Annotated in this window: 45 protein-coding genes (1 of these 45 running past the window's edge); 25 read left to right on the forward strand and 20 right to left on the reverse strand. The window is 60.6% G+C overall.

Going from position 1 to position 48,259, the window contains the following annotated elements; all coding sequences use genetic code 11:
* Together MOV63_RS08210 and htpX are read right to left on the reverse strand one after the other, a co-directional pair.
* Nucleotides 1-728, reverse strand: the 5' portion of a protein-coding gene (locus tag MOV63_RS08210) for an RsmB/NOP family class I SAM-dependent RNA methyltransferase (RefSeq protein WP_247033277.1). 691 nt of this gene lie to the left of the window's left edge; only the first 728 of its 1,419 coding nucleotides appear in the window; it begins with the start codon at nt 726-728; its stop codon lies off the left edge, out of view.
* A complete protein-coding gene (gene htpX, locus MOV63_RS08215; protein WP_247033236.1) occupies nt 719-1,681 on the reverse strand; it encodes a zinc metalloprotease HtpX in 963 nt (320 codons plus the stop codon). Before htpX ends, MOV63_RS08210 begins: the two co-directional genes overlap by 10 nt.
* Before the next feature lie 123 nt (nt 1,682-1,804).
* On the opposite strand from htpX, the gene MOV63_RS08220 reads away from it, so the two are divergent.
* Both MOV63_RS08220 and MOV63_RS08225 read left to right on the forward strand, forming a co-directional pair.
* Nucleotides 1,805-2,023 (forward strand): DUF1674 domain-containing protein, encoded by a 219-nt coding sequence (locus MOV63_RS08220; RefSeq protein ID WP_151045313.1) that lies wholly within the window; start codon nt 1,805-1,807, stop codon nt 2,021-2,023.
* A 49-nt stretch (nt 2,024-2,072) separates the two neighbouring features.
* Nucleotides 2,073-2,519 carry a thermonuclease family protein gene (locus tag MOV63_RS08225; protein WP_247033238.1) on the forward strand — a complete coding sequence of 149 codons (447 nt, stop codon included), beginning with the start codon at nt 2,073-2,075 and terminating at the stop codon, nt 2,517-2,519.
* A 14-nt stretch (nt 2,520-2,533) separates the two neighbouring features.
* Here the strand turns inward: MOV63_RS08225 and MOV63_RS32925 are convergent, their stop codons facing one another.
* Both MOV63_RS32925 and acs read right to left on the reverse strand, forming a co-directional pair.
* Nucleotides 2,534-2,791, reverse strand: coding sequence for a hypothetical protein (locus MOV63_RS32925; protein ID WP_366518548.1), 258 nt, complete (start codon nt 2,789-2,791; stop codon nt 2,534-2,536).
* Between the two features lie 56 nt (nt 2,792-2,847).
* Nucleotides 2,848-4,800: an acetate--CoA ligase gene (gene acs, locus MOV63_RS08235; protein WP_247033240.1), complete on the reverse strand. Its 1,953-nt coding sequence runs from the start codon at nt 4,798-4,800 to the stop codon at nt 2,848-2,850.
* Nucleotides 4,801-5,039: 239 nt separating this feature from the next.
* Here acs and MOV63_RS08240 point away from each other — a divergent pair, with 239 nt between their 5' ends.
* Nucleotides 5,040-5,756, forward strand: coding sequence for a DUF1013 domain-containing protein (locus MOV63_RS08240; RefSeq protein WP_038547321.1), 717 nt, complete (start codon nt 5,040-5,042; stop codon nt 5,754-5,756).
* A gap of 57 nt (nt 5,757-5,813) precedes the next feature.
* Here the strand turns inward: MOV63_RS08240 and MOV63_RS08245 are convergent, their stop codons facing one another.
* Nucleotides 5,814-7,745, reverse strand: a complete 1,932-nt coding sequence (locus MOV63_RS08245) for a propionyl-CoA synthetase (protein ID WP_247033242.1) — start codon at nt 7,743-7,745, stop codon at nt 5,814-5,816.
* A 106-nt stretch (nt 7,746-7,851) separates the two neighbouring features.
* Nucleotides 7,852-8,511 carry a YggS family pyridoxal phosphate-dependent enzyme gene (locus MOV63_RS08250; RefSeq protein ID WP_247033243.1) on the reverse strand — a complete coding sequence of 220 codons (660 nt, stop codon included), beginning with the start codon at nt 8,509-8,511 and terminating at the stop codon, nt 7,852-7,854.
* Between the two features lie 177 nt (nt 8,512-8,688).
* Between MOV63_RS08250 and leuS the strand changes: the two genes are divergently transcribed.
* From leuS to holA, 3 genes are read left to right on the forward strand one after another with little or no spacing between them, the layout of a single operon-like run.
* Nucleotides 8,689-11,319 (forward strand): leucine--tRNA ligase, encoded by a 2,631-nt coding sequence (gene leuS, locus MOV63_RS08255; protein ID WP_247033244.1) that lies wholly within the window; start codon nt 8,689-8,691, stop codon nt 11,317-11,319.
* Nucleotides 11,309-11,869, forward strand: coding sequence for a hypothetical protein (locus MOV63_RS08260; RefSeq protein WP_247033245.1), 561 nt, complete (start codon nt 11,309-11,311; stop codon nt 11,867-11,869). Before leuS ends, MOV63_RS08260 begins: the two co-directional genes overlap by 11 nt.
* Nucleotides 11,857-12,888 (forward strand): DNA polymerase III subunit delta, encoded by a 1,032-nt coding sequence (gene holA, locus MOV63_RS08265; RefSeq protein ID WP_247033246.1) that lies wholly within the window; start codon nt 11,857-11,859, stop codon nt 12,886-12,888. Before MOV63_RS08260 ends, holA begins: the two co-directional genes overlap by 13 nt.
* 10 nt (nt 12,889-12,898) lie before the next feature.
* On the opposite strand, the gene MOV63_RS08270 is transcribed toward holA, so the two are convergent.
* The 8 genes from MOV63_RS08270 to hemE form a co-directional block, all read right to left on the reverse strand.
* Entirely contained in the window at nt 12,899-13,780 is an 882-nt protein-coding gene (locus tag MOV63_RS08270) for a ParB/RepB/Spo0J family partition protein (RefSeq protein WP_038591563.1), read from the reverse strand.
* A 23-nt stretch (nt 13,781-13,803) separates the two neighbouring features.
* Nucleotides 13,804-14,595, reverse strand: a complete 792-nt coding sequence (locus MOV63_RS08275; RefSeq protein WP_038547340.1) for a ParA family protein — start codon at nt 14,593-14,595, stop codon at nt 13,804-13,806.
* Nucleotides 14,596-14,610: 15 nt separating this feature from the next.
* Complete coding sequence (rsmG, locus tag MOV63_RS08280) at nt 14,611-15,228, reverse strand: 16S rRNA (guanine(527)-N(7))-methyltransferase RsmG (RefSeq protein ID WP_247033247.1); 618 nt, start codon at nt 15,226-15,228, stop codon at nt 14,611-14,613.
* Nucleotides 15,228-17,108, reverse strand: coding sequence for a tRNA uridine-5-carboxymethylaminomethyl(34) synthesis enzyme MnmG (mnmG, locus tag MOV63_RS08285; protein WP_247033248.1), 1,881 nt, complete (start codon nt 17,106-17,108; stop codon nt 15,228-15,230). The genes rsmG and mnmG overlap by 1 nt, the downstream gene beginning before the upstream one ends.
* Before the next feature lie 45 nt (nt 17,109-17,153).
* Nucleotides 17,154-18,458: a tRNA uridine-5-carboxymethylaminomethyl(34) synthesis GTPase MnmE gene (gene mnmE / locus MOV63_RS08290; RefSeq protein ID WP_247033249.1), complete on the reverse strand. Its 1,305-nt coding sequence runs from the start codon at nt 18,456-18,458 to the stop codon at nt 17,154-17,156.
* An 86-nt stretch (nt 18,459-18,544) separates the two neighbouring features.
* The gene (gene rho, locus MOV63_RS08295) at nt 18,545-19,810 is read right to left on the reverse strand and encodes a transcription termination factor Rho (RefSeq protein WP_105404823.1); all 1,266 of its coding nucleotides are present in this window, start codon (nt 19,808-19,810) and stop codon (nt 18,545-18,547) included.
* Nucleotides 19,811-20,001: 191 nt separating this feature from the next.
* Nucleotides 20,002-20,547 carry a protoporphyrinogen oxidase HemJ gene (hemJ, locus tag MOV63_RS08300; protein WP_405029307.1) on the reverse strand — a complete coding sequence of 182 codons (546 nt, stop codon included), beginning with the start codon at nt 20,545-20,547 and terminating at the stop codon, nt 20,002-20,004.
* On the reverse strand, nt 20,544-21,506 hold the full coding sequence (hemE, locus tag MOV63_RS08305) for a uroporphyrinogen decarboxylase (protein WP_405029308.1): 963 nt from the start codon (nt 21,504-21,506) through the stop codon (nt 20,544-20,546). Before hemE ends, hemJ begins: the two co-directional genes overlap by 4 nt.
* 476 nt (nt 21,507-21,982) lie before the next feature.
* Here hemE and MOV63_RS08310 point away from each other — a divergent pair, with 476 nt between their 5' ends.
* The 5 genes from MOV63_RS08310 to dnaQ are packed head-to-tail and all read left to right on the forward strand — an operon-like array spanning nt 21,983 to nt 25,588.
* A complete protein-coding gene (locus tag MOV63_RS08310) occupies nt 21,983-22,804 on the forward strand; it encodes a pyruvate, water dikinase regulatory protein (RefSeq protein ID WP_247033251.1) in 822 nt (273 codons plus the stop codon).
* Nucleotides 22,805-22,836: 32 nt separating this feature from the next.
* The gene (locus MOV63_RS08315) at nt 22,837-23,430 is read left to right on the forward strand and encodes a Maf-like protein (protein ID WP_247033252.1); all 594 of its coding nucleotides are present in this window, start codon (nt 22,837-22,839) and stop codon (nt 23,428-23,430) included.
* Nucleotides 23,423-24,283, forward strand: a complete 861-nt coding sequence (locus MOV63_RS08320) for a shikimate dehydrogenase (protein ID WP_247033253.1) — start codon at nt 23,423-23,425, stop codon at nt 24,281-24,283. The genes MOV63_RS08315 and MOV63_RS08320 overlap by 8 nt, the downstream gene beginning before the upstream one ends.
* Nucleotides 24,280-24,891, forward strand: a complete 612-nt coding sequence (gene coaE / locus MOV63_RS08325; protein WP_247033254.1) for a dephospho-CoA kinase — start codon at nt 24,280-24,282, stop codon at nt 24,889-24,891. The genes MOV63_RS08320 and coaE overlap by 4 nt, the downstream gene beginning before the upstream one ends.
* Nucleotides 24,884-25,588, forward strand: a complete 705-nt coding sequence (gene dnaQ, locus MOV63_RS08330; protein ID WP_247033255.1) for a DNA polymerase III subunit epsilon — start codon at nt 24,884-24,886, stop codon at nt 25,586-25,588. Before coaE ends, dnaQ begins: the two co-directional genes overlap by 8 nt.
* Before the next feature lie 51 nt (nt 25,589-25,639).
* On the opposite strand, the gene secB is transcribed toward dnaQ, so the two are convergent.
* Together secB and MOV63_RS08340 are read right to left on the reverse strand one after the other, a co-directional pair.
* Complete coding sequence (gene secB / locus MOV63_RS08335; protein ID WP_038591599.1) at nt 25,640-26,116, reverse strand: protein-export chaperone SecB; 477 nt, start codon at nt 26,114-26,116, stop codon at nt 25,640-25,642.
* 85 nt (nt 26,117-26,201) lie between these two features.
* On the reverse strand, nt 26,202-26,717 hold the full coding sequence (locus MOV63_RS08340; protein WP_247033257.1) for an FxsA family protein: 516 nt from the start codon (nt 26,715-26,717) through the stop codon (nt 26,202-26,204).
* Between the two features lie 126 nt (nt 26,718-26,843).
* Here MOV63_RS08340 and MOV63_RS08345 point away from each other — a divergent pair, with 126 nt between their 5' ends.
* From MOV63_RS08345 to gyrB, 5 genes are all read left to right on the forward strand, one after another.
* Nucleotides 26,844-27,542, forward strand: coding sequence for a Tim44/TimA family putative adaptor protein (locus tag MOV63_RS08345; RefSeq protein ID WP_038594330.1), 699 nt, complete (start codon nt 26,844-26,846; stop codon nt 27,540-27,542).
* Nucleotides 27,539-28,657 (forward strand): murein transglycosylase A, encoded by a 1,119-nt coding sequence (locus MOV63_RS08350; RefSeq protein ID WP_247033259.1) that lies wholly within the window; start codon nt 27,539-27,541, stop codon nt 28,655-28,657. The genes MOV63_RS08345 and MOV63_RS08350 overlap by 4 nt, the downstream gene beginning before the upstream one ends.
* On the forward strand, nt 28,654-29,235 hold the full coding sequence (locus MOV63_RS08355) for a Smr/MutS family protein (protein WP_247033262.1): 582 nt from the start codon (nt 28,654-28,656) through the stop codon (nt 29,233-29,235). Before MOV63_RS08350 ends, MOV63_RS08355 begins: the two co-directional genes overlap by 4 nt.
* Nucleotides 29,232-29,597, forward strand: a complete 366-nt coding sequence (locus tag MOV63_RS08360; RefSeq protein WP_038547381.1) for a helix-turn-helix domain-containing protein — start codon at nt 29,232-29,234, stop codon at nt 29,595-29,597. The genes MOV63_RS08355 and MOV63_RS08360 overlap by 4 nt, the downstream gene beginning before the upstream one ends.
* A gap of 139 nt (nt 29,598-29,736) precedes the next feature.
* On the forward strand, nt 29,737-32,172 hold the full coding sequence (gene gyrB, locus MOV63_RS08365) for a DNA topoisomerase (ATP-hydrolyzing) subunit B (RefSeq protein ID WP_247033264.1): 2,436 nt from the start codon (nt 29,737-29,739) through the stop codon (nt 32,170-32,172).
* A gap of 139 nt (nt 32,173-32,311) precedes the next feature.
* Here gyrB and MOV63_RS08370 read toward each other — a convergent pair whose 3' ends face one another.
* A complete protein-coding gene (locus tag MOV63_RS08370; protein ID WP_247033265.1) occupies nt 32,312-32,911 on the reverse strand; it encodes a nitroreductase family protein in 600 nt (199 codons plus the stop codon).
* A 154-nt stretch (nt 32,912-33,065) separates the two neighbouring features.
* Between MOV63_RS08370 and MOV63_RS08375 the strand changes: the two genes are divergently transcribed.
* The 9 genes from MOV63_RS08375 to MOV63_RS08415 all read left to right on the forward strand — a co-directional run bounded on the left by MOV63_RS08375 (nt 33,066) and on the right by MOV63_RS08415 (nt 42,630).
* Entirely contained in the window at nt 33,066-33,908 is an 843-nt protein-coding gene (locus MOV63_RS08375; protein WP_247033266.1) for a fumarylacetoacetate hydrolase family protein, read from the forward strand.
* 260 nt (nt 33,909-34,168) lie between these two features.
* On the forward strand, nt 34,169-35,452 hold the full coding sequence (locus tag MOV63_RS08380; RefSeq protein WP_247033280.1) for a polyhydroxyalkanoate depolymerase: 1,284 nt from the start codon (nt 34,169-34,171) through the stop codon (nt 35,450-35,452).
* A 148-nt stretch (nt 35,453-35,600) separates the two neighbouring features.
* Nucleotides 35,601-36,023, forward strand: coding sequence for a DUF2852 domain-containing protein (locus MOV63_RS08385; protein WP_038547389.1), 423 nt, complete (start codon nt 35,601-35,603; stop codon nt 36,021-36,023).
* Nucleotides 36,024-36,114: 91 nt separating this feature from the next.
* The gene (locus tag MOV63_RS08390; RefSeq protein ID WP_247033267.1) at nt 36,115-36,876 is read left to right on the forward strand and encodes a M48 family metallopeptidase; all 762 of its coding nucleotides are present in this window, start codon (nt 36,115-36,117) and stop codon (nt 36,874-36,876) included.
* Between the two features lie 702 nt (nt 36,877-37,578).
* Entirely contained in the window at nt 37,579-38,235 is a 657-nt protein-coding gene (locus MOV63_RS08395; protein ID WP_247033268.1) for a phosphoribosylanthranilate isomerase, read from the forward strand.
* Nucleotides 38,236-38,246: 11 nt separating this feature from the next.
* Nucleotides 38,247-39,467, forward strand: coding sequence for a tryptophan synthase subunit beta (gene trpB / locus MOV63_RS08400; protein ID WP_038547397.1), 1,221 nt, complete (start codon nt 38,247-38,249; stop codon nt 39,465-39,467).
* 1 nt (nt 39,468) lies between these two features.
* Entirely contained in the window at nt 39,469-40,308 is an 840-nt protein-coding gene (gene trpA / locus MOV63_RS08405) for a tryptophan synthase subunit alpha (RefSeq protein WP_038547400.1), read from the forward strand.
* A gap of 39 nt (nt 40,309-40,347) precedes the next feature.
* The gene (gene accD / locus MOV63_RS08410) at nt 40,348-41,244 is read left to right on the forward strand and encodes an acetyl-CoA carboxylase, carboxyltransferase subunit beta (RefSeq protein WP_038547403.1); all 897 of its coding nucleotides are present in this window, start codon (nt 40,348-40,350) and stop codon (nt 41,242-41,244) included.
* 33 nt (nt 41,245-41,277) lie between these two features.
* The gene (locus tag MOV63_RS08415; RefSeq protein WP_247033269.1) at nt 41,278-42,630 is read left to right on the forward strand and encodes a folylpolyglutamate synthase/dihydrofolate synthase family protein; all 1,353 of its coding nucleotides are present in this window, start codon (nt 41,278-41,280) and stop codon (nt 42,628-42,630) included.
* A gap of 81 nt (nt 42,631-42,711) precedes the next feature.
* Here the strand turns inward: MOV63_RS08415 and trxA are convergent, their stop codons facing one another.
* The 3 genes from trxA to addB all read right to left on the reverse strand — a co-directional run.
* Nucleotides 42,712-43,032, reverse strand: a complete 321-nt coding sequence (gene trxA / locus MOV63_RS08420) for a thioredoxin (RefSeq protein ID WP_038547409.1) — start codon at nt 43,030-43,032, stop codon at nt 42,712-42,714.
* A 72-nt stretch (nt 43,033-43,104) separates the two neighbouring features.
* Nucleotides 43,105-46,650, reverse strand: coding sequence for a double-strand break repair helicase AddA (gene addA / locus MOV63_RS08425; RefSeq protein ID WP_247033270.1), 3,546 nt, complete (start codon nt 46,648-46,650; stop codon nt 43,105-43,107).
* Nucleotides 46,643-48,259 (reverse strand): double-strand break repair protein AddB (addB, locus tag MOV63_RS08430; protein WP_247033271.1); only part of this gene is annotated, 1,617 nt, incomplete at its 5' end. The genes addB and addA, both read right to left, overlap by 8 nt.

The following is a 48,259-nucleotide window of genomic DNA, read 5'->3' on the forward strand; positions in this document are numbered from 1 at the left end:
AAGGCCGCAAGGCGAATGCTGCCGGTCGGCAGAACCGTGCCGCCGAGCTTTTCAGCCCAGGCAGCTGGATCGGATTTGACCGTCAGGTCGATGGCGGCCGGAACGAGTTGGGCTTCGGCGATACGATCCGCTTCCACCTCGCCATAAAGGGCGACCAGGCGCTTGCGGAACCAGGCGGGCACCGGCGAGATGCTGGCGGTCGTGGCAAGGATCTCGTCCTTCTCCCGGTCCAGCCGGCGCAGGACAGCATTCACCAGCTTGGCGAAACGGCGGTTGCGCGGATCACGGTTGGCCTGTTCGACCGCAAGGTCGACGGCAGCATGCGGCGGCACGTCGAGATGCAGGATCTGCGCAGCAGCAATCACCAGCACGTGGTGAAGCGCCCGAGCGCCTTCCGGCAGCGGCGTGTCGATCAGCGATGCGATCGCCGCCTCGATGCGCGGCAGATGACGAAGTGCGGTATTGAGAATGGCGCGTGTCAGCGCCCGGTCGGCATCGCCCAACGCCCGATAGGCCGGATTGCCATGAACGAGATCGAGCATGCCGTCGAGCGAGATTTTTCGGTCGATGACGGCCGCCAGAAGCTTGGCGGCTGTGACACGAACTTCGAGACCTGCCTTGAAGGGACCGCTCTCCTTCTCCGAGTGAGCCGGTTTCCTGCGCTGTTCGGCTGGTTTGCCCGCTGGCTTGTATGGCTTCTTGTTTTTTTTGTCTTCGTTCAAGACCAGGGACCTTTGCGCGGTTCATCCGAGCCGCGGCCCCAACCGGTATTCGGAACGGAGCGCGCGGTGCGCTGCGGTCTATCAGTCCGGAACTGCGCCGTCGAGGCACCACCGGAGAACTCACCGGCCATCTGCTGGAGCGCGGCGATACGGTTTCCGGTGTCCGGGTGAGTCGAGAACAGATTGTCCATCCGCTCGCCCGACAGCGGGTTGATGATGAACATATGCGCCGTCGCCGGATTGCGCTCGGCCTCGTAGTTCGGGATCTGATGCGCCGCACCGGCGATCTTGCCGAGTGCGGAGGCAAGCCACAGCGGATTGCCGCAGATCTCGGCGCCGCGACGGTCGGCCGAATATTCGCGCGTCCGGCTGATCGCCATCTGCACCAGCATCGCCGCGAACGGAGCGACGATCATTGCCACCAGCACGCCGACGAAACCGAGCGGATTGTTGTTTTCGCGATTGCCGCCGAAGAAGAAGGCGAAATTGCCGAGCATCGAGATCGCGCCGGCAAGCGTCGCGGTGATCGTCATCGTCAGCGTATCGCGGTTCTGGATATGCGCGAGCTCATGCGCCATCACGCCCGCCACTTCCTCGTGCGTCAGCCGCTGCATCAGCCCGGTGGAAGCCGCAACGGCGGCGTTCTGCGGGTTGCGGCCGGTCGCAAAGGCGTTCGGCTGCGGATTGTCGTAGACATAGACTTTTGGCATCGGCAGGCCGGCATTGGCCGAAAGATCGCGGATCATGTTGTAGAATTCCGGCGCGCTGCGCGCATCCACTTCCTGCGCATGATAGGCCGACAGCACCATCTTGTCGGAATTCCAGTAAGAAAACAGGTTCATGCCGGCAGCGATCACCAGCGCGATCATCATGCCGCCCGTGCCGCCGATCAGGAAGCCGATCCCCATGAACAGGGCCGTCATGAAGGCCAGAAGCATGGCGGTGCGCATCACATTCATCGTCATCTCTCCCGTTGCCGATATCGCCCAAAGGCCTTTAAAGGGTTTTCCCCTAGGCGCGAACGCCTTATGATGTGGTCAATTCACCCAGAGTTTTCAATAATCCACCCGGCGAAGCCCAAAATGCAGAACGCAGATAACGACAATTCGGAAACCGCCCCGGAAGAGGAAGCTCCCAGGAAACCGCTTTCCCCGGCTGCCGAGCGCGCCCTGAAGGAAGCCGAAGAGCGCCGTCAGGCGGCGGCCAAGGCCGAAATGCCCGAAGAATTCGGCGGCCGCGGCGGCGCCGACCCCGCCCGCTTCGGCGACTGGGAGATCAACGGCCGGGCGATCGATTTCTAAGTAAATATTCCTATTGACTTCCTCCATGGATCGGAATTTATTCCTTTCCATGTTCAAGTCGCTCCTGATTCTCACTGGCATCGCCGCGGTGTTCACCACCGGAGTTGAAGCGCGCGACGAGATCCCGGGACCGGTGACGGCGGAAATCCTGCGGGTTATCGACGGCGATACGTTGCTGGTCGAAGCGCAGCCCTGGCCGCAGCAGAAGATGGAAGTTTATGTCCGTATTCGGGGCATCGATGCGCCGGAGCTGAAATCGAAATGCGAGCGGCTGCGCGAAGCGGGCCTCGACGCCCAGCGCGCGCTTGAAGCGCTCACCGCCCAATCACGTAAAATTCAGCTCATCCATATTTCCGGCGATAAATATTTCGGTCGCATCGTCGCTGACGTCGTGCTCTCCGATGGCCGCAGCGCCGGCGGCGACCTGCTGCTCGCGGGCCTCGTGCAGCCCTATGACGGCGGACGCAAGCCGCGCGAGGTCTGCGAAGCAGGCTAGCGCAATCTTGAGATTTAAGTGGTTGCTTGCTTTAGAGACGTCGCAAACCTACCGTTACGGCGGGGGTAAGTATGAAGCGACTCACTATTTCTGTCCTGTTTATAGCTGGTTTCGCTGCCTCGGTTGCCGAAGCAAAGACCTGCAAGGAAGTCGACAGCTGCGAAGAAGCCGTGAAAATCTGGTGTGACGGCTATCGTCGGGCGGATGCCGATAAGGATGGCATTCCTTGCGAAAACGTCTGCCGCGCGCGCGACCAAGTCGAAGAAATCCAATCCCGTCTCGGATGCTGAAAAGGCCGCCCGGTTTCCCGAGCAGCCTTTAAGTTCAATCAGCCCGCCTTGTTCTGGCGGTTGGCGATCAGATCGTCCACCACGCCCGGATCAGCGAGCGTCGAGATATCCCCCAGCGAGCCAAAGTCGTCCTCGGCGATCTTGCGCAGGATGCGGCGCATGATCTTGCCGGAGCGGGTTTTTGGCAGGCCGGGCGCGAACTGGATCTTGTCGGGTTGCGCGATCGGGCCGATTTCCTGGCGGACATGCTTCACCAGTTCCTGGCGCAGCGCGTCGCTGCCTTCGTGGCCGGACATCAGGGTCACGTAGCAATAGATGCCCTGGCCCTTGATATTGTGCGGATAACCGACGACCGCCGCTTCCGACACGAGATTGTGTGAGACGAGCGCCGATTCCACTTCCGCCGTGCCGAGCCGGTGACCGGAGACGTTCAGCACGTCGTCGACGCGGCCGGTAATCCAGTAATAACCGTCCTCGTCTCGCCGGCAGCCGTCACCGGTGAAATATTTCCCCTTGTAGGTGGAGAAATAGGCTTGGATGAAGCGGTCGTGGTCGCCGTAGAGCGTGCGCATCATGCCCGGCCACGCGTCGGTGATGCAGAGATTGCCGTCGGCCGCGCCTTCCAGCACCTTGCCCTCGTTATCCACCAGTTCGGGCTTCACGCCGAAGAACGGTTTGGTGGCCGAACCCGGCTTGAGGTCGGTGGCACCCGGCAGCGGGGTGATCATGTGGCCGCCGGTTTCCGTCTGCCACCAGGTATCGACGACCGGGCAGCGCTTGTCGCCGACCACGTTGTAATACCATTCCCAGGCTTCCGGGTTGATCGGTTCGCCGACCGTGCCAAGCAGGCGCAGGCTTGTCCGCGAGGAGCGTTTCACGAACTCGTCGCCGGCACCCATCAGCGAACGGATCGCCGTCGGCGCGGTGTAGAAGATGTTGACCTTGTGCTTATCGATGATTTCCCAGAAACGGCCTTGATCGGGGAAGTTCGGCACGCCTTCGAACATCAGCGAGGTGGCGCAGTTCGCCAGCGGCCCGTAGACGATGTAGGAATGGCCGGTCACCCAGCCCACATCCGCCGTGCACCAGTAGATGTCGCCGTCATGGTAGTCGAACGTATATTCGTGGGTCATCGCCGCGAAGACGAGGTAACCGCCGGTCGTGTGCAGCACGCCCTTCGGCTTTCCGGTCGAGCCCGAAGTGTAGAGGATGAACAGCGGATCTTCCGCCTTCATCTTCGCCGGCTCGCAGTGCTCCTTCACGGTGGCGATTTCCTGGTGGTACCAGAGGTCGCGGCCAGGCGCCCAGCCGGTCTTGCCGCCAGTGCGGCGCACCACCACGACCTTGTTGACGATCACGTGCTGGCGAGCCGCGATATGGATCGCCGTATCGGTATTGTCCTTGAGCGGCACCGGCTTGCCACCGCGGACGCCCTCGTCGCAGGTGATCACGAAGGTAGACTGGCAGTCGATGATGCGGCCGGCCAGCGCTTCCGGCGAGAACCCGCCGAACACGACCGAATGCACCGCGCCGATACGGGCGCAGGCGAGCATCGCATAGGCCGCTTCGGGGATCATCGGCATGTAGATGGTGACGCGGTCGCCCTTCTTGACGCCGTGTTTCTTCAAGACGTTGGCCAGCCGGCAGACCTGATCGTAAAGCTGGTTATAGGTGATCTTCTTGTCGATATAGGGGTTGTCGCCCTCCCAGATCAGCGCTGTGCGCTCTCCATGGGTCTTCAGGTGGCGGTCGATGCAGTTGTAGGAAACGTTGGTCAGACCGTCCTCGAACCATTTGATCGAGACCTTGCCCTTGAAGGAGGTGTTCTTGACTTTGGTATAGGGCTTGAACCAGTCAATGCGCCTGCCGTGTTTGCCCCAGAACTTGTCCGGATCCTCGACGCTCTCCTCGTACCACTTCTCGTATCTATCCTTGTCGATGAGCGCTTTCGCTTTGGCGGACTTGAGAACCGGGTAGACTTTTTCCGACATGAACACCTCCCTGAATTGGCACGCATAACGACGCATCGAGCCGTCAGCGATATGTGCCGCATTCATAACAGGTGAGGCAAGAGCGGCAATTAGACAAACGGTTCATCTCGGTGCGACGATCTCGCTTCAAAGATTTGCAATTCTGTCCCAATTCGATTATAGGGCGGTAAATTCCCGGAAATTGTGGTTGATACCCACGGCCCGCGACACCGGCGCGGACGGACAGAGGACCTATACCCATGGCTCAACAATTGCTCATGCCGAAGGCGACCGCTGTATGGCTGGTCGACAATACCGCGCTTTCCTTCGAACAGATCGCCAATTTCTGCAAGCTCCACCCGCTCGAGGTGAAAGCCATTGCGGATGGCGAAGCGGCGCAGGGCATCAAGGGCCTCGACCCGATCGCAACAGGCCAGCTTTCGCGCGATGAAATCGAGCGCGGCGAAAAGGACATCAACCACAAGCTGAAGCTGTCCGAGCCGAAGGTTCGCGTGCCGGAATCGAAACGCCGCGGCCCGCGCTATACGCCGGTCTCCAAGCGCCAGGATCGCCCGAACGCCATTCTCTGGCTGGTTCGCAACCATCCTGAACTCAAGGACGCGCAAATCTCCCGCCTCGTCGGCACCACCAAGTCGACGATCGAGCAGATCCGCGAGCGCACCCACTGGAACTCGACCAACCTGACGCCGATGGATCCGGTGACGCTTGGCCTCTGCAGCCAGATCGACCTCGACCTCGAAGTCGAGCGCGCTTCCAAGGGTCGTCCGCTGCCGACCGCCGCCGAACTCGGCGCTTCCCTGCAGCCGGCGAGCGAAACCGAAAACCTCGGTTTCAATTATCGCAACGAGCGCGAGGAAGAGAAGGAAAAGGAGATCGACGCGGACGCCGTTTTCGCCAAGCTCTCGTCGCTCAAGTCCACCCGTCGCGACGACGACGAGGAAGACGACCGCTTCTGATCGAACCATTTCGATTGCATTCAAGAAGCCCCGGAGACGATCCGGGGCTTCTTTCGTTCAGGCACTCTGTTTGAGGCCGCTCCCTTCGCGGGCGTAGCCGTTCGCCTTCAGGATCGCGGTGATCTCGTCCAGCACCGTCGCATCCTCGATCGTTGCCGGCATTTTCCACGGCATGTCGTCGGCAATCTTCTGCATCGTGCCGCGCAGGATCTTGCCCGATCGGGTCTTCGGCAGCTTATGAACCACCATCACCGTCTTGAACGCCGCCACCGGGCCGATCTCGTTGCGCACCAGCTCGGCCACTTCTCTCGCAATATCAGTGATTTCCCGTGAAACATGGTTCTTCAGCACCATGAAGCCGCAGGGGATTTGCCCCTTGGTGGCATCATGGACGCCGATTACCGCGCATTCTGCGACATCGGGATGTTTGGCGCAGACTTCCTCCATTGCCCCGGTCGAAAGCCGATGGCCGGCGCAGTTGATGATGTCATCGGTGCGCGCCATCACGAAGATATAACCGTCCTCGTCCATCACCCCGGCATCGGCCGTCTTGTAATACCCCGGGAACTCGTCAAGGCAAGCCTCGCGGAACCGCTGGTCGGCATTCCAGAAGCTGACGAGGCAGCCGGGCGGCAGCGGCAGCTTGATGACAATATTGCCGAGCGTCCCGCGCGGCACCGGATGGCCGGCATCGTCCAGCACGTCGAGCGCATAACCGGGCATCGGCCGCGTCGGCGAACCGTGCTTGACCGGCATCAGACCGAGCCCGACCGTGTTGGCGGCTACAGGCCAGCCCGTCTCCGTCTGCCACCAGTGATCGATCACCGGAATCTTAAGCTTCTGCTCGGCCCATTTCAGTGTTTCCGAATCGGCCCGCTCACCGGCGAGGAACAGGGCGCGCATCCCGGTCAGATCGTATTTTTCGACCAGTTCGCCCTCCGGATCGTCACGACGGATCGCCCGAAAAGCCGTCGGCGCCGTGAACAGCACTTTCACGTCGTGATCGCTGACGACCCGCCAGAACGTGCCGGCATCCGGCGTGCCCACCGGCTTGCCCTCGAAGATCACGCTCGTATTGCCGGCGAGCAGCGGCCCGTAGACGATATAGGAATGGCCGACCACCCAGCCGATATCGGATGCAGTCCAGAACACCTCCCCCGGCTTGACGCCAAAGATGTTCTCCATGCTCCAATGCAGCGCCACCATGTGCCCGCCATTGTCGCGCACGACGCCCTTGGGCTGGCCGGTCGTTCCGGACGTGTAGAGGATGTAGAGCGGATCGGTCGCCTTGACCGCCACGCATGGTACGTCCCTGCCCCGCGCCTTCTCCACCGCCTCCGAGAAATCCAGCTCTCCCCGCTCCGACCGCAGCTCCACCTGGAGCTGTTCGCGCTGCAGGATGAGGCAATGTTCGGGTTTTACCCGGGCAAGCTCGATCGCCTGGTCGAGCAGCGGCTTATAGGCGACCGTGCGGCCAGGCTCGAGGCCGCAGCTCGCGCTGATCACCAGTTTCGCTTCCGAATCGTTCAGCCGCGCCGCCAGCTCCTGCGCCGCAAAGCCGCCGAACACCACCGAATGCACCGCCCCGAGCCGGGCACAGGCAAGCATCGAGAAGACCGCTTCCGGCACCATCGGCATGTAGATCACGACCCGATCGCCTTTCTCGATGCCGAGATCCCGCATCACGGCGGCGATCGCCGTCACCTCCTCGAGCACCTCGGCATAGGTGAAGCTGTTCTGCCTTCCCGTCATGGCGCTGTCGTGGATGAAGGCGCGCTGTTCGCCACGCCCTGCGGCCACATGCCGGTCGAGGCAGTTGTGGCAGGTGTTGGTCTCCCCGCCGGTGAACCAGCGGCCATAGACCCCTTCGTCCCTGTCGAAGATTTTCTCCGGTTCCTTGAACCAGTCGATGGCAGCGGACGCGCTTCTCCAGAACCCTTCCGGATCCTTTTGCCAGCCTTCATAAACGTCGAAATAGCGGCTTTGCATCTGCACCTCCCGTCACATGAGCACAGCCCGGAATGGTCAATCTAGGGTGTGGGAGAGGTGCGGGAAAGCCCGACGAAAGCGCTAGGTCCTTGGCGAAAGCCTGTTTTCAGCGCGAGCCGAAGATGGCCGAGCCGACGCGAACGCTGGTCGCTCCGAATTCAACCGCCGTCTCGAAATCGCCGGACATCCCCATGGAGAGCTTTTCGACTCCGCATTGCACGGCAAGCTCGGCGAGCAGCGCAAAATGCGGCCCCGGATTTTCCTCAGCCGGCGGAATGCACATCAGCCCCTCGATCGAAAGCCCGAGCTCCTTGCGGCAGAACTCTACGAAGGCAACGGCCTGCTTCGGCTCGATCCCCGCCTTCTGCGGCTCAAGCCCGGTATTGACCTGCACATAGAGTTTTGGCGCTTTGCCCTGCTTGTTGATTTCGTTGGCAAGCGCGCGGGCGATCTTTTCCCGATCCACCGTCTCGATGGCATCGAACAGCGCCACGGCGTCGGCCGCCTTGTTGGATTGCAGCGGCCCGATCAGATGCAGCTCGATTTCAGGCGTCTCGGACTTCAGTTCCGGCCACTTGTCCTGGCTTTCCTGCACGCGGTTCTCGCCGAATATCCGCTGTCCCGCGGCGATTGCTGGCCGAATGTCCTGCGCTTCGAACGTTTTCGAAACCGCCACAAGCGTCACCGACCCCACCGGCCGCTTCGACAGGCGCTCCGCCTTGCCGATCCGTGCCTTCACATCCTGCAGCCGTTCTTCGACGCTCATGGCCTCTACCTTCCGCTTTTCTTGCAAGCTCAGCGCTTAGTCCTCATATAAGGCTCTGCCAAGGGTGTTTCGCCCTGAACTTGGCCTTTCCCGCCCCCGTAAAACTTGACGCTTGCCGGGTTTCATGGTGAAGGTCTCGCCCGACTCTTGATCTTATTTTCCCGGAATATCATTGAAATGGCGACTGAACGTTATAATCCGCGCGATGCCGAGCCCCGTTGGCAGCAGACCTGGAACGATGCCAAGGTTTTCGAGACCGACAACAGCGATCCGCGCGAAAAATACTACGTTCTGGAGATGTTTCCCTATCCGTCGGGCCGCATCCATATGGGCCACGTGCGCAACTATGCCATGGGCGACGTGGTGGCCCGCTACAAGCGCGCCCGCGGTTTCAACGTCCTGCATCCGATGGGCTGGGACGCTTTCGGCATGCCGGCTGAAAATGCCGCTCGCGACAACAAGGTGCATCCGAAGACCTGGACCTACCAGAACATCGAATCCATGAAGGCGCAGCTGAAGGCCATGGGCCTGTCGCTCGACTGGTCACGCGAGTTCGCCACCTGTGACGTCGAATATTACCAGCAGCAGCAGCACCTCTTCCTCGACATGATGGAAAAGGGACTGGTTTATCGCAAGCAGTCCAAGGTCAACTGGGATCCGGTCGACCAGACGGTTCTGGCCAACGAGCAGGTTATCGACGGCCGCGGCTGGCGCTCGGGTGCGCTGGTGGAGCAGCGCGATCTGGTGCAGTGGTTCTTCAAGATCACCGATTTCAGCCAGGATCTGTTGGACTCGCTCGATACGCTCGACCAGTGGCCTGAAAAGGTCCGGCTGATGCAGAAGAACTGGATCGGCCGATCCGAGGGCCTGACGGTTCGCTGGGAAATCGTCAGTTCGACGGCACCCGCCGGCGAAAGCGAAGTCGTGGTCTACACGACCCGTCCCGACACGCTGTTCGGTGCTTCGTTCCTGGCCATCGCCGCCGACCATCCGCTGGCCAAGGCCGCAGCTGCGCAGAATCCGGCTATCGAAGCTTTCGCCGAGGAATGCCGCCATCACGGGACCTCGCTCGCAGCGCTGGAAACGGCCGAGAAGAAGGGCATCGATACTGGCGTCCGCGTCAAGCACCCGCTCGATCCCTCCTGGGAACTGTCGGTCTATGTCGCGAACTTCGTGCTGATGGATTACGGCACCGGCGCCATCTTCGGCTGCCCGTCCGGTGACCAGCGAGACCTGGATTTCGCCCGTAAATATGGCCTGCCTGTCGTGCCGGTCGTCATGCCGAAGGACGCCGATGCCGCGACCTTCGAGGTCGGTGAGACCGCTTACGTCGATGACGGCGTGATGATCAATTCGCGCTTCCTCGACGGCAAGACGACCGATGAAGCCTTCGAGATCGTTGCAAATCGTCTGTCGGAAACGATTGTCGGCAATATGCCGCAGGGCGAGCGCAAGGTGAATTTCCGCCTGCGCGACTGGGGTATTTCCCGTCAGCGTTATTGGGGTTGCCCGATCCCCGTCATCCATTGCGATGATTGCGGCGTCGTGCCGGTGCCGAAAGCGGACCTGCCGGTCAAGCTGCCGGACGATGTGACTTTCGACCTGCCGGGCAACCCGCTCGACCGCCATCCGACCTGGCGCCACGTCGCCTGCCCGCAATGCGGCAAGGATGCCCGCCGCGAGACGGACACGATGGACACGTTCGTCGATTCGAGCTGGTATTTCACCCGCTTCACGGCGCCCTGGGAGAGGGATCCGACCGATCCGACTGTGGCCAACCGCTGGCTGCCGGTTGACCAGTATATCGGCGGCATCGAGCACGCGATCCTCCACCTGCTCTATTCCCGTTTCTTCACCCGCGCCATGCGCGAGACCGGCCATGTCGAGGTCAAGGAGCCTTTCAAGGGCCTCTTCACGCAAGGCATGGTCGTGCACGAAACCTATCGCCGCGGCTCCGGCCCGAACGGCGAATGGGTAGCCCCGGCCGACGTCCGCATCGAGGAGGTGGACGGCAAACGCCGCGCCACCATGCTCGAGGGTGGCGAAGAAGTCACCATCGGCTCGATCGAGAAGATGTCGAAGTCGAAAAAGAACGTCGTCGATCCGGACGATATCATCGCCTCCTACGGCGCCGATACGGCCCGCTTCTTCGTACTTTCGGACTCTCCGCCGGACCGAGACGTGATCTGGTCCGAGGCCGGTGTCGAAGGTGCTCACCGCTTCACCCAGCGCCTGTGGCGTCTGATTTCCGAAGCCTCGGAGAACTTGGCTGGTATCGATCCGATGCCGGCTAACGAGGGCGAAGCGCTGGCAATCTCGCAGCTCGCCCACAAGACGCTGAAGGCGGTTCAGGGCGATTACGACAGGCTGTCGTTCAACAAAGCCGTAGCGCGTATCTATGAGCTGGTGAATGCGCTTGCGGCGCCGCTCGGCCGGGTCGCTGCCAGCGAGGGCGATGCTGCCTATCGCGCCGCCGTCCGCAACGCCTCGGAAATTCTGATCCAGCTTGTTGCGCCGATGACACCGCATCTGGCGGAAGAATGCTGGGCGGTTCTCGGCAACAAGGAACTGCTTTCCGTAGCCCCCTGGCCGCAATATGACGAAGCGCTCGTCATCGAGAACGAGATCACACTGCCGGTCCAAATCAACGGCAAGAAGCGCGGCGAATTGACAATCGCGCGCGACGCGGATCAAAGTGCGGTCGAAGCTGCGGTTCTGGCACTGGATACGGTCAAAGCGGCTCTTGAAGGCCGGGCGCCGAAGAAAGTCATCGTCGTCCCACAGAGGATCGTAAACATTGTCGTCTGACCGCTCTCTTCGTCGTTTCGGGTTCATATCCGGCCTGGTAATGTTGACTGTGCTTGCCGGCTGCCAGGTCCGCCCGCTCTATTCCGAGGCTTCCGGTACGGGCGAACGCCTGGCTTCGGTCGGCTTTTGGCAACCCCGCACCCGCCTCGACCAGGTTGTCCGCAATCAACTGGTTTTCCTGACCTCCGGGGGTGCCGGCGAGTCGGCTCATCCGGCTTACGAGGTGAAACTATCGACAAAAAGTGCGTCCTCCAACATTAGCGCTGATGAGGACGACGACAATGTCTCTCCGACCGGCGTGCCTGTCCCGGGCCGCGTTCAGGTGGAGGGCATCTACACGATCACCCGCATCAGCGACGGAAAGATCTTGAAGTCCGGCAAGCGTGAGGTCGTATCGCTCATGGATGTCTCGGGTCAGGGTTATGCCTCGCTCCGCGCCGTTCGCGATGCCGAAAACCGCGCTGCAAGAGAGCTCGCTGAATTCATCCGCGCCGAGATCGCCATCGCGCTCGCCCGCGAACCTCAGCCGCAGACGGTATGGCAGAAGTAAAGTCCCACGAATTCGATCGGTTTGCCGAAAAGAGCTCGGATCTTTACAAGATCTTCGTGATCTACGGACCAGATCGCGGCCTTGTCTCAGAGCGTGCAGCACTCATTGCAGGCAAGACGGGCGTCTCTCAGGACGATCCGTTCGCCATGCTCAAGCTCGACGTCTCGGATCTGCAGGGTGACCCCGGGCGGCTTCTCGATGAGGTGAACTCGCTCGGCCTCTTCGGCGGCTCCAAACTCGTATGGCTGCGCGGTGCCGCCAACGAAAAACCCCTTCTCGACGCGATGCAGGCTCTCGTGGATGGTCCGCCTCCGGCCAACATCCTGATCGTCGAAGCGGGAGACCTCAAGAAGGGGAGCGGACTGCGCAAGATCGCGGAACCTTCGCGGTCGATCGCTGTCATTCCCTGTTATGCGGACGACGTGAAGGCGCTGAACGGGCTAATCGATTCGGAACTGGGGAGCGAAGGTCTCAGAATCAGCCAGGGCGCGCGCCAGAGGCTCCTGGAGCTGCTCGGCGGGGATCGAGTAGCCTCCCGTAACGAGATCCGCAAGCTCGCTCTCTATTGCCGTGGTATGGGCATGGTCGAGGAAGAGCATATCGATGGGATTATCGGCGACGCGAGTGCCGTTTCAGCCGACGAGGCCGTCGATGCGATCCTCAGCGGTGACTTGCCGGGCCTGCACCGTGCCATCCAGAAGGTCGTCTCATCGAAGACCCCAGTTTTTCTTGTCCTGCAATCCTGCCTGAAACAATTCCAGCTACTGGATCTGATGAAGGCGGAAATGGAGGAAAAGAAGCTCCAGACCGCCCAGGTCATGATGACACTCGGCCGGCATATTCACTTCAAGCGCAAACCGCTCATAGAAAAGGCGCTGAGAACATGGAGTTCGCCAGCGCTCGCGCGTGAAACGGAAAGGCTGCAAGCCGCAATCCTGATGTCGCGGCAGAGGCAGAGCCTGGAACCCAACATTGCCTTTCACACGCTGATGGCCACGGCTATTCAATCAAGCCGTTGAATTTCCTAGATTATCTCCGTTCCAGAAGACGGCAGATCTCCTCGAGCTGCTCCAGCGTCCGATAACCGATCTTGATCTGGCCCCCACCATTCTTGTGGTTGATCTTCACCTCCAACCCGAGGGAATCGGAAAGGGTCCGCTCAAGCGCCAGCGTATCGGAATCTTTTTGTTCCGCTTTCGAAACGGTTGTCGGCTCGGCTTGAGCCTTGATATCGTTCTGAGCCAGCTTTTCGGCATCCCGCACCGACATTCCCTTGGCAATAATGGTACGCGCCAGTGAAGCCGGATCCGACGTCGTGATCAACGCACGGGCATGCCCCGCGGAAAGGCTCCCTGCTGCCAGCATATCCCGTACCGGTTCGGGCAGCTTCAGCAGGCGAAGACTGTTGGCGACATGGCTTCGGCTCTTACCGATGATCTCGCCCAGATCGTTCTGAGTATAGCCGTGCTCGGCGATCAGCTGGTCGTAGCCAAGGGCCTCTTCCAGGGGATTGAGGTCCGAACGTTGAACGTTCTCGACGATTGCGATCTCGAGTGCTGTCCGATCGTCCACGTCGCGGACGATGACAGGAATTTCGATCAAGCCCGCCAATTGGGCGGCACGCCAACGACGTTCGCCGGCTATGATTTCATATTGTGCAGGGCCTCGCGGCCGAACAACGACCGGCTGAACGATTCCGTGCTGACGAATGGAGCTGGCCAGATCCTGCAGCTCGCCCTCATCGAAACTCCGACGCGGATTCTTCGGATTGCGGGATACATGCTCAATCGGGACCATACGATCCGGATTAACGCTCCGGGCACCGTTATCGGCGGGCGCCTGCTGATCCATTTCGCCTATGAGCGCTGCAAGACCGCGCCCGAGGCGCCGTTTCGATAGGTCGTCGTTCATTCTTATCACTCACTTGGTCTGAATCAGGCGGCTTTACGCCTGCGTTCTCGCTGGATGACTTCGGAAGCCAGTTGCAAATAAGCTTGGCTGCCCGCGCATTTCAGATCGTATAGGATCGCCGGCTTACCGTAAGAAGGCGCCTCGGATACACGGACATTGCGCGGAATCAGCGTATGATAGACCTTCTCGCCAAGATGCGTCCGCACATCATTGACAACCTGTTGAGCCAGGTTGTTTCGGGCATCGAACATGGTGAGGACGATTCCCTGGATATCGAGCGACGGATTGACGCTGCGACGCACCTGATCGACCGTTTCGAGCAACTGGCTCAACCCTTCCAGTGCAAAGAACTCGCATTGCAACGGCACCAGGATGGAATGAGCCGCGGCCATGGCATTCATCGTCAACAGGTTGAACGATGGGGGGCAGTCCAGAAGAATATAGGAATAGACCAGGGCGTCATCGCCGCTCAAAGCGCTTCGAAGCTTGAATGCCCGATCAGAAGCCTGGGAAATTTCCATTTCGAATCCAAGCAGGTCCATCGTCGAGGGAACGATGTGCAGGTTTGGAACCGCCGTCTCGAGCGCCGTCTCCGCTATGGAGTTGTATCCCATCAACAAATCATAGGAAGAGAGCTTGCGGTCTCGACGGTCGATACCCAGCCCGGTGCTGGCATTGCCCTGCGGATCAAGGTCGATGATCAGAACGCGTTCGCCAATTGCCGCAAGGGCCGTCGCCAGATTGATTGCCGTCGTTGTCTTGCCCACGCCGCCTTTTTGGTTGGCAATCGTGATAACCCGATTTCTTTCAAACATTCAGCACCTGAAAATCTAGGGTTCTTTGTGCCTTAAATTGCTAATCTCGAGGATAATTGAATCCGGCTCGACGGCACTCTGATGTTTTACCAGATCGAACGACCAACGGCCACGGGCTTTCTCGACTTCCGCGGCGTAATCCCTGCCTTTATGGAAAAAAGCTCTTGTATCTTTGCTAATCATCCAAGGCGATGTGTAGGCAAGAAGTGGATCGAGCTCGGCAAGGGCTCTGGCGGAGATGCGCTCGCAATCGGGAAGGGCCGTGAAGGCTGATTCGATTCGCAAAGGATGGACTGAACCCCTGGCACCCGTTTCATTGAGCGCCACTCGAAGAAACGCGGCCTTTTTCTGATTGCTCTCAACCAGATGAACCCATCCCTGTTGTGTCTCGGCCAGAAAGATGGCCGTTATCACGCCAGGGAAGCCACCCCCGGAACCAAGATCGAGCCATCTATATGGATGAGGGGAGAGTTGGAAGATTTGGGCGCTGTCAGCAATATGACGCCGCCACAATTCGTCCAGTGTGGAGGGAGCAACCAGATTGATGGCCTTTGCCCACTTCTGAAAAAGCGCTGCAAAGTGCTCAAGCTTCTCCTGCGTTTCACGTGAAACACTCTTGCCGTTCAGAAGCATTACAGGACTCGCCTGACGCGCTGCGGTGCAGCTTCTTCTTTGCGAAGGAGTGCTAGGATGAGCGCAAGGGCAGCGGGCGTCATTCCGTCAACCTTGGACGCCTGTGCCAGATTGCCGGGGTTTGCCGCCGTTAGCTTCAGTTTGAGTTCATTGGAAAGTCCAGGAAGCGCTGAAAAATCAAAGGCTTGCGGGATAACTCGCGCCTCGTCCCGGTGAGTGGCATGGATGTCGGCTGCCTGCCGGTTCATATAGACCGCGTAGGACGCTTCGATCTCCAATGCTTCAGCAACCTTTGGCGGAAGTTGTTCCAATTCCGGCCATATGGCTGTAAGCGCATTCAGCGATTGGTCGGGATAAGCCAATAATTCATATGCCGTTCGTCGTTGACCGTCCTTGTTCAACTTAAGACCAAAGCGATGTGCCTCATTAGGCGTCAGGTTACGAGACTGCAGTAATTCCCTGCCGGCATCTAGTGCCTGGGTATAATCGCGAAACCTTGACGCCCGTTCTGCTCCCACGCAACCAAGTTCGATAGCATTTTCAGTCAATCGAACATCCGCATTATCAGCTCGAAGCGAAAGGCGATATTCAGCGCGCGACGTAAACATTCGGTAAGGTTCGGTGACCCCACGGGATGTCAGGTCGTCCACCATGACTCCTATGTAGGAATCGGCGCGGCTGAAGTGATAGGCGTCGCCGCCGGAAGCTTTACGCGCGGCATTGAGCCCGGCAACCAAGCCCTGAGCCGCAGCCTCCTCATAACCCGTCGTTCCGTTGATCTGCCCCGCAAGGAAGAGTCCAGGAATTTTCTTGACTTCAAGGGCGGCGGTCAACTCCCGCGGATCCACGTGATCATATTCGATTGCGTAGCCGGGCTGGATGATCGACACCGCCTCCAAGCCTGGAATGGTGTGAATGAACGCTGCCTGGACCTCGGCGGGAAGCGAGGTCGAAATGCCGTTTGGATAGACAGTCGAGTCGTCCAGGCCTTCCGGCTCCAAAAAGATTTGATGCCCATCGCGTTCGCCAAAGCGGACGATCTTGTCCTCGATCGATGGACAATAACGCGGACCGACACCCTCGATCTGTCCGGAATACATCGCAGACCGATGGATATTGTCCGAAATGATCCTATGCGTCGCCTCAGTCGTGCGGGTGACGCCACAGGCAATCTGCTTCGTGGTAATCCGGTCGGTCATAAAAGAGAAGGGCACCGGATCTTCGTCGGCTTCCTGCCGGCCAACCCGTGCCCAGTCGATCGTATTTCCGTCCAGCCGAGCAGGCGTACCGGTCTTCAGCCTGCCGAGCCGCAGGCCGAACCGTAAAAGGGTCTCCGATAACCCCAGGGAGGGAGCCTCGCCGACGCGACCTGCGGGGACCTTTTGGTCACCAATATGGATCAAACCCCGAAGGAACGTGCCGGTCGTTAGGACAACCGTTCCGCATCCGAATCGACGGCCATCCTTCAATTCCACGGCCGTCACGCGGTCAGCCTGAATTTCCAGGTCAAACGCGTCCCCTTCAATGACAGTGAGATTGGGGTGGCTGAAAATTTCGCGCTGCATCGCCTGGCGGTAAAGCTTGCGATCGGCTTGCGTCCGCGGCCCGCGCACCGCCGGCCCCTTCTTTCGGTTGAGAAGGCGGAACTGAATGCCCGCGGCATCCGCAACACGTCCCATCAGCCCATCGAACGCATCGACTTCACGTACAAGGTGACCCTTGCCAAGTCCGCCAATTGCGGGATTGCAGGACATGACACCCACCGTCTGCCTATTATGGGTTATAAGAGCGGTCTGCGCGCCCAAGCGCGCAGCGGCACTCGCAGCCTCGCAGCCAGCATGTCCGCCACCGATGACGATTACGTCGAATGTCTTTTCCATTTGGTCACCTTATGAAACCGCGCAAAGCGCCCTGTTTCACGTGAATCACTTACCGATGCAGAACTGCGAAAAGATTACGTCAAGGAGCTGTTCCACATCGACCCGGCCGGTGATGCGGCCCAATGACGACGCAGCCGCCCGAAGGCTCTCGGCTCGAAGATCAAGTTCCTGGCCGTTTAACGCTTCTGCGATAAAATGGGAAGCCTCTTTGAGATACTGAAGATGCCGCTGCCGGTTGGGAACCAGCGATCCGGACCAAGCTTCCTTGAGCTTTAACAGGATCCGTGAACGCAATTCCTCCAGCCCATCTCCCGTTTCACTGGAAATGGCAAGGTCATAACCAGCCGATGGTCGGTGCATATCGACCTTGGTACCGATCCGCAGAAGCTCAGCTTTCACGCTGTCGTAAGTCTGTTTCGAGTCCGAATCGATCTCTTCGAGCTGCAAAACGAGATCGGCCTGCTCGATGGCGATCCTGGCCCTGCGAACGCCTTCCTGCTCAACGCGATCCTCGCTTTCGCGCAGCCCGGCCGTATCGAAGAAACGAACGAGGTAGCCCTCCATATCGATATCGACATGCAGGAGATCCCTTGTTGTCCCAGCAATCTCGGTGACGATTGCAACGTCCCGTTTTGCCAAAGCATTGAGCAGGCTGGACTTACCGGCATTGGGCGGCCCGGCGATAACCACCTTGTAGCCGTCTCGGATAATCTCGCCCGCCTTTGCAGAAGCGATATGTCCCTCGATCTCGAAATAAAGATCACCGACCTCTGTCCATACCCTGTCGGACACCGACCCCGGGACGTCATCCTCATCGGCAAAATCGAGTTCAGCCTCGATCAGCGCGCGAGCTCGGGTCAATCTCTCGGCCCAACCCATATAAAGCGCCGACTGCCCACCAAAACCCTGCTCGACCGCCAGGCGGCGTTGCATCTCGGTCTCGGCGGCGATGAGATCCGCCAGACCTTCGACCTCGACCAGATCCAACTTGCCGTTCTCGAATGCGCGGCGCGAAAACTCGCCCGCGTCCGCCAGCCGAAGTCCGATCGCCTCCAGTTCCTGATAGACGGCGGAAACGACGGCGCGGCTGCCATGCAGATGCATTTCAACGCAATCCTCGCCGGTAAACGAATTCGGACCAGCAAATGCCAGAACCAGAGCCTGGTCGATCACCAGACCGTTGCGGCTCCGAATCGTTCTCAGTCCGGCCTTCCGATCGGCCGGCAGTTCACCAGCCAAAGCCACCGCGGCGTCGAAAGCCTGCGGACCGCTCAAGCGGATAACAGCGACACCCGCCGGCAAGGTGCCGCTCGAGAGCGCGAAGATCGTATCGTTGTCTGCCTGGGCCATGGGTTCAACTTACCAGAGGCGGCACTAAACTGAAAAGCGCCCGGCAAAACCGAGCGCTCCATATCTAATTTGAATCCGGCTAAGGATCAGGTGTTCATCGAGTCGAAGAAATCGCCATTGGTCTTCGTCTGCTTCAGCTTGTCGATCAGGAACTCGATCGCGTCCGTGGTCCCCATCGGGGCCAGGATACGGCGAAGCACGAAGATCTTTTGGAGATCCTGGCGCGGCACCAGCAGATCTTCCTTACGTGTACCGGACTTGAGGATGTCCATCGACGGGAAGATGCGCTTGTCGGCGACCTTGCGGTCGAGCACGATTTCCGAGTTACCGGTGCCCTTGAATTCTTCGAAGATAACTTCGTCCATGCGGCTGCCAGTATCGATCAGCGCCGTCGCAATGATCGTCAGCGAACCACCCTCTTCGATATTACGAGCGGCACCGAAGAAACGCTTCGGACGCTGCAGCGCATTGGCGTCGACGCCGCCCGTCAGGACTTTGCCGGAGGAGGGCACGACGGTGTTGTAGGCACGGCCGAGGCGGGTGATCGAGTCGAGTAGGATGACGACGTCGCGGCCATGCTCGACGAGGCGCTTGGCCTTCTCGATGACCATCTCGGCGACCTGCACGTGGCGTACGGCCGGTTCATCGAAGGTCGAGGAGACGACTTCACCCTTCACCGACCGCTGCATGTCCGTGACTTCTTCCGGCCGTTCGTCGATCAAGAGGACGATCAGATAACATTCCGGATGATTGGCGGTGATCGAGTGGGCGATGTTCTGTAGCAGAACGGTTTTACCGGTGCGCGGCGGCGCGACGATCAGGCCACGCTGGCCTTTGCCGAGCGGCGCCACAAGGTCGATGACGCGGGCGGAGAGATCCTTGGAAGTCGGAACTTCCAGTTCCATCTTGAACCGCTCGTTCGGATAGAGCGGCGTCAGGTTGTCGAAGTGGACCTTGTGGCGGATCTTTTCCGGGTCGTCGAAATTGATCGTGTTGACCTTGAGAAGGGCGAAATAACGCTCGCCTTCTTTCGGACCGCGGATCGGGCCCTCGACCGTGTCGCCGGTCTTCAGCGAGAAGCGGCGGATCTGGGAGGGTGAGATATAGATGTCATCGGGACCGGGCAGATAGTTTGCGTTCGCGGAACGCAGGAAACCAAACCCGTCCTGCAAGACCTCGACCACGCCTTCGCCGATGATTTCGACGTCCTGGCTCGCCAAAACCTTGAGGATCGCAAACATCAGTTCCTGCTTGCGCATGGTGCTGGCGTTCTCGACCTCCAGTGATTCGGCGAAGGTCAGCAAATCGGTGGGGGATTTGCTCTTGAGTTCTTGAAGCTTCATTTCAGCCATGAAGGGGGGACCATATTGAGAATTTCGGGGGGATAGGCGTGTCGGTGAAATTCGCTACCGCGGAAGATGATCCGGGGACGACAGGAAATTACACGCATGCCACGAGATGAGATGGGGAGGAAAATAGCGATTCACGTGGAACGCCGCAAGGGGCAAGACGGAAATCTTGCCAAAGAAAGAATATCCTCGCGTCAGAACGGTTTCACGATCACCAGAATGACGATCCCGATCATCAGAACGGTCGGGAGTTCATTCATCATCCGCCAGTAACGCGGCGTTTTTCGCGGACCATCGACCGCGAAGTTGCGCACCGCGCGGCTGAACAGCACATGCACCATTGTGAGCAGCACGACAAGCCCGATCTTCGCATGCAGCCAGCCGCCACGAAACTCGTAGACGTCCCAGGCGAGAAAAAGACCGAGAACCCAGGTGATCATCATCGCCGGGTTCATGATGATCTTCAGCAGCCGCTGCTCCATCATCTTGAAGGTTTCGGACTGCGCCGAGCCGGGTTCCGCATCGCTGTGATAGATGAACAGCCGCGGCAGGTAGAGCAGGCCCGCCATCCACGAGATCACTGCGATGACATGGAAAGCCTTGATGTAGAGAATAAAATCATTCGGTTGACCGAGATAGACGGCAACCAGGATGGCGACGAAGACCGCAAGCGCGATGAGGGCGCGAAATGTCGAACGCCGTCCCGCCGGCTTGCCGGTCTGCAGCTCCTCCCCACTCACGCGTTCGCTCCCCGCACACGTTCGATCAGCTGGCGCACATGATCCGGATTAGCCTCCGGGGTGATGCCGTGGCCGAGATTGAAGATCAGCGGCCCATGCCCAAGCTTAGCGAGAATAGCGTCGATACCCTCCTCCAGTGACCTGCCGCCGGCGACGACCCGCATCGGATCCAGATTGCCCTGCACCGGGCCATCCTTCTGCAACTCGGCCGCAAACGACAGCGGCACCGACCAGTCGAGGCCGATCGCATCGGCTTTGGTCTTCTGCCGATAGAATTTCAGATTCAGGCCCGCACCCTTGGCGAAGGCGATGATCTTCGCCTGTGGTCGCGCGCTGCGAACGATCTCGATCATCCGGGCCACAGGCTTCACGGCATAGGCGTCGAATTCCTTCTCGCCCAGAACACCGGCCCAGGAATCGAAGATTTGCACGGCGTCGGCGCCAGCATCGATCTGCGCGATCAGATATTCGGCGGAAATTTCCGCAAGCAGCGACAGCAGCCTCTCGAAGGCTTCCGGATGCCGATAGGCGAACAGCCGGGCAGGGGCCTGATCCGGCGTCCCGTGGCCGGCGATCATGTATGTCGCAACCGTCCAGGGCGCACCACAGAAACCGAGCAGCGTGGTTTCCTGGGGCAGTTCCTGTCTCAGCCGGCGAACCGTTTCCATGACCGGAGCGAGATGGGCAAGAACGCCTTCGTCGTTCAACGCCTGAATACCAGCGACATCGATCGGATCCATTTGGGGACCTTCGCCCTGCACGAACCGCACGTTCCGGTGCAGCGCATCCGGGATGACCAGGATATCGGAAAACAGGATCGCCGCGTCGAAACCGTAGCGCCGGATCGGCTGCAAGGTCACCTCGACAGCCAGATCCGGCGTGTAACAGAGATCGAGAAAACTTCCGGCCGCCGCCCGCGTCTCCCGATATTCCGGCAGATAACGCCCTGCCTGTCTCATGAGCCAGATTGGTGGTGGACTGACCGTCTTGCCTTCCAGCACTTGGATGATCTTCCGGTATGCGCCGGTCAATGGGTTCTCCCTAAAAATATAAGAAATGAATCTTTCTAGATTTCTATTTCTTAGAGTCGGTGAGTAGCAAGGATTAAAGTCAAATCACAGCCGACGCGACGATCCGCCGCTTTGCAGCCACTCGCGGGACAGAAAATCACCTCCGGTTGACGGATCTTGGGATAGCTTGAATTTCGCAAGTTATTTCAGGAGGATGGCGGGAAATGGAATTCGGCGCTATCTGTGGATAAGCTGGGGAGGAAAAAGAGCGACGAAGAGCCTATCCCCAGAACGCACAAGCAGGCCTGATCCGCATCCGCAGGAACTGCGAATGTGGAAAACCGGGCGGTTTTCCCGAGGCCTGGTTCCGGCCTGGGAGAACCCAATGGTCTCTCCCGAGTTATCAACAAAGGGTTAAGTTTAGCGTGGAGAACAGAAAAAACTTCTTCCATCTGCATCTCATATCTGACTCGACGGGCGAGACTCTCATCTCCGCCGGCAGGGCGGCCTCGGCGCAATTCCAGTCGTCGCTAGCGGTGGAGCATGTCTATCCGCTGATCCGCAACCGCAAACAGTTGCTGGCCGTGCTCGAAGCGCTCGACCGCGAGCCGGGCATCGTCCTTTATACCATCGTCGATCAGGAACTGGCCGAACTCATCGATCAGCGATGCCGGGAAATGGGCCTTCCTTGCGTCAATGTTCTCGAACCGGTCATGGCGACCTTCCAGGCCTATCTCGGCGCCCCATCGCGCCGTCGGGTTGGCGCCCAGCACGCACTCAATGCGGATTATTTCAAGCGCATCGAAGCGCTCAATTTCACCATGGATCACGACGATGGCCAGATGCCGGAGGATTATGATGAGGCGGATGTCGTGCTGATCGGCATCAGCCGCACTTCGAAAACCCCGACCAGCATCTATCTCGCCAATCGTGGCATCAAGACCGCCAACATTCCGATCGTGCCGGGTGTGGAACTGCCCGATAGCCTGTACCGGGCGACCCATCCGTTGATCGTTGGTCTCATTGCGACCACCGACCGGATCAGCCAGGTGCGCGAAAACCGCGAGCTCGGCGTCACCCAGGGTTTCGACCGGCGCCACTATACGGACCGCGCGACGATCAATGAGGAACTGAAATATGCCCGCGCGCTCTGCGCTCGCCAGAACTGGCCGGTCATCGATGTGACGCGCCGGTCGATCGAGGAGACGGCCGCCGCAATCGTTGCGCTGCGCCCGAAGCTGCGTTAAGCGAATCCGCTCGCAGCCTTTGGGAGATTTTCGTGACAGCGCCCCTCGTACTTGCCTCCTCCAGCCCCTTCCGCCGGATGCTGATGGAAAATGCCGGCCTGACGTTTGAAAGCCGTGCGGCCGAGATCGACGAGCGAAAGATCGAGGCCGGATTGGAAGGCGCAAGCCCTGACCAGGTGGCGTTGACGCTTGCCAAGGCAAAGGCGGTGGATGTGACACGCCATTTCCCGGGCGCGCTGGTGATCGGCTCGGATCAGACCATGTCGCTCGGAAGCCGGGTTTATCACAAACCGAAGACCCTTGCCGAAGCGAAAGAGAATCTGCTTTCCCTTTCAGGCAAGACCCATCGACTGAACAGTGCAATTGCTTTTACGCGTGATCACGAGATCGTCTGGGAGCAAGTCGCGCATGCGGACCTGACCGTCCGCGCGCTGAACGAAACCTTCGTCGATCGCTACCTGTCGCGGGTCGGCGAAAAGGTCTACGGGAGCGTCGGGGCCTATCAGCTCGAAGGGGAGGGTATCCAGTTGTTTTCAAGGATCGAGGGTGATTATTTCACCATCCTCGGCCTGCCCATGCTGCCGCTCCTCGAGAAGCTGCGCGAATTGGGAGCGATCGATGGCTGATTCACGTGAAACATTTTTGGTTAATGCTTTCGTAACCGGCTGGCCGGTGAAGCATTCACGCTCGCCGCTGATCCATGGTCACTGGCTGAAACAGTTCGGCATTGCCGGGTCCTACACGGCTGAGGCTGTCACAGAAGCCGATTTTCCCGCCTTCATCCAATCGCTGAAAGACGGGAGCTCCGGTTTTCGCGGCGGCAATGTCACCATTCCCCATAAGGAACTTGCCTTTAAGCTGGCTGACCGGCCGGATGATCTTGCCGAAGAACTCGGGGCATCGAACACGCTCTGGATGGAAGACGGACTACTGCATGCCGCCAATACTGACGGCCACGGTTTTACCGCCAATCTCGACGACCGTCATCCAGGCTGGGACAGCACCGGCCGTGCGGTCATCTTCGGCGCCGGCGGTGCAAGCCGCGCTGTCATCCAGGCGATACGGGATCGCGGCGTCAGTGAGATCCACGTGGTCAACCGGACTGTTTCACGGGCCGAGGAACTCGCCGATCGCTTTGGTTCGAAAGTCCATGCCCATCCTGTCGAAGCGCTTGACGAGGTCATGTCCGGCGCAGGCCTTTTTGTGAACACGACATCGCTTGGCATGGACGGCAGCGAAGCGCCGGAGATTGACTTCTCACCGCTGGCGTCCGGCGCAGTCGTCACCGATATCGTCTACGTACCCTTGAAAACGCCGCTGCTTACTCAGGCCGAAGAACAGGGTTTCGCGACCGTCGACGGGCTCGGCATGCTGTTGCACCAGGCTGTGCCCGGCTTCGAAAAATGGTTCGGCCGTCGCCCGGTTGTCGATAAAACTCTTCGGGACCTTGTCATCGCCGATATGGAAAAACACGGATGATCGTCATCGGCCTCACCGGGTCCATAGGAATGGGAAAGTCCACGACTGCGAAAATGTTCGCGGAAGAGGGTGTCCCGGTGAATGACGCCGATGCCGTCGTCCATGATCTCTACCGCACCGATGCAGTGGCACCCGTCGGTGAAGCGTTTCCGGGCACGGTCAGGGATGGCGTCATCGACCGCCAGGAACTGTCCCGGCAGCTTTCGACCGCGCCCGAGAAATTCCAGGCCCTCGAAGCGATCGTCCATCCGCTGGTCCGCAAGCGTGAAGTCGATTTCCTGTCGCGCCACAGGGAGGCCCGTACCGACCTCGTGCTCCTCGATATTCCGCTTCTCTTCGAAGTGAAGGGCGAGGATCGCGCCGATGTTATTGTTGTTGTCACCTGCGATCCACAGATACAGCGCGACAGGGTGCTTGCGCGTCCCGGCATGACGGAGGAAAAATTGGCGATGATTCTCTCCCGCCAGATGCCCGATGCGGAAAAACGCAAAAGAGCCGATTTTCTCGTCGATACGGGCCTTGGACTGGAAGCGGCGAGGGAACGGGTACGCGAGATCATCGCGTCTCTGAAGGCCGGAAAGATGAGCGAGAAAAAGCCAAATGCGTGAGATCATCTTCGATACGGAAACCACAGGCCTCGAATCGAAGGTCGATCGGGTGATCGAAATCGGCGGCATTGAGCTGATCAACAATTTTCCGACCGGCAGGACGCTTCATCTCTACATCAATCCGGGCGACCGCAAGGTTCATCCGGACGCGCTTGCGGTCCATGGCATTACCGACGAGTTCCTGAAGGACAAGCCGAGCTTCGGCGATGTCGTCCAGCAGATCATCGAGTTCTTCGATGGCGCCAAGTGGATCGCCCATAATGCGACCTTCGACATGGGCTTCATGAATGCGGAGTTCGGTCGCCTCGGCCTGCCGCCGGTGATGTCCGACCAGGTCATCGACACTCTGGCCATGGCCCGCCGCAAACACCCGATGGGTCCGAATTCGCTTGATGCGCTCTGCCGCCGTTACGGCATCGACAACGCCCACCGCACCAAGCACGGCGCGCTGCTCGACTCCGAACTGCTCGCCGAAGTCTATATCGAGATGACGGGCGGCCGTCAGACGGCGCTCGGCCTGATGGGCAACGAACGGTCTGCGACGGTGATCGAGGTCGATGAAGTCGTGGTGGCGGTGACCGGCCGCCCGCGGCCGCTTGACCGCCGGCTGACGGAAACCGAGATCGAAGCGCATGCAGCCATGGTCACGTCGCTGAAGGACAAGGCGGTCTGGCTGAAGTACAAGCAGGCCCAATAAAAAAGCCCAGGTCGAAACCCGGGCTCTTTCGTCAAATCGAAAAATCCGATCTCAGCTGTCGAGCGCCTGGACCTTGGAGCGGGCCTGTTCTTCGGCCATGCGCTGCGTGAACATCTGTGCGAAATCGATCGGGTCGATCATCAGCGGCGGGAAACCGCCGTTGCGGGTTACGTCGGCGATGATCTGGCGGGCGAACGGGAACAGGAGGCGCGGGCACTCGATGAAGAGGAGCGGCAGCATGTGCTCCTGGGGGAAACCCGTGATGCGGAAAACGCCGCCGTAGACCAGCTCGGCCGCGAAGACGATCTTGTCGCCTTCCTTGGCTTCGGCGTTCAGCGTCAGGATAACATCGAAATCGGCGTCGGAAAGCGGATTGGCATTGACGTTGACATTGATGTTGATCGCCGGCGCCTTGTCGCGCGCCTGCAGCGAGCGCGGAGCGCCCGGGTTCTCGAAGGAGAGATCCTTGGTGTATTGCGCCAGGATGTTGAGGGACGGGGTTTCGGCCTGGTTGTTATCATCTGCCATTGGGATTTCCTCGAGGCTTTGGAGCGTTGAGGCCCTCTAACATTTCGCTTGTGGGCTTACAACCCTGGCCAACGGGCTGAACCGCTCAAGGTTCCTTGCTTTTAGGTCCGGCCCAGGGCGAGGAGGGATCGGGATCGCGATGGTAGTCCTGCTCGTCGAGATCGACCACCGGCCCGGTTTTGTTGGCCTCCGGCGAAGGCCTCGGGCTTTCGTAGCGATAGCTCTTGCTGCGTTGCGAACGGACAACGACGATACGCCGGCCGATCACAGACCAGATCAGGCTGCGCACGAAGGGAATGAACAGCGCAAGCCCGATGATGTCGGTGATGAAACCGGGCAGCAGCAGCATGATGCCGGCAACGACGATCATCGCCCCGTCGATCAGTGCGCGGCCGGGTGCGCGGCCGTCGCGGCTCTCGGTGGAAATCTGTCTCAGGATCTGGGTGCCCTGGTTGCGCAGCAGGATGGCTCCGAGCACCGCCGTACCGATCACCAGGCCGAGCGTCGCCCAGAGGCCGAGTGCTTTGCCGACCAGCACAAAGCCCGCGATTTCGGCGAGCGGCCAGCCGATAAGAAGAAGCGGCACGAGAAAGAAGCGCATGGTATTCCCTGTGTCGTGATATCCAGAAGTGCGCAAAGCGCTAACGTCTTCGCCATTTGAATGATAGGCGTATGCAGACTATATGAGAAACTGCACCGAACTTTTAAACGCCAAATGCGGGTTAAGATGGGCTCTAACGACTTTATAACACTCTTTTTCCTCGTCGCAGCGGTTCTGATCTTCCTGCAACTGCGCAGTGTGCTCGGACGCCGGACGGGAAGTGAGAAGCCGCCGTTCGATCCTTACAGCCCCCGCGACGTCGCAAAAAACCCAGGCGGGGACGACAGCAAGGTCGTGACCCTGCCGCGCCGGGACGCCACGGAGGACGAGCAGCGTTATGCGGATGTCGACGCTCTCGCCAAGCCGGCTACGCCGCTTAACGCCGCGCTGCGCGAACTGGTCAAGTCCGATCCCGCTTTCCGTCCCCGCGAATTTCTGAATGGCGCCCGCATGGCGTACGAGATGATTGTCATGGCTTTTGCCGACGGCGACCGGAAGACGCTGAAAGGCCTTCTTTCGAAAGAGGTTTTCGACGGTTTCGATACGGCGATCACCGACCGGGAATCCCGCGGCGAAGTGGTGAAGTCCACCTTCGTCGGCATCGACAAGGCGGATATCACCCATGCCGCGGTCAAGGATGCCGAGGAGCAGATCACCGTCCGCATCGTCAGTCAGCTGATTTCCGCCACCTATGACAAGGCCGGCGCACTGATCGACGGCGACCAGGAAACCGTGGCCGAAGTCACCGACATCTGGACCTTCGCCCGCGACATCCACTCCCGCGATCCGAACTGGAGATTGGTCGCCACCGAATCCGAACAATGACCGTGATCTCTGCGGATTATACTCTACGGCCGGTACCCTTCTCCGATCTTGCGGGGTGGGGCGATGACGATCCGACGGCACTGTTTGCCGGCATGCGCGCGTCGCTTGAGCATATCCGCAAGGTCAAGCCATACCGCACCGGTTCCCTCGGCCTGACCGCCGAAGAACTCGGCACCCTCATCGAAGCCGCCCGGGACCTCCCGGGCGATGGCGTTTCCGCCAGGGCCTTTTTCGAAACCCATTGCACACCCTTCCTGATCGCGCGCAGCGACGGCCGGCGCGGTTTCGTTACCGCTTTTTATGAGCCGGAAATAGAGGTCTCGGAAACGCGGGACGAGGTCTGGGCGCATCCTTTCTATTATCGCCCGGACGATCTCATTGATCTCGACGACGGCAACCGTCCGGCAGGATTGGACTCCGGCTACATGTTTGGCCGGCAGACACCTGACGGAATCGAGCCTTATCCGGATCGCGGCGAGATCGACCGTGGTTTGCTCGAAGGCCGCGGCCTGGAGATCGCCTACGCGAAATCCAAGGTCGATGTCTTCTTCATCCACGTTCAGGGCGCCGCGAGGCTGAGATATCCGGACGGCAACATCCGGCGGATCACCTATGCCGCCAAGGCGGGTCATCCGTTCTCGCCGATCGGCAGGCTGCTGATCGACCGTGGCGAGATCGATCCTGCGAAGATTTCCATGCAGAGCATCCGAACCTGGCTGGCTGAGAATCCGGCTAAGGTTGATGAAGTGCTTTGGCACAATCGTTCATACATCTTCTTCCGGCAAGCGGATGTCTCCGATCCGTCGCTCGGACCGGTGGCCGCCGCCAAGGTGCCGCTGATCCCGGGGCGCTCGCTGGCGGTCGATCGCCAGATCCACACGTTCGGTTTTCCCTTCTTTATCCGTTCCGAGACGCTGACCCATATGGATGGCGGCAAACCCTTCGCGCGGCTGATGTTGGCGCTTGATACTGGCTCGGCGATCGTTGGACCGGCGCGCGGTGACATTTTTACCGGCTCAGGCTTCGAGGCGGGCGAGCTTGCCGGAACCGTGCGCAACGATGCGGACTTCTATATTCTCATCCCCAAGGCAGCGTCTGTCAGGTACGGCAGATGAAGGGCGGTCGCAAACTCGATCCGGAAGAGCGGATATTGTGGGGAAGGGTCGCGAAGTCGGCCCGCGCCTTGCCCGGCCGTATGAAGGAGATCCTGCAATTCGAGGAAGCGGAGGCCGCAAAGATTGCCGCGGAGGAAGCGGCTGTCGAAGCGAAAAAGCCGAAACCCGCGCCGCGGCAGGAAAGTTATGCGGTCGAACTTCCGGTTGCCGTCCCCTCCAGGCGCCCCGTAGGCTCTCATCAGCCGCTCGAAAAGCCCGTCAAGAAAAAGCTCGCCAAGGGCCGGCTGCCGATCGACGCCCGGCTCGATCTGCACGGACTATTTCAGGGCGAGGCCCACGACCTGCTTCTCGACTTTTTGCTGCGGGCCCATGAACGCGGGCTCCGCCATGTTCTGGTGATCACCGGCAAGGGCAGTTCGATGGGTAGCGAAGGCGCGCTCCGACGCGCCGTGCCCCTGTGGTTTTCGAAAGCCGAGTTCCGCTTCCTGATCTCCTCTTATGAATGGGCTGCGCGCCATCACGGCGGAGAGGGCGCCATGTATGTGCGGCTTTCCCGCAGCCGCGGAGATCGGGAATGACTCCCTTCGGTCATGCGTTGAGAGAGCTGCGCCGCCGCAAGGGCATCACCCAGCGCGAGCTTGCCGAGGCGATCGGCGTCACGCCTGCCTATCTTTCCGCCCTGGAGCATGGAAAGCGTGGTCGTCCGACGTTCGAACTGCTGCAGCGGATCGCCGGTTATTTCAACGTCATCTGGGACGAGGCGGAAGAACTTTTCCGGCTGGCCGAAGCGTCCCATCCGAAAGTCGTGCTCGATACCGCGGGTCTGCCGCCATCATACACCGGCTTTGCCAACCGTCTGGCGCAGCGGATTCGCTCTTTACCGCCCGACGTGATAGAGGAAATGGACACGCTCCTCAAAAAAGCCGAGATGCGAGGCTGAATTCGCTACGCATCCACGGCTTTCATGCCGTATTGGCGAGGCTCAACCTTTAGAAACCGCCCCGATTTCCCTATATTCTGAGGGTGGAATAGCCGGTGATTCGCTTCACCGGCATCTCAAACGAATTGGAAGATAATTGATGACCGATACACCCGTCAGCGATAATGGCGCGAGTGCCGAATACGGTGCCGACTCGATCAAGGTTCTGAAGGGCCTTGATGCAGTGCGCAAGCGCCCCGGCATGTATATCGGCGATACTGACGACGGCTCCGGCCTGCACCACATGGTCTACGAAGTCGTCGACAACGCGATCGACGAAGCGCTTGCCGGTCATGCCGACCTGGTTACCGTGACCCTTAATGCCGACGGTTCGATCACCGTCACGGACAACGGACGCGGCATCCCGACCGACATTCACACCGGCGAAGGCGTCTCCGCTGCCGAAGTGATCATGACCCAGCTCCATGCGGGCGGTAAGTTCGACCAGAACTCCTACAAGGTGTCCGGCGGTCTGCACGGCGTCGGTGTCTCGGTCGTCAACGCATTGTCCGTCTGGCTGAAACTGCGCATTCGCCGCAATGGCAAACTCCACGAGATTTCCTTCACACATGGTGTCGCCGACGGACCGCTCAAAGTCATCGGCGAATACGAAGGCCGTTCCGGAACCGAGGTCACCTTCCTCGCCAGCTCCGACACCTTCACGATGACCGAATACGACTATGGCACGCTCGAGCATCGCCTGCGCGAACTGGCCTTCCTGAATTCCGGCGTTAGAATCCGGCTAACGGACAAGCGCAAGCCGGACATCAAGGAGGAAGAGATGCTGTATGACGGCGGTCTCGAAGCCTTCGTCCGTTATCTCGATCGCTCCAAGAAGCCGCTGGTCGACAAGCCCGTCGCCATCAAGGGCGAGAAGGACGGCATGACGGTCGAAGTAGCCATGTGGTGGAACGACAGCTACCACGAAAACATGCTCTGCTTCACCAACAACATTCCCCAGCGCGATGGCGGCACCCATATGGCCGGCTTCCGGGGCGCGCTGACGCGCCAGGTGACGTCCTATGCGGATAGTTCCGGTATCACCAAAAAGGAAAAGGTAACGCTGCAGGGAGAAGACTGCCGCGAGGGCCTGACCGCCGTACTTTCCGTCAAGGTGCCCGACCCCAAGTTCTCGTCGCAGACCAAGGACAAGCTCGTGTCGTCGGAAGTTCGGCCGGTGGTCGAAAGCCTGATGAACGAAGCGCTGAGCACCTGGTTTGAAGAACATCCGACCGAAGCGAAGATCCTCGTCGGCAAGGTGGTCGAAGCTGCCGTCGCCCGCGAAGCCGCCCGCAAGGCCCGCGAATTGACCCGCCGCAAGGGCGTGCTCGACATCGCCTCGCTGCCCGGCAAGCTTGCCGACTGCTCCGAGCGCGATCCGGCCAAGTCCGAACTTTTCCTCGTCGAGGGCGATTCCGCCGGCGGTTCCGCCAAGCAGGGTCGTTCGCGAGAGAACCAGGCGATCCTCCCGCTCCGCGGCAAGATCCTCAACGTCGAGCGTGCTCGTTTCGACAAGATGCTCGGAAGCCAGGAAATCGGCACGCTGATCACCGCGCTCGGCACGTCGATCGGCAAGGACGAGTTCAACGCCGACAAGCTGCGTTACCACAAGATCATCATCATGACGGACGCCGACGTTGACGGCGCCCATATCCGCACCCTGCTTCTGACCTTCTTCTTCCGCCAGATGCCGGACCTGATCGAACGCGGCCATATCTATATCGCCCAGCCGCCGCTCTATAAGGTCAGCCGCGGCAAGTCGATCCAGTACCTGAAGAACGAAGGTGCGCTGGAAGAGTACCTGATCACCATGGGCCTTGAGGAAGCGACCCTGACGCTCGGTTCCGGTGAAGTGCGTGCCGGCCAGGATATGCGCGAAGTCATCCAGGATGCACTGCGCCTGCGCAGCCTGGTCGAGGGCCTGCATTCCCGCTATAGCCGCTCGATCATCGAACAGGCTGCGATCGCCGGTGCGCTCAATCCGGAGCTTACCGACAATCACGAACGGGCCCAGCAGACCGCCGACGAAGTCGCTCGTCGCCTCGATATGATCGCCGAGGAGACCGAACGCGGCTGGTCAGGCCATGTGACCGACGAGGGCGGCCTGCGTTTCGAGCGGATGGTGCGCGGCGTCAAGGAAGTCGCGGCCGTTGACGTGGCGCTGATCGGCTCGGCCGATGCCCGCCATATCGACCAGATGACCCCGCGCCTGCAGGAAATCTACCGCACCCCGCCGGTCCTCACGCGCAAGGACGGCCAGCAGGAAATGTCCGGCCCCCGCGCCCTCCTGGAATCGATCTTCGCAACCGGCCGCAAGGGCCTCTCCATGCAGCGTTACAAGGGCCTCGGCGAGATGAATGCCGAGCAGCTCTGGGAAACGACGCTCGATCCGAACGTCCGCTCGCTGCTGCAGGTCAGGGTGAACGATGCGACCGATGCCGATGGTCTCTTCTCACGCCTGATGGGCGACGAAGTCGAACCGCGCCGCGAGTTCATCCAGGATAACGCCCTGAGCGTTGCCAACCTCGACATCTGAGGTCTAAGCTTCATTAACAATGAAAGCGGCGGTCCGGATCGGGCCGCCGCTTTTTGTTTGTCCAGTTCAAAAGTGTTTCACGTGAATCTTTTCTGTGGATAGGGATTCACGTGAAACAATTTCGAGAGATCGCCGGCGCTCAGGGCTCTCCGGTAAATTTTCCTTCGAAGGCGATTTCCGAAACCGGCTTGCGCTTGCTCGGGAATTCCCGCTCGGCAAGATCGTCGGGCAGGGTGGTTCTGTCGGCCATCCGGCCGATCGCAGCCGCTGCCTCGGCCCGGTAACCTTCCGGAATGCCAAGCACTTCGACGGCCTTTTCCTTGTCGAAACCCTCCATGCCATGCGCGTGATAACCGAGTTTCATCGCCTGGCAGATCACCGAGAACCAGGCGGCACCCGTATCGTAGGAATGGGTATAGGCGAGCCGGCGCTCGCCATTGCTTGCCACGCGATAGGTCTTCGAGACGACGATCATCAGCGCTGCCGCGTTCTGCGCCCAGCGCTGGTTACCCGGCGAAAGAATGTCGACGAGCACCGGAAAAGATGGCGTGCCGCGCAGCGCATAGATGAAACGCCAGGGTTGGTTGTTGCCGGAGGAGGGCGCCCAGTGAGCGGCATCGAGGATCGTCAGCATGGTAGCCTGATCGATCGTCTCCTCGGTAAACGCCCGCGGCGACCAGCGGTCGAGGAAAAATGTATCGATCGGAAACTCCGAGTCGCGGCTGTTGCTGCTGGTCATGGGCATTCTCCGAAATTGCAGGTCGTGAGTAGGTTTAACATTAACAATAAGCCCGGCGACCTGGTTGGCAACAGACTTCTGGTTGGCTGAAAACGGGGGTGACAAGCCGTGGCGCATGTTTCATAAACCTCCTCGATAAATGGAGGACCATGTTTTGAAACTGATGCGCATTGGTGAGCCGGGCCATGAAAAGCCGGCACTTTTTGACAACAAGGGCAAGATCCGCGATCTGTCCGGCCATGTCGCCGACATCGCCGGACCTGCGATTTCCCCGGAAGGCCTTGCCAGGATCGCCGCTCTCGATCCGGAAAGCCTGCCCGAACTGCAGCCGACCCGCATCGGCGCCTGCGTCGCCGGCACCGGGAAGTTCATCTGTATTGGCCTCAACTATTCCGACCACGCGGCCGAAACCGGCGCGACCGTACCGCCTGAGCCGATCATCTTCATGAAGGCGACCTCCGCCATCGTCGGCCCGAACGACGACGTGGTCATCCCGCGTGGTTCCCAGAAGACAGACTGGGAAGTCGAGCTCGGGGTGGTCATCGGCAAGACTGCGAAATATGTCTCGGAAGTTGATGCGATGGATTATGTCGCCGGCTACTGCCTGACCAACGACGTTTCCGAACGCGCCTTCCAGAGCGAGCGCTCGGGCCAGTGGACCAAGGGCAAGTCCTGCGACACCTTCGGCCCGATCGGCCCCTGGCTCGTCACCAAGGACGAAATCGCCGATCCGCAGAACCTCGGCATGTGGCTCACGGTCAATGGCGAGAAGATGCAGAACGGATCCACGAAGACGATGGTCTACGGCGTCCGTTATCTCGTCTCCTACCTCAGCCAGTTCATGTCGCTGCATCCGGGCGACATCATCTCCACCGGCACGCCTCCGGGCGTCGGCCTCGGCATGAAGCCGCAGCGCTTCCTGAAACCCGGCGAAGTCGTCGAACTCGGCATCGACGGCCTCGGCACCCAGCGCCAGACCTTCGTTGCTGACGTCTAAATAATAGGAGGACTCATGCCCGCCGGCGGGCATGAGTCCTTAACCAGGCTTGGAAGGTGGAACTTTAAGGCTTACATGTCATTCTCAAGACAGCAGAATGATCTGCCGCCCCGCCTTCCTCTTGGCCAATTCAGCCGGTATTCCCCATAATGTTGCATCGCAATAGAAAAGTGCTTGCCTATCCTCACACTGCTCCTGAACCGATCGGTTCGATGTCCCTGTCGAATGCGCTGTCGGAAATCACGAAAGGTAGCACGTCGATGTTCTATCAGTTCTACGAGATGAACCACGCCGCGATGGCTCCCGTCCGCGCCGCCGCGGATGCCATGCACTTCTTCTATTCCAATCCGCTCAATCCGTTTTCCCACACCACGATGGGCCGCACGCTGTCCGCCAGCCTTGAAGTCTTCGAGCGCGTCACGCGCCGTTACGGCAAGCCGGCCTTCGATCTCCCCTTCACGACTGTCGATGGTGAGACCGTCGCGGTAACGGAAGAGATCGTCTGGACCAAGCCTTTCTGCAATCTCCTGCATTTCCGCCGCGATCTGCCCACCGGTCGTGCCCCGGATCAGAAGATCCTGATCGTTGCGCCGATGTCCGGCCACTATGCGACGCTGCTGCGCGGCACCGTGGAAGCGCTGCTGCCGAGCGCGGACGTCTACATCACGGACTGGATCGATGCCCGCATGGTGCCGATCACCGACGGCCGCTTCGATCTCGACGACTATATCGACTACATCATCGAGATGCTGCATGCGATCGGCCCCGGCGCCCATGTCATCGGGGTCTGTCAGCCTTCCGTCCCGGTGCTGGCTGCCGTGGCGGTGATGGAATCGCAGCGCGACCAGATGGTTCCGGCTTCGATGATCCTGATGGGCGGTCCGATCGACACCCGCATCAACCCGACCGCCGTCAACAAGCTTGCGGAAGAACATCCGATCGAATGGTTCCGCGATAACGTCATCATGAACGTGCCGTGGCCGCATACGGGTTTCATGCGCCGCGTCTATCCGGGCTTCCTGCAATTGTCCGGCTTCATGTCGATGAACCTTGACCGCCATGTCAGCGCCCACAAGGAATTTTTCCAGCACCTCGTCAAGAACGACGGCGAGTCTGCCGAGAAGCATCGCGAGTTCTACGACGAATATCTGGCGGTCATGGACCTCACCGAGGAATTCTACCTCCAGACGGTCGACACGGTCTTCATCAAGCATTCACTGCCGAAGGGCGAGATGATGCACCGGAATGTACCGGTCGATACTAAGCTCATCCGTCAGGTGGCGCTTCTGACCGTCGAGGGCGAGAACGACGATATCTCCGGTCTCGGCCAGACCAATGCGGCGCAGACCATCTGCCCCAATATCCCCGATGACATGCGCCTGCATTACATGCAGCCGGATGTCGGCCATTACGGCGTGTTCAACGGCTCGCGTTTCCGCCGCGAGATCGCGCCTCGCATCGTTGCCTTCACCCAGAAACATGCCAGGTCTGTGATCAAGAAGACTCCGGTCAAGCGGGTCATCAAGGGCGGCAAGGCCGGCTAAGTCCGGTCGCGTCTTCGAATTCTGGTTTATATTTCAGCATCTTCTTGAATTTAATGATCCGTCTTCTTGAAGGCGGATCATGGGCTCACCAAATCGAATTCAGTCGGGCTGGCATGTGGCCACCCGCTGAAACATCAGGGTGTGACCAATGAACCAGTCAGCATTGATTCGTCCGGAGTGGACGCCGGCTACCATCGCGCTCATGGTGCTCGGTTTCGTCGTTTTCTGGCCGCTCGGCCTTGCCATGCTCGCCTACATTCTGTTCGGGGAGAGGCTCCGCGGCTTCAAGCGTGATGCCAACCACCGCGCCGACCGGATGTTCGCCGGCTGCCGTCGGGCGAAATCCCGCTACAACACGCATTTCACCACCGGCAACGTTGCCTTTGACGACTGGCGCAAGACCGAGATCGACCGGATCGAGGAAGAGCGCCGCAAGCTGGATGAGATGCGCGAAGAATTCGACAACTATGTCCGCGAGCTTCGCCGCGCCAAGGACCAGGAAGAATTCGACCGCTTCATGCGCGAGCGGCAGAACCGTTCCTCCGGTCAAAACCCGGTTGTCGATCTCTGATCCTCCCAGGGATTCACGTGAAACGTGATGGGGAGCCGGCGTCGTTTAGACGCCGGCTTTCTTATGGAAAGGAATCGGCTAGAAAGGGTCCATGTTCGCGCTTCTGAAAAAGCCAGTCCGCTCCAAGCCGAAACCGCTCGAAACGGTGAAGCGGACCCTTGATGTCGGTGATCGGGCGATGCCGCTGACGATCAGGGAAAACCGCCGCGCCACCCGCATCACGCTCAGGATCGAACCCGGCGGCCGCGCGCTCAACCTTACGGTGCCAGCGGGTCTGCTGAAGCGCGAGATCGACGATTTCCTCGACCGTCACCAGGGCTGGCTCCTCACCAAGCTCGCCAAATTTTCGGCCGATAACCCGATCCGATCAGGCGGCCGCATCGCCTTTCGCGGCGTGCCCCATCGGATCGAACATACCGGCACGCTGCGCGGCCTCACCGAAGCGGTGCTGGTCGATGGCGAACCGGTGCTGCGGGTCAGCGGCCTCGAGGATCACATGGGCCGGCGGCTCTCCGCCTTCTTCAAGAAGGAAGCGCGCAAGGATCTCGAAGTGCTGGTCGCCCGCCACGCCGCCGGCATCCGCAAACCGGTCAAATCGGTCTCCATGAAGGACACCCGCAGCCGTTGGGGCTCCTGTTCCTGGGACGGAAACCTCAGTTTTTCCTGGCGCATCGTCATGGCCCCGCCTCTCGTCATCGATTATCTCGCCGCCCATGAAGTGGCGCACCTGAAGGAGATGAACCACGGCCCGAAATTCTGGGCGCTGTGCCGAGAGCTCTGCCCGCGCATGGAAGAGGCCCGAAAATGGCTGAAACAGCATGGGTCCCAACTACATGCGATTGATTTCGAGTGACGAAGAAGGAAGCGCGAAAGGCGGTCGGCAGCGGCGGACGTGGCACCCCCCTCTGCCCTGCCGGGCATCTCCCCCTCAAGGGGGAGATTGGCTGGGAGCCTGCTCACAGTCCTCCATTGAGCGTCATATTTTTCGCGGCGGCGTTTTGGAGGCGGGGAGCGTGCCGCTTGTGATCTCCCCACCTGAGGGGGGAGATGCCCGGCAGGGCAGAGGGGGGGTGCTTAGGCAAATCAGTCACTTGGGAAACAAAAGCATAAAAATACACCCTCGCTCATCCCCACCCCTCGACCCCGTGCCTACAATCCACCCGTCCCGTTTCGGCTACACCGGCCCGCATGACCGGCGAGACGGGACCGGTGCCTTGATGATCTGCCGTCATGCAGGTGGGTCGCCAGGGGCTGCGCAGAAAATGGTCTCCCTCTCGCTCTGAGGCGGGGCGTGCGTGTGTCGCACACAACCCGGTATGGCATTCCGCAAGGACGCAAGACCATACCGCCGCAGAGGGACCGGAGTTGCGCGGAAAAACACACCGAACGGGGCACGTCGCGTGTCATTATTAAATTTCAATTCGAGGCACACGACGTGTCCCGGCCGATCCTCGGGGAGAACCCGAAGACGAAAATAACCAGGATCGCCAAGGGGTCACTCCGTCTGCTATGATTTGCCTCGACTCCGGCGGAATTTCATGCCACTCCGCACCTCATGAAACCTGATATCAAGATTTGCGGGTTGAAAACCCCCGAGGCTGTTGATCGCGCCGTGGCGCGGGGCGCCTCGCATATCGGCTTCATCTTTTTCGCCAAGAGCCCGCGTTATGTGGAACCGGACCTGGCCGGAGACCTCGCCGATCGAGTCCGCGGGCGGGTGAAGCTCGTCGCGGTGACCGTTAATGCCGACGACGAGGAACTCGACGACATCGTCTCGATGGTGCGGCCGGACATCCTGCAACTGCATGGCAATGAGAGCCCGGAACGGGTTCTGCAGGTAAAAGCGCTTTTCGGTCTGCCGGTCATGAAGGCATTTTCCGTGAAGGAAGCTGGCGATCTCGACCGGATCGATCCTTATATCGGCGTTGCCGATCGCTTTCTTTTCGATGCCAAAGCGCCCGCCGGATCCGAATTGCCGGGTGGCAACGGCATTTCCTTCGACTGGAGCCTGATGGCTTCCCTTGACGAGGGCGTGGATTACATGCTTTCGGGAGGATTGAACAAGGATAATGCCGTTATTGCCCTCAAATCGACGCGGGCAAGCGGTATCGACTTATCGTCCGGCGTGGAAAGCGCGCCGGGCATCAAGGACCTTGGAATGATCGATGCCTTTTTCGATGCCGTCGCAGAGGCGGGTCGAAAGGGCGCGTGAGGGAGTAGAGAGTGAACGAGACGCCACAACCCAATTCGTTCCGTGCCGGCCCCGACGAGGATGGCCGTTTCGGTATTTTCGGCGGGCGCTTTGTCGCCGAAACGCTGATGCCGCTGATCCTGGATCTCCAGGGCGAATGGGAAAAGGCGAAGAACGATCCCTCCTTCCAGAAGGAACTGGCTGATCTCGGCGCCCATTACATCGGCCGTCCGAGCCCGCTTTATTTCGCCGAGCGTCTGACCGAACATCTCGGCGGCGCCAAGATCTATTTCAAGCGCGAAGAGCTGAACCATACCGGTTCGCACAAGATCAACAACTGCATTGGCCAGATCCTGCTCGCCAAGCGCATGGGCAAGACCCGAATCATCGCCGAGACCGGCGCCGGCCAGCATGGCGTCGCGTCGGCGACCGTTGCCGCCCGCTTCGGTTTCCCTTGCGTCGTCTACATGGGTGCGACCGACGTTCAGCGCCAGGCGCCGAACGTTTTCCGCATGAAGCTTCTCGGTGCTGAAGTCCGCCCGGTGACCGCCGGTCACGGCACGCTGAAGGACGCCATGAACGAGGCGTTGCGTGACTGGGTCACCAATGTCGACGACACCTATTACCTGATCGGCACCGCCGCCGGCCCGCATCCCTATCCGGAAATGGTCCGCGACTTCCAGTCGGTGATCGGCACCGAAGCCCGCGCCCAGTTGCTGGAAGCCGAAGGCAGGCTGCCGGATGTCGTCATCGCCGCCGTTGGCGGCGGTTCGAACGCGATCGGCATCTTCCATCCGTTCCTGGACGACAAAAGCGTCCGGATCGTCGGCGTCGAAGCTGGCGGCCGTGGCCTCCAGGGCGTCGATCATTGCGCCTCGATCACTGCCGGATCGCCGGGCGTCCTGCATGGCAACCGTACCTATCTGCTGCAGGATGGCGACGGCCAGATCCTCGAAGGCCATTCGATTTCGGCCGGCCTCGATTACCCGGGCATCGGTCCGGAGCATAGCTGGCTGCATTCCATCGGGCGCGCCGAATACGTGCCGATCATGGATGACGAAGCGCTCGACGCTTTCCAGATGCTGACCCGTCTCGAAGGCATCATCCCGGCGCTGGAGCCGAGCCATGCGCTCGCCGAAGTGATCAAGCGCGCCCCGAAGATGGGCAAGGACGAAATCATCCTGATGAATCTGTCGGGCCGTGGAGACAAGGACATCTTCACCGTCGGCAAGATTCTCGGCATGGAGCTTTGATATGACCGCTCGTATGGACAAACGTTTCGCGGCCCTGAAGGCCGAGGGTCGCCCCGCGCTGATCACCTATATCATGGGCGGCGATCCGGATTTCGAAACCTCGCTCGGCATCATGAAGGCATTGCCTGATGCCGGTGCCGATCTGATCGAGCTCGGCATGCCGTTTTCCGATCCGATGGCCGATGGCCCGGCGGTCCAGATGGCCGGTCAGCGCGCCCTGAAGGGCGGTCAGACGCTCGCAAAGACGCTCAAGCTTGCGGCCAGTTTCCGCGAAACCGATACCGAAACGCCGATCGTGATGATGGGTTACTACAACCCGATCTATGTCTACGGCGTCGAGAGATTCCTCGATGACGTGATTGCGTCGGGCATCGACGGCCTGATCGTCGTCGATCTGCCGCCGGAAATGGATGACGAGCTTTGCATCCCGGCACTGGCCAAGGGCGTCAACTTCATCCGCCTCGCCACCCCGACCACCGACGACAAGCGCCTTCCGGCCGTTCTCAAGAACACGTCGGGTTTCGTCTATTACGTCTCGATGAACGGCATTACCGGATCGGCCCTTCCGGATCCGTCGCTGATCGGCGGAGCCGTCAAGCGCATCAAGGGCCACACGGCTCTGCCGGTCTGCGTCGGTTTCGGCGTCAAGACCGCGGATCACGCCAAGGCAATCGGCGCTGCGGCGGATGGCGTCGTTGTCGGCTCGGCAATCGTCAGCCAGATCGCCGGAAGCCTCACCAAGGATGGCAAGGCTGGTCCGGATACCGTCGCTGCGGTCGCAACCCTGGTTCGCGGTCTTGCAACCGGCGTGCGCGCTGCCCGCCTTGTTGCCGCCGAATAGTTTCCCACATTAGGCTTCAGTTAATCGGGAGTACGCCAAGTGAACTGGATCACCAATTACGTCCGGCCGCGCATCAACTCCATGCTCGGTCGTCCCAACCGGGACGTTCCGGAAAATCTCTGGATCAAGTGCCCGGAAACCGGCGAGATGGTCTTTCATAAGGACCTGGAAGAGAACAAGTGGGTCATCCCCGCTTCCGGCTTCCACATGAAGATGCCGGCCAAGGCCCGCCTCGTCGATCTTTTCGATGGCGGTGTCTTCGAAGCGTTGCCGCAGCCGAAGGTCGCCCAGGATCCGCTGAAATTCCGCGATTCCAAGCGTTATGCCGATCGCCTGAAGGATAGTCGCGTCAAGACCGAGCAGGAAGACACGATTCTCGCCGGCCTCGGCGAGGTCCAGGGCCTGAAGCTGGTCGCCGTCGTGCATGAATTCAACTTTATCGGCGGTTCGCTCGGCATGGCGGCTGGTGAGGCGATCGTCCGGGCTTGCGAACGGGCGCTCACCGAAAAATGCCCGCTGGTGATCTTCCCGGCCTCCGGCGGCGCTCGCATGCAGGAAGGCATCCTGTCGCTGATGCAGCTTCCGCGCACCACGGTTGCGGTCGACATGCTGAAGGAAGCAGGCCTGCCTTATATCGTCGTGCTCACCAACCCGACGACCGGCGGTGTCACCGCCTCCTACGCCATGCTGGGTGATGTCCATATTGCCGAGCCCGGCGCCGAAATCGGCTTTGCCGGCAAGCGCGTCATCGAACAGACGCTGCGCGAAAAGCTGCCTGAAGGCTTCCAGACGTCGGAATACCTGCTGGAGCATGGCATGGTCGATATGGTGGTAAAGCGCCACGAGATTCCATCGACACTGGCCAAGATCCTGAAGATGCTGACGAAACAGCCTGTTCAGGAAGTGCTTCCGGCGCCCATCGCGCTCAGCGCCTGACCGAGAGAGAGCATCGAGAGCCGGAGCGGCGGGATGACCACCATGAACGAGCCCGTTGTGAGCGAGGCCGAGCGGGAAATTGAACGACTGATGACCCTTCATCCGAAGGGTTTCGATCTTTCGCTCGACAGGATCACCCGCCTGCTCGAGATACTCGGCAATCCGCACAGGAAGCTGCCGCGCGTCATCCATGTGGCCGGCACCAATGGCAAGGGCTCCGTGACCGCCTTCTGCCGTGCCCTGCTCGAGGCAGGCGGTTACGCCACGCATGTCCACACGTCCCCGCATCTCGTCAACTGGCATGAACGCTATCGGATCGGCGTCAAGGGCGGCCGCAGCCGGATCGTCGGCGACGAGATGCTGGCGGATGCGTTACGACGCATCGCGGCGGCCAATAACGGCCAGATGATTACCGTCTTCGAGATCCTCACAGCGGCGACTTTCCTCCTGTTCTCCGAACAGCCTGGCGATGCGGTGATCCTCGAAGTCGGCCTCGGCGGTCGTTTCGATGCCACCAATGTCATTTCAGATCCTGCGGTTTCGGTCATCATGCCGATCTCGCTCGACCACCAGGCCTATCTCGGCGACCGCGTCGAACTGATTGCCGCCGAAAAGGCCGGGATCATGAAGCGCGGCCGTCCCGTCGTCATCGGCCATCAGGAATTTGAAGCGGCCCGCGACGTGCTGATCTCGACCGCCGAGCGGCTCGGCTGTCCGACCGCCGTCTACGGCCAGGAATTTTCGGCCCATGAGGAATTCGGCCGGCTGATCTACCAGGATGAGTTCGGTCTTGCCGACCTGCCTTTGCCACGCCTGCCGGGGCGTCACCAATACGCCAATGCCGCCGCCGCCATCCGCGCCGTCAAGGCTGCCGGCTTCACGGTCACCGAAGCGATGATGGAAAAGGCGATGGCGACCGTCGAATGGCCGGCCCGCCTCCAGAAGCTGACCGAAGGCAAACTGCTGCAATATGCGCCCGAAGGCTCCGAAATCTGGCTGGATGGCGGGCACAATCCCGGCGCCGGCGAGGTGATCGCCGAGGCGATGGCATCCTTCGAGGAACGCCAGGCCCGGCCGCTTTATATCATTGCCGGCATGATCAACACCAAGGACCCGATCGGCTATTTCCGTGCCTTTGCCGATATCGCCGAACACGTCTTCACCGTGCGCATCCGCGGCAGCGAATCGGGTCTCGACCCGGTGGTTCTAGCCCATGCCGCCTTCGATGCGGGCTTGGTGGCCGAGCCCGCCGGCTCCACGGCCGAGGCGTTGCAGGAAATCGCCCGCCGCCAGGTGCCGGGCGCTCCGCCGCCGCGCATCCTGATCGGCGGTTCGCTTTATTTCGCCGGCAACGTACTTGCCGACAACGGCACCCCGCCGACCTGACCGGGAAGGGCGCGACCGACATAGAAAAAGCCCGGCTGCAGGGATCAGCCGGGCTTTTTTATGCGGGCATGCGACTGGAAGTTAGGCGGCGCTGGAAATCCAGGCCGAAAGGGCGGTCTTCGGAGCGGCGCCAACCTTGATGTCGGCCACTTCGCCACCCTTGAACATGGCAAGCGTCGGGATCGAACGCACGCCGAACTGGGCAGCCAGTTCAGGATTTTCGTCGATATTCAGCTTGACGACCTTCACCTTGCCGGCGAGCTCGTTCGAAATTTCTTCGAGGCTCGGACCGATCATTTTGCAGGGGCCGCACCATTCAGCCCAGAAATCCACGATCACCGGCTCGGCTGCATCGAGGACTTCGGCCTGAAAGTTGCTGTTATCGACTTTAACGGTAGCCATAGGGCTCTCCTTCACGATTCTCTGTTGGTGTAAATGTGAGCTTCCCGCTCAAAGTTTTCAATGGCCGCTATCTCACTTTGTTTTGAGTTCCGCAAGCGAGCGTGACAGCAGTTCCGCAGGCAGCGTAACCACCTGCGCCGACTCGGTATAGACCAGCACGCATTCGAAACTTTTCGCCGGATAAAGCGGCCGCAGGATTTCGCAATAGATGGCGAGCTGCGCCCGATGCGAAAGCGGCACGTCCTCCAACGTTTTCGGCGGCACGCGATTGGTCTTGTAGTCGAGGATGATCACCCGGTTCTCGGTCACCACCAGCCGGTCGATGCGGCCGGAGATCGCGTAGTCACGGCCCTCGAGCGCCAGCGTACCCATGATCGAGACTTCCGACTGGCTGCGCTGCGAAAAGACCGGCCCGAGTTCGGCGTGCGAAAGCACCGACATGACGCTGGCGACGAGCTTTTCGCGCTCCGCCACCGGCCAGAAACGGGCGGCGCGGTCCGCATAACGGCGGGCGGCAGAGACACGTTCGGGCTCTGGAAAATCCGTCAGCATCTGCAGCATGCGGTGGACCAGCTTGCCCTTCTGCAGCGCCAGCCCGGCACTGTCCTTCTGATCGGCAAACAGCGGCGAAGTGACGATCAGGTCGTCCGCATCGTCATCGATCATCGTGCCGGCGCCGGAAGGGCTGAGCGGCCGCGGCAGGATCTTTTGCGCCGGCAGGGGGCGGGAGAGGCTTGCCGGAAGCGGCCTTCTGTCCGCTGCCGCGGCCTCCTTGTGCGCAGTCTTCGGTGCCCGGCCGGGAGCGGCCGGGAGGCGCCACCTGAAACCGCCCCATTGGTCGTCGGAACCCTGAAACTCCGCCGCGCTGCAATGATGTTCGTCTGCGGCAAGCGCCTTGGAGATCATCGACTGCCAGGTATCTGGATTGTCGATCTTGCCGCGATAGCCGCAGACGATCAGCCGGTCGGCGGCTCGCGTCATGCCGACATAAAGCAGCCGGCGATATTCCTCCTCGGTCGAGGTCCTGATCCGATCGTCATCGGCTGATGTCATCGCATTGGTCAGCATCTTGCCCGGAACCCAGGCCGGCACGCTGTCACCACCGATCCGGAGCAGCCGGAATTTTGGCACATGCGAGGAAATGAACGCCTTCGAGCCGCTGTCGACGAGGAACACCACCGGCGCCTCCAGGCCCTTGGAGGCGTGCACGGTCATGATCCGCACCTCGTTGCGACCGCCGTCCTGTTCGCGCTTCACCTCCGGCGATTCGATTTCCAGCGTCGAGATGAAGGCCTGCAGGCCCGGCAATCCATTGGTCTCGTGGTCGAGCGCAAAAGTCAGGAACTCGTCGAGAATGTCACCGGCCTCGGTCCCGAGCCGGCCAAGGAATTTCCGCCGCCCGCCCTGCGCGCCGAGAATCCGGGCAAACAGATCGTGCGGGCTGAGCTGCCGCGAGAGGCTGAGAAGGTGCTGAAGCCGGTCGGCCGCATCGCGGAACCGGAGCGGCTGTTCGTCGCTCAGACGGTTGAGTTGCGTCCAGGCACTGATGTTCTCGACCCGCAGTGCCGCGACTTCGAAGACATCCTCCTCGGAGAGATTGAAGAGCGGGCTCTTGAGCAGCGCCGCCAGCGAAAGATCGTCCTGCGGCAGCAGCAGAAAGCGGCCAAGCGCCAGGAGATCCTGCACCGCGATATGGCTCGTCAGCCGCAGCCGGTCGGCGCCGGCGACGGGAATATTGTCGCGGCGTTTCAGTGCCCGGGTCAGTGCATTGACGAAGGCGTCGCGCTTTCGGACCAGAACGAGGATGTCACCGGCCTCGATCGGCCGTTCGACGCCCTTTTCAATGATCGTTTCCTTGCCGATCATCTCCTCGATCCGGTTGGCGATCCGGCCGGCGAGAATGGCGGAAGGCGCCTTGTCGGGCGTCGAATCGAAAGGCGCCGTCCAGTCTTCCTCCTGCCCGGCGACTTCCGGCACTACCACGTCCCAGAGATCGACAGCGCCCGGGTGGCCGATCCGGTTGGAGCGGTGCTGCACCGGTTCGCCCAGCGCGCTGAGGCCCCGAAAATTCTCCTCCAGAGAAAACACCTGGTCGACGGCTGCGAGCACATCGGCCGTGGAGCGGAAGGAGAGGGGCAGCCGCACCGAGTGGAAGGCCTGGTCGCTGGCCCGCACCCGTTTTTCCGTCTCGCTGCGTTCTTCCGCAAACCGTTCCGGCCGGGCCCCCTGGAAGGAATAGATCGACTGCTTTTCGTCACCGACGGCAAAGATGGTGCGGCGGGTCTCGCGGGCGCTGGCGCCGGAATAGAAATCCTCCGCCAGCGACTTGATCACCGTCCACTGGATCGGGCTGGTGTCCTGCGCCTCGTCGACGAGAATGTGGTCTATTCCCTGGTCGAGCTTGTAATGCACCCAGGCGCCGACGCCGTCGCGGGTCAGAAGATCGGCGGTGCGGGCGATCAGGTCCTCGAAGTCGAGCAGGCTGCGTTGTTTCTTCAGGTCTTCGTAATCGTCGTTGAGGCGTTGCGCCAGCGTCAGCGCCGCCTTGGTAGCGAGGAACATCCGGACCAGCCGCAGTCGGTCGCGGCAAGCGACGACGTGGTTGCGGGCGGTGGCCACGGCATCGGCCAGTTCTGGTGCCGTCGTTGTCATCGCCTTGGCGATCAGCGAACTGTCGGCTTTCGGCTTGCCCTCGCGGGTGAGAAAGATCTGGTCGAGATGCTGGGCTCGCTTCAGGACATCCGGCTCCTTGGCGACAAGACGGAGACCATAGGCCACGTCCGTGACCTTCTGGCCGCCCTTCTGGTCGGCGAGCGCCAGATAGAGATCGAGCGTCAGGCCGGAAAGCCCGGGCAGCGGCCAGTAGCCGGCTGCGATACTGTCTTCCGTATCGGCCGGGCCGAGCCCCAAGGCGTGCTTGAGTTCTACGCCGATGCCGCCGTGCCGTTCGGCATGGGCAATGAAGCGGCGGATGGCGGTGCGCTTGGCGATGATGTCGCCGAGCAGCGTTTCGAGCCCGAATTCGTCTCCGAGATCCAGCACATGCGCAAAGGCTTCCGCGAGCACCGGGTCTTCTTCCGCAGAGGTCGCCGTCAGCAGCGAGCGGCGCGCATCGGCGAGCAGGGCAGAGGCGGCGCGGTCGTCGAGCACCGAAAAATGCCCGGCGACATTGGCTTCGAGCGGAAACTGGTGCAGCAGCGCTTCGCAGAAGGCGTGGATGGTCTGGATCTTCAGCCCGCCCGGCGTTTCCAGCGCCTTGGCGAACAGTCTTCGCGCTTCGGCGAGCTTGAGGAAATCCGGCTCAGCACCTTCGATGCTGGCGATCCGCTTGCGCAGTTCTTCGTCGGAAAGCACCGTCCATTCCGAAAGCCGCTGGAAGACGCGGTTCGACATCTCCGATGCCGCGGCCTTGGTGTAGGTGAGGCACAAGATGGACGAGGGCCGACAACCGGCGAGCAGCAGCCGGATAACCCGCTGGGTCAGCACATGCGTCTTCCCGGAACCGGCATTGGCCGAAACCCAGGCGGAACTTATGGGATCGGAGGCAAGCGATTGCTGCACCGTCGTCCAGTCGATCCACTTGATCGGATCGTCGCCTTCGGGAGCCAGGTCACTCATCGGCTTCCGCCTCCTCGTCGTCAGCCGTCGACCATTCGGCAACGCGGGCGAGATGGTCGTACTCGCCGCCGAAATCATTCTGGGCCATCGGCACGAGGCGGGATGCGAAGCCGGCTTCGCCATTGCGCAGCGTGATCACGAAGCGGGTGAGCTGCTCGATCGATTCGTCGGCCAGATCGATCGCCGATTTCGGCTGCCGCTTGGCCGTCGCGCTCGTCCCCTCGTTGTTGACCTTGTCCTCCCGGAACCGATCACCGGGACGAAGCCGGACATAGAGCAGATTGTCCGGCGTCAGCGAACCCGCACCCTTGAACGCCCCGGCCCTGAGCGCCGCCGCCTCAAGCCCGAGCTGCGGATCGAGCAGCGCCCGAGCCTGGGATACCGAGGGGTTGAGACCGGTCTTGTAGTCGATGAGATCGGCGAGACCCGATCCCTTGATATCGATCCGGTCCGCGATACCAGTGACGCGGATACCGGCTGGCTCCAGCTCCCAGCCGGCCCCGACTTCCGTCATCGTCCTGCGGATATCCGGCGCGCGCTCGACTTCCCAATCCAGGAACGCGCGGGCGACTTCGACAAAACGGGGCCGCCAGACGCGGTCGATATGGATTGGCAGTTGTTCGGCGTCGAACAATTCCTCGGTGATCCGGCGCATCGCCTCCCTTGCGGCAGGCGTACCGGGTTTATGGCCTTCGCGGGTATAACGGTCGATGATCGCGTGATAGAGCGTGCCGCGCTCGGAGGCGCCGGGATCTCGGTTGAACGGATCGAGCGGATCGAGTTTCAGGATGCGGCGGGCATAGATCGAATACGGGTCACGGCGCAGGCGTCCAACCTCGCTGAAGGAATACTTTACCGGCTGCAGGTCCGCCGGAGGTTTCGGGGCCGGGCGCTTAGCGACCGGCTGGTTTTCCCCGGCATCGATCATCGAGGCCCAATCGCGGTACTGATGGCCGCGTGTCCGGAGTTCGTCCGCAAACTGCCGTCCACCCAAGGCCAGCAGCCTCTGCAGCCAGCGTGAAGCGACAGTTGGCGTGGATCCTTGGCGCATCGAGCGCGAAAGGATCAGATGGCGTGTCCCGCAGGCCATTTCGAAATCGTGGGCAAGCTGGCCGATCCGGCGTTCCGGCGGTTCCAGGCCCATGTCGGTCTTCATAGTGCGGGACAGGAACGGGTTGTTGACCGTCTGCCCCGGCCAGGACCCCTCGTTGAGCCCGCCGAGGATCATCGTATCGACGCTCTGCAGCCGGGCTTCGAGCGTGCCGAAGATGAAGATGCGCGGATGGCTGAGCGAACGGGGCTTTACCGCCTCGCCCGTTGTCAGCGCCATAACGATATCGATCCATTGCGGACCGTCCGCCTCCATCTGTCCGTCAGTCTCGATGACTTCGGAGAGCAGCCCGGCCAGCCGTTCGCCAGCCTCGCCAGACCAGAGAGCCGCAAGATCCCGCCGTTCATCGATGCAGATCGCTTCAAGCGCGCGGCCGGTGCGATCGGCCCATTCGGATAGCGTGAGTTTTGCCGTAAGGCCGCGCCCATCCGGCCGGCGGCGGACGAGGGCGGAAGCGAGCGGCTCGACCGCTTTCGCCAGCCGCTGCGCAAGATCGCG

This window comes from Neorhizobium sp. SHOUNA12A (genome assembly GCF_023006505.1).
Taxonomy (GTDB): domain Bacteria; phylum Pseudomonadota; class Alphaproteobacteria; order Rhizobiales; family Rhizobiaceae; genus Neorhizobium.

Coding starts and splice junctions, on each gene's coding strand:
- MOV63_RS08385 (WP_038547389.1), top strand. CDS start 35,601: ATGAACCAGTCAGCATTGATTCGTCCGGAGTGGACGCCGGCTACCATC.
- MOV63_RS08395 (WP_247033268.1), top strand. CDS start 37,579: ATGAAACCTGATATCAAGATTTGCGGGTTGAAAACCCCCGAGGCTGTT.
- MOV63_RS08370 (WP_247033265.1), bottom strand. CDS start 32,911: ATGACCAGCAGCAACAGCCGCGACTCGGAGTTTCCGATCGATACATTT.
- rsmG (WP_247033247.1), bottom strand. CDS start 15,228: ATGCTTCTGAACGGCAAGAGTGTTTCACGTGAAACGCAGGAGAAGCTT.
- addA (WP_247033270.1), bottom strand. CDS start 46,650: ATGAGTGACCTGGCTCCCGAAGGCGACGATCCGATCAAGTGGATCGAC.
- MOV63_RS08340 (WP_247033257.1), bottom strand. CDS start 26,717: ATGCGCTTCTTTCTCGTGCCGCTTCTTCTTATCGGCTGGCCGCTCGCC.
- coaE (WP_247033254.1), top strand. CDS start 24,280: ATGATCGTCATCGGCCTCACCGGGTCCATAGGAATGGGAAAGTCCACG.
- mnmG (WP_247033248.1), bottom strand. CDS start 17,108: ATGGAAAAGACATTCGACGTAATCGTCATCGGTGGCGGACATGCTGGC.
- MOV63_RS08415 (WP_247033269.1), top strand. CDS start 41,278: ATGACCACCATGAACGAGCCCGTTGTGAGCGAGGCCGAGCGGGAAATT.
- MOV63_RS08320 (WP_247033253.1), top strand. CDS start 23,423: ATGGCTGATTCACGTGAAACATTTTTGGTTAATGCTTTCGTAACCGGC.
- MOV63_RS08390 (WP_247033267.1), top strand. CDS start 36,115: ATGTTCGCGCTTCTGAAAAAGCCAGTCCGCTCCAAGCCGAAACCGCTC.
- MOV63_RS08250 (WP_247033243.1), bottom strand. CDS start 8,511: ATGAGCGTCGAAGAACGGCTGCAGGATGTGAAGGCACGGATCGGCAAG.
- MOV63_RS08275 (WP_038547340.1), bottom strand. CDS start 14,595: ATGTTTGAAAGAAATCGGGTTATCACGATTGCCAACCAAAAAGGCGGC.
- MOV63_RS08355 (WP_247033262.1), top strand. CDS start 28,654: ATGAAGGGCGGTCGCAAACTCGATCCGGAAGAGCGGATATTGTGGGGA.
- gyrB (WP_247033264.1), top strand. CDS start 29,737: ATGACCGATACACCCGTCAGCGATAATGGCGCGAGTGCCGAATACGGT.
- trxA (WP_038547409.1), bottom strand. CDS start 43,032: ATGGCTACCGTTAAAGTCGATAACAGCAACTTTCAGGCCGAAGTCCTC.
- rho (WP_105404823.1), bottom strand. CDS start 19,810: ATGGCTGAAATGAAGCTTCAAGAACTCAAGAGCAAATCCCCCACCGAT.
- MOV63_RS08360 (WP_038547381.1), top strand. CDS start 29,232: ATGACTCCCTTCGGTCATGCGTTGAGAGAGCTGCGCCGCCGCAAGGGC.
- htpX (WP_247033236.1), bottom strand. CDS start 1,681: ATGAATGTGATGCGCACCGCCATGCTTCTGGCCTTCATGACGGCCCTG.
- MOV63_RS08270 (WP_038591563.1), bottom strand. CDS start 13,780: ATGAACGACGACCTATCGAAACGGCGCCTCGGGCGCGGTCTTGCAGCG.
- mnmE (WP_247033249.1), bottom strand. CDS start 18,458: ATGGCCCAGGCAGACAACGATACGATCTTCGCGCTCTCGAGCGGCACC.
- trpA (WP_038547400.1), top strand. CDS start 39,469: ATGACCGCTCGTATGGACAAACGTTTCGCGGCCCTGAAGGCCGAGGGT.
- hemE (WP_405029308.1), bottom strand. CDS start 21,506: ATGAGACAGGCAGGGCGTTATCTGCCGGAATATCGGGAGACGCGGGCG.
- MOV63_RS08245 (WP_247033242.1), bottom strand. CDS start 7,745: ATGCAAAGCCGCTATTTCGACGTTTATGAAGGCTGGCAAAAGGATCCG.
- MOV63_RS08240 (WP_038547321.1), top strand. CDS start 5,040: ATGGCTCAACAATTGCTCATGCCGAAGGCGACCGCTGTATGGCTGGTC.
- MOV63_RS08380 (WP_247033280.1), top strand. CDS start 34,169: ATGTTCTATCAGTTCTACGAGATGAACCACGCCGCGATGGCTCCCGTC.
- acs (WP_247033240.1), bottom strand. CDS start 4,800: ATGTCGGAAAAAGTCTACCCGGTTCTCAAGTCCGCCAAAGCGAAAGCG.
- holA (WP_247033246.1), top strand. CDS start 11,857: ATGGCAGAAGTAAAGTCCCACGAATTCGATCGGTTTGCCGAAAAGAGC.
- leuS (WP_247033244.1), top strand. CDS start 8,689: ATGGCGACTGAACGTTATAATCCGCGCGATGCCGAGCCCCGTTGGCAG.
- dnaQ (WP_247033255.1), top strand. CDS start 24,884: ATGCGTGAGATCATCTTCGATACGGAAACCACAGGCCTCGAATCGAAG.
- secB (WP_038591599.1), bottom strand. CDS start 26,116: ATGGCAGATGATAACAACCAGGCCGAAACCCCGTCCCTCAACATCCTG.
- MOV63_RS08345 (WP_038594330.1), top strand. CDS start 26,844: ATGGGCTCTAACGACTTTATAACACTCTTTTTCCTCGTCGCAGCGGTT.
- MOV63_RS08350 (WP_247033259.1), top strand. CDS start 27,539: ATGACCGTGATCTCTGCGGATTATACTCTACGGCCGGTACCCTTCTCC.
- MOV63_RS08220 (WP_151045313.1), top strand. CDS start 1,805: ATGCAGAACGCAGATAACGACAATTCGGAAACCGCCCCGGAAGAGGAA.
- MOV63_RS08225 (WP_247033238.1), top strand. CDS start 2,073: ATGTTCAAGTCGCTCCTGATTCTCACTGGCATCGCCGCGGTGTTCACC.